Here is a 56511-nt window from a genome sequence, read left to right as displayed (position 1 = left end):
TCGCGTCGTCGAAGCCGTCACGCGCCAGATGTCCGCCCTCAACACCCACACCCGGTACCTGCACGAAGGCGTGCTGAACTACGCCGACGACCTTCTCTCGACGATGCCGCATGCCCTCGACGAGGTCATGTTCGTCTGCACCGGTTCGGAGGCGAACGACCTCGCCCTGCGCGTCGGCCGCGAGTACACCGGCGGGCTCGCCTACATCGCGACGAACGAGGCCTACCACGGCAACACCGCGCTCGTGTCGGCGCACTCGCCGTCGCTCAGCCCGGCCGAGACCATGGACGCGACCCTCCGCGTCGTCGACCCGCCCGACACCTACCGGCTGGGATCCGAGACCGCCGAGGGCGCAGGATCCTGGTGGCTGGCTCAGGTGGAGGGCGCCATTCTCGAGATCGAGGCCTCCGGTGACGGGTTCGCGGGTCTGATTCTGGACTCGTCGTTCTCGTCGGACGGCATCTTCCTGGGGGAGACCGGCATGATCCGCGCCGCTCTCGACCTGGTGCACGCGCACGGCGGCATAGTGATCGCCGACGAGGTGCAGCCCGGCTTCGGCCGGACTGGCGAGGCGTTCTGGGGGTTCGCGCGGCAGGGCCTCGGCGCGGTCGACGGGGCTGGTCTCTTCGCCGACCCGTTCGTGCCCGACCTCGTCACCACGGGCAAGCCGATGGGCAACGGGTTCCCGATCGCGGCGATGGCCGCAAGGCACGAGGTGCTCGAGCCGTTCGCCACGAAGCGGCCCTACTTCAACACGTTCGGCGGCAACCCCGTGGCGATCGCCGCGGCGCAGGCCGTGCTCGACGTGATCCGCGACGAGGGGCTGCAGCAGAAGGCGCTGACGGTGGGGGCGGAGCTGCGCGAGGCGCTGCGGGGTCTTGCCACCTCGCATCCTGCCATCGGAGACGTGCGAGGCTCGGGGCAGTACACCGGGCTCGAGATCGTCGCCGACCGCTCGACGAAAGAGCCGGGCACCGCGATCGCTCTCGACCTGCTCGAAGAGCTGCGCGAACGTCGCGTGCTGACGAGCGTGTGCGGGCCGAACAACAGCGTGCTGAAGCTGCGCCCCCCGCTCGCGTTCGAATCGGCCGACGTGCCGCGGCTGGCCGAGTCGCTCGACGGCGCGCTGACCGCGCTCGGCGCCTGAGACGCCCCTTGCCCCGCGCGCCTGACGCGCCCGCCGGTACCATGGCGGCTCCGACCGATTTTCAGTGAGGCGCCGTGCCCAGAGACCACTCCGAGATCGCCCAGGCGATCCGGCGAGCCATCGCGCGTGCCGAGCTTCGAGTCGGTGACCGCCTGGGCTCCGAGCGCGCACTCGCCGAGCAGTTCGGCGTGCCGCGATCGGCCCTTCGTGAAGCCCTCGAAGAGCTCGAGTCGGCGAACGTGATCCGGCGGACCATGGGCCGCACCGGAGGCGTGTTCGTGGCCGACGGCAAGATCGAACGGCAGCTCAACACCATCCAGGGTGTGCCCGACATGCTGCGCCAGCAGGGCTTCGTCTCGTCGACCACCGTACTCGACGAAGGCATCGGGCTGGCCTCGCCCGCCGAGCAGCGCACGCTCGCGCTGGCAGAGGGCGACAACGTCTTCAGGATGCGACGGCTCCGCCTGGCAGGCGGCATCCCGCTGTCTCTCGACACCATGGCCCTGCCGATGCGCCTGCTGCCCGACTTCCAGGGCCACGACCACACGGAGTCCGTCTACCGTCTGCTGGCGCGCGAGTACCGCATCGAGATGCATCAGGCCGACGAGACGATCGACGTGGCCCTCGCGACCGACGGCCAGGCGGCGATCCTGGGCGTCGACCCGGGGGCAGCGCTCTTCGAGATCTGGCGCACCACGTTCGACGCGTCCGAGACGCCGATCGAGTTCTCGCACGACTTCTTCCGCGCCGATCGCACGCGCATCAGCCTGCGCAGGTACGGCGCGCGGTGGAAGCGGGCCGCCCCGCCATCCCGCTGACCCGCGACCTGCCGGCAGAGGACAGGCCCGCCGCCTTCTGAGACGCGAGAGGGCGAAGAAGCATCGCCTCATCGTGATCCTGATGCGTCTTCGCCCTTTCGGCGGGGTCAGACGAGGTCGGGCTCGCGTGCGGGCCTGCCGGGCGAGCCGCGCGGGCCCGCCGGGCGAGCCGTGCGGGCACGCCGGGCGAGCCGCGCGCGCCACGGGCCCCGCGTCGGCAAAACAGGAGTTCACGCGCGGCCGCCGCCGGGCCGTAGGGGGGACCCGGGGTGGTGCATGAGAACTCCTGTTTTGCCGGCGGGGGCCCCGCGTGGGTCCCAGCGCGGGCTCGCCGGCCGAGCCGTGCGGGCACGCCGGGCGATCCGCGCGGGGCCGCCGGCCGAGCCGCGCGGGCCCGCCGGGCGAGCCGCGCGCGCCGGCCGGGGAGCGCGGCGGCTAGAGCCAGCGCGTGAAGCGCGCGAACACGTGGCTGAACGCCCAGGTCGACTGCGCCACACCCGAGCAGGCATTCGCGCCCTTCGTGCCGACGCACGAGCCGTTGTCGCGGTTCAGCGCCCAGAACGACGTCGTGCCGACGCCGGCCGTGCGGGCCCAGCTCACGAACGACTGGGCGCCCGCGACCGAGAGCGTCTCGGCGGGGCCGTAGTCGTCGATGCCGATCATCTGCGTGATCCCGACCTGCTGCCAGAGGGCTCGGGTCGACAGAGTCGGCGAGATGGTCGAGCGCAGCTGCCCGACGAGAGCAGTCGCCGCGGTCTCGCCGTCGGTGGCCATGTCGTGCTGGAGCCCGTCGTAGTAGTCGAAGGTCATGGCGTTGACGGTCGCGATCCGTGCGCCGACCGACGCCGCCGACTGCAGCACGGCGAGGCCGGACGGGGCGAGGCCCTGCGGCGTCGACGGCAGCGTGTAGCTGAACGCGACGCGGCGGTGCGTTGCGGCCGCCCACTTCTCGACGAGCACGATCGCCTCGTTGCGGCGCTGGATGCCCGCCGCGTCGTCGAGCGACGACGCCTCGACGTCGAAGTCGAGCCGCTGCACCTTGTAGGTCGTGACGACGTTCTCGTAGGCGGCAGCGATTGCCGGCACGGAGGTGCAGCTGTCGGCGATCTCGGTGCCCGTGGTGTCCGCCGAGTAGCCGCCGAACGACGGGATCACGTCGCCGCCGTGCAGCCGGATCTTGTCGATCGCCTCGCCGTAGGTCGAAGTCGCCACGGGCGTGCCTGAGTTTCCTGCCCAGTCGACGGTGCAGGATCCTGCGGCCGGCGTCTGGAGGAAGGCGAGGGTGAGGTACTTGGACGCTGAAGCCTGCGAGGTTGCGGCGAGGTCGGGCACGCTCGTCACGTCGATGTAGGGCGCCGCGAAATGCGTCGGCAGGGGCAGGGCCGGCAGGATCGGGACGGGTCGGCTGGGCGCGGCCGTCGCGGCGTTCGCCGGGGTGGCGAGCCCGAGGATGGCGAGCGCTGCGACGGCGGTTGCGCCGAGCGCGAGGGGGATCTTCTTCATGGGTGTCTTCTGGCTTTCGGGGAGGGGTGGGATGGGTGTGGTGCGGGAGGGGAGTCAGTGCGGGCGGGCGAGTCAGGGGAGCTTCGCGAGCTGCGCCTGGACGGCGTCGGCGAACGCGTAGCCGTTGGAGGCGTCCCAGTTGATCGACCAGTCCATGGCGCCGCGGATGGTGGGGTACTTCGCCGTCGGGACGAAGGTGCCGCAGCCCGTGCCGCTCGCCAGGCACGTGAGGGAGCTGTTGACGACCGAGGGTGCGACGTATCCGGATCCTGCCGCGCTCGTCGACGCGGGCACCCCGATGCCGACCTGGCTGGCTTTGAGACCTGCCTGGAGCGCGGTGCACGCGAGCGACGTGACGAAGTCGACGGTGCCCTCGCTGTAGACGCCGCCGTCGCAGCCGTTCATCGACCCGGAGTTGTAGTACTGCGTGTTCATGATCGTGAGCACGTCTTCGATGTTCAGCGCGAGAGCGAGGTAGTCGGACGTCGACGACAGCACGTCGATCGTCTGCGGCGCCATGGTGATGATCGCACCGGGCTTGGCTGCGGCGATCGCGTGGAGGGCCTGTCCCATGTAGGTCGGGTTGATGCCGTTCTCGAGGTCGATGTCGACCCCGTCGAAGCCGTAGGTGCTCATCAGCGACTCGACGCTCGACGCGAAGGCGGCGGCGCTCGCGGAGTCGGAGACGCTGATCGTGCCGTCCTGGCCGCCGACCGACAGGATCACCTTCTGGCCGCGCGAGTGGAGCGTCGCGATGTCGGAGGTGAACTGCGCGGCGGTGTAGCCGCCGAGTGCGGTGGAGAGGCCGGAGTCGATGCTGAAGGTGACCGCGCCGGGGGTGGACGTCGAAGTGGCGAAGGCGACCGCGACGAGGTTGTAGCTCGTGGGGACGGCGGAGAGCGGGAGGGATTCGGCGCCGTTGGTGAAGTCCTGCCAGTAGCCGGTGAGGAGGTGCTCGGGCAGCTGGGCCGCCGCGCCGGTGCCGCCGCCCGTGCCCGTGCCCGTGCCGCCGCCGGTGCCGCCGCTGGCGGCCGCCGTCGTCGTGACGCTCGCTGCGCTCGACTGCGGAGACGCGCCCGTCGCGTTGCTCGCGCTGACGGTGTACGAGTAGGCGGTGCTCGCTGCGATCCCGGAGTCGGTGTAGCTCGTGCCGGTCGCGGTGCCGACCTTCGTGCCGCCGCGGTAGATCGTGTAGCCGCTGAGGGGCGCGGCAGCGCCGGTGGACGTCGTGCCGGTGTTCGACGGTGCAGTCCAGACGATGGTCGCGCTGCTGCTCGTCGTGGCCGTCGAGTGGACGCTCGTCGGGGCACCCGGCACGGTCGCGCTCGAGGCGGGCGGCGTGCTGCTGCCGGCCGGGCCGGTGAGCGAGATGTCGTCGGCGCCGTACGAGCCCTCGCCGTACCAACCGCTGACGTAGATCGTGACGCTGGTCGTGCTCGCTCCCGTGCTGAAGCTCGTCGTGACATTCGACCAGCCCGAGCCCGACGCCCAGATGCTGCCGTCCGTGGTGCCGGTGCCGGTGTCGCCGAGGATCGTGTACGCGCCGGTGACGTAGCCGCTCAGCGTGTAGCTCGAGCCGGGCTTCACCGAGACGACCTGCGAGCACTTCGAGACGTCGCTGGAGGTCGCCGCGTCGGTGAGCGCGTACGAGCCGAAGTGCGGGGCGGTCTTGGTGACCGATCCCGGTCCGGCGCACGTCCACGGGCTGAGAGCGCCGGTCTCGAAACCGGGGTCGGCGACCAGGTCGGCGGTCGCTGCCTCGGCCACGGTCGGGGCAGTGAGACCGCCGATGAGGAGGGCGGCCGCGGCGGCGGCGGCGGCGATGCGACTAAGACTCATGGGACGCTCCGGTCAGGTATTTGTTAGAGTTCTTTACAAACTCCTTCCGAAAAGTGTATTTCTGCTGAACGAGGGTCGACAAGGCGGCCAAAAGGGGGACTCGCGCAGGGTGCGCCTAGAGTGCGGTGGATCGCACGGCACCGCCCCGGTCGGTAAAACCGGAGATTGCTTCCCGCGAGGGTCGCGATCGGCGCGAGCCGGGGCAGCTCACGCAGGATCTCCGGTTGTGCCAACGAGGCGGGTCGGGCACGCGGCGGCGAGGCGGGCCCGCGGGGGCCGGGTGCAGCGCGCGGGGCGAGGCGGGCTCGCGCGGGGCGCGGCGCGCCGCGCGGGGCCGGGCGCGCCGCGCGAGGGCCGGGCGCGCCGCGCCGGGCCGGGCGCGCCGCGCGGCGCGAGCGGCTACGCGCCGACGGTGCTCTCGCGGATCACGAGGGCCGGCTCGATCACGGACGAGGCTGCGGGCCGCCCGGCGACGAGGTCGAGGAGTGCCTGCCCGGCGAGCCGCCCGACGTCTTCGAGCCGCAGGTTGACGGTGGTGAGCGGCGGCCGGCTGGCGAGAGCCATCACGTTCCAGTCGTCGTAGCCGGTGACCGCGACATCGCTGGGCACGCTCTTGCCGAGCTCGCGCAGCCGGTCGCAGACGCCCCGGGCGACCTGGTCGCTGCCGCAGGCGATGGCGTCGATGTCGGGCGAGGTGCGCATCAGCATGTCGACGGCCTGGCGGCCCCAGCGCTCCGACCACTCGCCGAAGAGGGGTGGCGCGACGAGCGACTGGCCGAGCAGGGCGGCCGCGGCCCCGGCGCGCAGCGACGCGGAGGCGTGCCGCTCAGGACCCGAGACGTAGGCGATGCGGTGGCGCCCGATCGAGAGCAGGTGCTCGGCGAGGATCTCGGCCCCGCGCGCGTCGTCGACCGCGATCGAGACGTCGGCACGATCCAAGGACGGCGTGAAGGCGTACACCACCGGCATGTCGACGTCGATGGGAGGCCGCGCGTCGGACGACCGCCCCGTCACGATGATCCCGTCGACGCGGCGTGAGGTGAGCGACCGCAGGTAGTGCTGCTCGCGGACGGCGTCGTCGCGGGTGTCGCACATCAGCACGGCCATCTGACCGGCGGCGAGGGCGTCTTCGGCGCCGAGCATCACCGGCATGCTGAAGCGCCCGAACGAGTCGGTGGTGACCATGCCGACCGTGTAGCTGCGGCCGGAGGACAGCGCCCGACCGCGGGCGTCCATCACGAACCCGAGCTTGTCGGCCGCCTCGCGCACCCGGGCCCGAGTCTCGCTGCGAAGTTGCCCGGTGTTGTTCAGAGCCTTGGAGGCAGTGCCGATCGAGACGCCGGCGAGGGCCGCCACGTCGGTGATCCTGACGACTGCGAAGCCGGATTGATCTGTCGACACGGCAACCTCCTTTCCGAGTCTTCAGATCATACGCAAGATCACAAGCGCAGGCGAAATCAGAGAAAGCGAGTGTTGCGCGAAAGGCGAGACAGACGTAGCCTCACACTCAGAAAACGTATTCCGCACTTTCCGGAATCCCTCGATCTGCACTGGAGCAGCAATGACCGCAACGTCGCCGTCGCCCGTCGGTACCCTCGGGGCACCGCTCAGGGCTCAGCCCGTCCTCCCTTCCGACACCGCGACGACGGCCTTCGCGCCGCTCGCCGCCGGTGACGCCCGCATCACCTCGGGCTTCTGGTCGCTGCGGCAGCAGCGCAACGGAGCCGCTGCCATCCGAGAGGCCTACGACCTCCTCGAGACGGCCGGCAACTTCGACAACCTCCGCATCGCCGCGGGCACCAAGCAGGGCGAGGCGCGGGGCCCCATCTTCATGGACTCCGACATCTACAAGTGGCTCGAGGCCGTCGCCTTCGAATACGCCCGCGAGCCCTCCGGCGACCTGCTGCAGATGCAGCGCGAGGTCACCGGCCTCGTGGCGGGCGCCCAGGCCGACGACGGCTACCTCGACTCGGTGCAGCAGATAGAGGGTGGCCGCGAGGGCCGCTACACGAACCTGCCGTGGAGTCACGAGATGTACTGCGCGGGCCACCTCTTCCAGGCCGCGGTCGCCCAGGTGCGCGGCACCGGCGACACCGGCCTCCTCGACGTCGCGATCAAGCTGGCCGACCACCTCGACGCCACCTTCGGCCCCGGCAAGCGGCAGGACGTCGACGGCCACCCCGTCGTCGAGATGGCCCTCGTCGAGCTCTACCGCGAGACCCGTGAGCGCCGCTACCTCGACCTCGCCGCGCACTTCGTCGAGGCCCGCGGTCACGGCTACACGAAGAGCCACGGCAAGGAGGAGACCTACTTCTCCGACCGCGTGCCCGTCCGTCAGCAGACCACCGTCGAGGGCCACGCCGTCCGCGCGGTCTACCTCGGCGCCGGCGCCACCGACGTCGCGCTCGAGACGGGCGACGCCGAGCTGCTCGCCGCCCTCGAGACGCAGTTCGCCAGCATGATGTCGTCGAAGGCGTTCATCACCGGCGGGCTCGGCCAGCGCTGGGACTGGGAGGCGTTCGGCGACCCTTACGAGCTGCCCACCGACCGCGGCTACGCCGAGTCGTGCGCCGCCATCGGCGGGGTGCAGTGGGCCTGGCGCCTGCTGCTCGCCACCGGCAAGCCCGTCTACGCCGACGCGATCGAGCGCTTCCTCTACAACGCCTTCCTGCCGGGCGTCTCGCTGAGCGGCACCGAGTACTTCTACGTGAACCCGCTGCAGATGCGCGACCACGCCCACGCCGACGAGAATCGCTCGCCTGCCCACGGTCGCCGCGGCTGGTTCGACTGCGCCTGCTGCCCGCCGAACATCATGCGTACCTTCGCCAGCCTCGACGCCTACCTCGCCACGAGCACGGCCGACGGCATCCAGCTGCACCAGTTCGCCACCGGCTCGTTCGCGTTCGAGAACGACAACGCGTCAGGATCCGTGGACGTCACCACCGACTACCCCTGGCACGGCGCCGTCGGCATCGACATCACCGCCTCGACGGGCACCTGGAGCCTCGACGTGCGCGTGCCGATCTGGTCGGACAACACGTCGCTGACCGTCAACGGCGAGCCCGTCGAGACGACGCCCGGCGACGCTGTCACTCCTGGTGAATACGCCCGCGTCACGCGCGAGTGGAAGGTCGGCGACGTCGTGCGCCTCGACCTCGACCTCACCGTGCACCTGTATGCCGCCGACTCGCGCATCGACGCGAGCCGTGGTCAGATCGCGGTGGAGCGCGGGCCGCTCGTCTACGCCCTCGAGCACGGAGACCAGCACGGCCACACCGACCAGACCGCCCCCGAGGTCGATGACGTCCTCCTCGATCTCGAGGGTGCCATCGAGACGAAGAAACGCGACGATCTGCTCGACGGCATCGTCACCGTCGAGCTGAAGGGCTCGTCGCCGTCGAACCACACCGAGACGACCTGGCCGTACCAGCGGGTGGATGCTGCGGCGAGCGGCGTCGGCTACCCCGGTGCGAACCCCGAGACCGAGCCTCAGGATCCTGAAGCCGTCACCCTGACCGCGATCCCCTACTACGCGTGGGCGAATCGTGAGATCGGGCCCATGCGCGTCTGGATCCCGACCCTCTAGGGGGCGCGCCGCATGGACAGACGCGCATTCCTCGCCGGAGGTCTGCTGGGGGCGGCGACGCTCGCCCTCGCAGGCTGCGCCGGCGCCCTGCCGCAGATCGACTCGTCGTCAGGGGCCTTCAATCGAAAGGCCACCGGCACCGTGAACGTGTGGTGCCGCGCGGCGACCCAGACCGGGCTCGTCGCGCTGGTCGACTCGTTCAACAAGTCGCACAGCGACCTCAAGGTCAACCTGACGCCGATCCCCGATGCCCAGTACGTGACCAAGCTGGCCACGTCGATCCGCGGCGGGCAGCCGCCGGACGTCGTCGACATGGATGACATCAACTCGGTCCTGTTCGCCTACCGCGACGTGTTCGCCGACCTCACGAGCGTCGTGAAGTCGCTGCCGTACTACGACAAGCTCTCGACCGGTCACCTCGACCTGGTCAAGCAGCGCGGCAAGATCTGGGGCCTGCCCTACCTCGCCGACAACTCGATGCTGTACTACAACACCGAGATCCTGCAGAAGGCAGACGTCGACCCGACCTCGCTCACGACCGGGTTCGACGCCCAGCTGGCCGCAGCCAGGAAGGTGCAGAAGCTCGGCGGCGACATCCACGCCTGGAGCCTGTCGGGCGCCGCGGCGGGCATCCTCGGGTTCACCGTGCAGCCGAACATCTGGGCGACCGGCACCGACATGCAGATCGGCACGCTCGGCAAGCAGCACGGCCACATCGTCGGCAACGACGCTCTCGAGCAGACGCTGGCGTTCTACCGGCAGCTCTGGGTCGACAAGCTGGTCTCGACGAACGCCTACGCCGACGCCGGCACGGCGTGGGGAGCCGACTTCCGGGCCGGCACCGTCGGCATGATCCCGATCTCGTGGGGATCCGTCTACACGGCGCCTCCGGCCATGCTGAAGAAGATCGACGCGGTGCTGCTCACCGGGCCGACCGGCGGGTCGGCGTTCTTCGACGGTGGCGACAACATGTGCATCCCGAACGGCGCGGCCAACGCAGCGGGCGGCTGGGAGTTCATGAAGTACGCCACCGCGACGGCGACGCAGTCGACGCTGCCGGCCGGCGGCTACTTTCCCGTCCGCTCGGACGTGCTGACCCCCTCGTACGACAAGAAGTACCCGCTCTCGGTGCTGCCGCTGTCGAATCTCAAGAAGGGCTACGCGCCGCAGACGATCGCCTACAACCTGCTCTACAACCAGACGGCGAGCCCCTTCCTCGCCCTCTTCCGCGAAGCCGTCTTCGGCGACGGGGTCACGAAGGCCCTGAAAGCCGCGGCACCCGTCTGGGACCGCATTCTCGACCAGTCCCAGGCCTAGGCCGGGCACCCAGCACAAGGAGGTGCACACATGTCATCCACAACACTGAGGTCGCGAGCCGGCAGCGCTGATCGCGCTGGCGGGCCCGGCAATCGAGGGGCCACGAAACCGCGGGCGTCGCTCACCCACCCGCCGAAGATCGGCCTGGCCCTCGTCACGCCGGCGCTCGCGTTCGTCCTCGTCTTCGTCGTGGCGCCGCTGATCATCGCGGTCTACATCTCGCTGACCAACTGGCCGCTGATCGGCAGCTACCACTTCGTCGGGCTGCTCAACTACTTCAACCTGTTCCAGGATCCGACGTTCGTCCAGTCGATCCTCTACACGCTGCTGTACACGGTGATCGTCACCCTGCCGATCCTGGGGGTCGGCTACTTCCTCGCCGTCCTGGTGCGCTCGAGGCGCCGGGGCGCGACGATCCTCCGCACGATCTTCTTCCTGCCCTACGTTGTCGGCCTCACCACGCTCAGCTTCATGCTCGTGCTCGAGGCGCAGCCGAACTCGGGCCTCGTCAACGTGCTGCTCAAGCTGCTGCACATCACCGACGGGTCGACGGCCTGGCTCGTCAACGGCCCGCTCGCGACGGGCCTGATCATCGTCTTCGTCATCTGGGCCGTGTCGGGCCTCACGATGGTGCTCGTCATGAGCGCCATGCAGGGCATCCCGGGCGAGATCTACGAGGCGGCATCGCTCGAAGGCGCCACCTGGTGGCAGCAGGAGCGACTGATCACGATGCCGATCATCAAGAACACGATCGCGCTGAGCGTCATCATCTCGGTGACCGGATCGCTGCTCGCTTTCACGCAGTTCTACATCCTGACCCAGGGTGGCCCCGGCACCTCGACGCAGACGATCGTCGGCTACATCTACAACCGCGCCTTCGTGCAGCTGCAGCTCGGCGCCGCCACGGCCGAGGCGTTCGCGCTGATCGTGGTCATCGCTCTGGTGACGGCGTTCCAGTTCTGGGCTCTTCGAGAGAGGGACTAATTCATGACCACTGCAGCCTCCAACCCCGCAGCCTCCCTGGCCGGTCGGGCCGGCGAAGCCTCGCGCGCCGAGCTCGCGGGCGCAGGATCCGGGTCGTCCGGCCCCAAGCGCAATCTCGCGCACCACCAGGGCAGCGTCAATCACCCGCGAGACACCCGGGTCAAGCGCACGCTCTACGTGATCGCCGGCGTCGGCTCGGCGCTGATCTTCGGAGTGCCCCTGCTGATCGCGATCCTGCGCGCCTTCCAACCCAACGCGACCATCGTCGCGTCCCCGACCTGGTCGACGTTCTGGAACTTCGGCGTCGCCAACTTCCAGGCCATCTTCAGCCCGTCACAGCACATCCTGACGGGTCTCGTGAACAGCCTGATCGTGGCCATCTCGACCGCGGTCGTCACGGCCGTCGTCGCGACGCTGGCCGGCTACGGGCTGTCGAAGTTCCGCTTCAGGGGTTCGAAGTTCTTCTTCGGCATGATCCTGCTCACGATGATGGTGCCGTTCCAGGCGATCCTGACGCCGCTCTACCTGCAGCTGAACGCCATGCACCTCACGAACTCGCTCGTCGGGCTGATCCTCTTCTACGTGACGGTCAACCTGCCGTTCGGCACGTTCGTGATGCGCAACGCCTTCGACGCGGTACCCGACGAGCTCGAGGAGTCGGCGCTCGTCGACGGCGCCTCCCGCACCCGAGTGATCCTGTCGGTGCTCCGGCCCCTGCTGATGCCGGGCGCCGCCACGGCCGCCCTCTACGCCTTTTTGGCGGCGTGGACGGAGTTCCTCGGTGCGCTGACCTTCCTCACGAAACAGAGCCTCTACACGCTGCCGGTCGCGCTGCTCAACCTGCAGACCGGCGCCTACGGGTCGATCAACTACGGCACCCTGGTCGCAGGGTCTGTGGTGGCCATGATCCCGTGCATCGCGCTCTACGTCGGGCTGCAGCGGTTCTACGTGGCGGGCCTGTCCTCCGGGGCGCTCAAGGGCTGACCCGCCCGCTCGACGCCCGGACCCTTACCTTTTCGGCCTGATCTCATCCCCTCGTGGGTCAGGGCCTGCCGAAAAGGTAAGGGATCGGGCGTTACGCGATCGTGAGTGACGCTCGCGTCCGCACGTGCGACGATCGGGAGATGAAACCCGGTGGAGTGCCTGCGCTCGTGGGCCTGGGGGTGGCGGCCGTGGCCATCGTGGCCGTGATCGGCCTGGCCACGAGTGGCTTTCGGCAGGAGACCGTGTGCTCGGCCGTCGGCTACGCGCCCCTGCTCGTCGTCACGATCACCGGTGATCCTGCGGCGGTGCACGACGTGCGCGTCTGCACGACCGGCGGGTGCTCGGCGCCTGCGGCGGCCGCGCTCGCCCGCTGGGCGGCGGACGCAAACAGCTCCTCCGTGCAGGAGACGCCCGCGGCGACCCCGGCCTCGCCGCCGAGTGGCCGCTCTTCGGCTGTGACCGTGCCGAGCCCGCCGACCGGCCCCGAGACTCCCGCGCCGGCCCGCCCGCCCGGCTCGACGAGCGCCTCCCGGCCCGGCTCCGGCTGGACGGGCACCACGACCGCCACACCCGGCGTCGAACCGGCCCCCCAGTTCTCACCCTTCGCCGACACGGTCCCGGCCAGGTGGGGCTTCTCCGGCGTCGGCGGACGCCCTCCGGCGGTGGGGATCACCGCGTACGGCGCCGACGGCCGCGCGCTGGCCAGTCGTGTCGCGACCCTCGACTGGCACGAGCTCTCACCGGGGTCGGCGTGCCCGACGCCGGTCGTCCCAGGGCCCGTCAGGCTCCGGGTGGGGCGGTGAGGCGCCCATGAAGCGATCGACGGGTGCGTTCATCGGAGGCGGCGCGGCCGCGGCCGCGGTCGTCGCGGCACTCGTCGTCGCCGGCACCGCAGGGCCTCGTTTCGCAACCAGCTGCCCGGCCGTCGCCAAGGTCATCACGGTGGATGTGCACCTCTCGGGCACTCCCGGCCTCGCTCACGACGTCAGGCTCTGCACGAGCGGTGGCTGCTCGGCTCCTGCGGCGTCAGTGCTCGCCACGGCGAACGCAGACCGTGGGCCGTCGGTTCAACAGGATTCCCTGCCGGGCGGCGGAACTCTGCCCACCGCCCCGACCTCGGCTGAAACGCCTTCTCCGGTTTTGCCGACAGGGGGTGCGAGCTTCCCGGCGCCGACCTTCGACTTCTTCAGCCGACCGCCGTCGAGCTGGACCTTCGACACAGCTGAGGAGTACCCCACGGCCGTGGTGGTCGCCGCCTACGGGGCCGACGGCCACGAGTTGGCCAGCCGCGCTGTCGATCTCTCGTGGCACCGCCCGTATCCGCACGACGTGTGCCGGGCGTGGCTCGTGACGCGCCCGGTCACGCTCGCCGTGGCATCCTGAAGCCTGTCAGACCGTCGGGCCGGGCAGGTGCTTGCGAAAGGAGACCATCACGAGCACGAAGCTGACGACAGCGAGGCCGACCACCACCTCGAGGATCGTCTCGACCGAGGTCACCGACGTCAGGGCGGCGATGATCGCGGGCAGCAGGAAACCGGCGTACGCGACCGCGTAGAAGACCCCGGTGAGCCCCGCGAGGCCCTCGGGCCCGGCGATCGTCTGCACCTCGAGGAGGCCCGACACCAGCCCGATGCCCATGCCGAAGCCGATCACGGCGTTGGCGACGAGGCCGATCCAGATCGACTGCGACTCGATCGAGACGATCACCAGAGCGATTCCGGCGGCGATGATCAGCACCGTCGAAGCCATGCCCCGGGAGCTGGTCGCCGAGTGGACGCGGCGGGCGAGCAGCTGGATCACCGACGAGACGCCGAGGGCCACGACGGTGCCGGCGGTGGCGAAGACGAGCCCCCACGAGCCGGTGGCCCCGCGCAGCTGGGTCGGCAAGAACCCGTAGCCGATGGCCGCGCCCGCGAAGATCCACGGGCACGAGATCATCACGACGCGGATGAAGCGGCGGTGCGTCGCCGAGGGGACGCGCAGCTGTCGCCACCACGGGCCGGCCGTGCGAGCCGCTGCCATCACGGCGGCCGATCGCGTCTCGGGCGCGCGCAGCACGACGACGAAGAACGGCAGCGTCACCGCGATGTGGATGACGAACGGCAGGATCTCGGGGATCGGCCCCCACTCGGCGATCAGCCCGGCCACGAGCGCGCCCAGCCCGGAGCCCACCGTGAACGCGAGCGACGCCCGCCGCGCGCCAGACCCGCGGTCGGCGCCCCGGTCGTACGGCGACTGCGACAGCTCTTTGATCCAGCTGTTGCCCACCGCCATCGCGATCCCCACGGTGACCCCGAGAAGAGGCGCCCGACGAGGAGGAACTCGGGGCCGAGGCCGCCGAACGCCAGCAGACCGCTGCCGACCACGGCCGACACGAGCCCCGCGATCATGACCTTCCTGCGGCCGTGCCGGTCGGAGAGCGACCCGGCGACGAGCAGGGCGGGCGCCAGCCCCAGCACGTAGACGCCGAGGAAGGCGTTGACGAGCACCGACGAGTAGTGGTCGCGGTTCTCGTACATCAACAGCAGCGGGCTGAACTGGTTGCCGCCCCACGACATGACGAACACGGCGCCCCAGACCAGGGCCCAGCGGGGGAGGGGGCCGCGGGTGCTCGCGGCGGAGGCGGTGGCATCCTGCGACCTGGGTGTCGCCGTCGGCGTCGGCGTGCGGATCGAGCCGGTTTCGACGCTCACAGGATGCCTCGCAGCATGTCGACGTGGCGGGCGAGGGTCGCGGCGTAGGCGGCCTCGTCTCCGGCCGCGATCGCCTCGGCGAGGGCGCGGTGGTCGGCGAGCGACTGCGCGAGGTGCTCGGGGCGGATGCGCATGAAGCGGTAGCGCAGGCGCTGGGCGCGGTCGTGGATCAGGCGGCTGAAGTGCAGGGCGATCGGGTTCTGCGACGCTTCGACGACCGCGTGGTGGAAGGCGTCGTCGGCCTCGACGAACCCGTCGACGTCGCCGTCGGCAAGACAGGATTCTTGGCGGGCCAGCAGCTCGCTCAGGCTCGCGACGAGCGCGGAGCCCGCCGAACTCCTGATTACTCGACGCGCGGCAGTCGCCTCGACGGCCTCGCGCATCTCGACCACGTCGTCGGCTTCGCTCGGCGACATCGGTCGGACGACGGCGCCCTTGCGCGACTCGAGCGTCAGCAGCTCTTCGGAGGCGAGCCGCAGGAAGGCCTCGTGGACGGGCGTCCGGCTGAGGCCGAGCTCGCCGCACACCGCGATCTCGCTGAGCGACGAGCCGCCCGGCAGATCGCCGCGGAGGATGCGCAGTTTGGTGTCACTGTAGGCCCGCTCGGCGGCGGGGACGTCAAGAACTGTCACTCGCTCACGGTAGCTTGCATGCATCATTGCATGCAAGTTGATGCTCGGGTCGGAGCGATACTCTGACGGCGTGCGCCTCCTCCTCATCCGTCACGCCGAGACCCCCGCCAACGTCGCCGGAGCTCTGTCGACCAGCCCTCCCGGCCCCGGCATCACCGAGCTCGGACGCTCGCAGGCGTCGGCTCTCGCCGAGACTCTGGCCGACGTGCCGCTCGACGGCCTCTACGTCTCCACCCTCCAGCGCACCGCGATCACCGCCGAGCCACTGGCACGGGCGCACGGTCTCGACGCCGTCGTCATCGACGGAGTCCACGAGATCGAGGCGGGCGATTTCGAAGACAGCACCGACCCCCAGGCGTTCCGCGACTACATCGCGCCCATCCGGCGCTGGGGCGAGGGCGACCTGTCGGCGACGATCCCCGGCGCGCACGACGGGCACCACTTCCTCGCTCGGTTCGACGGTGCGATCGCGGCGATCGCCGAGCGGCACGGGCTCGACTCGACGGTGGGCGTCGTGTCGCACGCGGGTGCAATCCGGGTCTGGCTGGGCGGCCGGGCGAGCAATCTCGGCCCGGACTTCGCAGGCGCGCACCACCTCGACAACACCGGCGTCGTCGACCTCGACGGGTCGCCGACGTCGGGCTGGCGGGTGGTCGCGTGGCAGGGCGAGCCGCTGGGCGGCGAGGCGCTCGAAGACGACGCCGCCCGCGACCCGATGGGCGGCACACTCTAGCCGCCCGCGCTGTCGCCGCCCTGCTCTCGGTTCTCGGTTCTCGGTTCTCGCTCTTCGGCCGACGGCCAGGGCGTCAGGATTCGAGGAGCGCTCGGGCGCAGCTCTCGTCGAGGATCAGGTCGGTGACGAGCCCCGCTGCGAGAGCCCCATGAGGCCCTCCGCTTTGCCGACCCCGGCGACGACGCACACCCGCCGCGGCGCCCGGCGGACAGTGGCGAGATCGGGGCCGCTTGCGCGCTTGTTGAGCGTGATGTCGGTCGACGAGCCGTCGGCGCGGAAGAAGACCGTTGCGACGTCGCCGACGACGCCCTCGCTGATCAGGCTCTCGTGATCGGCACGCTCGAGGTAGCCCCCGGAGTAGACGTGGCTCGGCACGAGAGCGTTCGCGGCTCCCACTCCGAAGAGGACGACGTCCATGCTCTCTTGAAACTCCAGCACGCGCTTCGTGCTGCGCTCGCGCCAGAGTGCCAGCTTCGTGTCGGGGTCGTCGAAGAACGCCGGCACCGGGAACTGCTGCACGGTCGCGCCGTACGCGTCGCCGAACCTTCGGAGGATCTCGCTCGCGTAGACGATGCCGGTCGTGCGGGTGTTGGCCGCGCCGTTCAGCTGCACGATGGTCGACCCGTGCGTCGCCTTCGGCACGAGGTAGCGGCTGATCGCGCTGACGGTGGAGCCCCAGGCGACGCCGATCACCATGTTGGAGTCGACGAACTGGGTGAGAATCCGTGCAGCCGAGAGGGCGACGCGGTCGAGGCGGTCGACGTCGGTCGTCTGGTCGGGCACCGGTACGACGTGCGCCGTGATGCCCCAGCGCCGGTGCAGGGCCTCGCTGGTCACCGTTGCCTGGTCGAGGGGCGACTTGATCTGGATGTCGACGAGGCCGCTTTCTCGGGCGTAGCTCAGCAGTCGGCTGACGCTCGAGCGCGAGGTGCCGAGCTCGCGCGCGATCGCCTCCATCGTGAGATCCTGCAGGTAATAGAGGTGGGAGGCCCTGAGGGCGTCCTGTGTCTTGTCGCTGGCCTGCGTCTCGAACGTCATTGATCGAACCTTTCGTGGATGCACGCTGCGAAGGCACCGTGCACATATGTGCAGACGCCTTGACCGTCTGCCTGTGCAGGTCAATTATGGACACATCGGCGGCTTACGTCGACCTGTCGGCGTCGATCGTCGACTCGAGATCCTCGACCGGCTCGATCGCAACGCCGGTCACGACAGTGAAAGCGACAAGCCAGTGACTCCGTCGAAGAAGACAAGCAGCGAATCCGCCAGCACTCTCCGCGCCAACGTCTCCCGCATCAAGGAGCGCCCCAAGGCCCAGGTGCTCGTCATCGGCGGTGGCATCAACGGCATCGCCACCTTCCGCGACCTCGCACTCCAGGGGGTCGACGTCATCCTTGTCGAGCGCAACGACTACGCCTCCGGCGCGTCGGCCGCCTCGTCGCACATGATCCACGGCGGCATCCGCTACCTCGAGAACGGCGAGTTCCGCCTCGTCCGCGAATCGGTCGAAGAGCGCAACGGCCTGCTGAAGATCGCACCCCACTACGTCAAGCCGCTGCAGACGACGATGCCGATCTTCTCGACGTTCTCGGGCATCATGAACGCGCCCCTGCGCATGCTCACGCACAAGCAGCGCTCCACCAAAGAGCGCGGTGCTCTGCTGATCCAGATCGGCATGACCCTCTACGACTCCTTCTCGCGCGACGGCGGCACCGTGCCGAAGCACGTCTTCCGCCTCCGCAAGGCGGCGCTGCGTGACATGCCGGCGCTCAACAAGAACCTCAAGTACACCGGCACCTACTACGACGCCTCCGTGCACGAGCCCGAGCGCCTCGCGCTCGACGTGCTGAAGGACGGCCTCGCCGCCGGCAACCGCGGCGGCGCCGGGCAGTTCGCCCGCAGCGCGAACTACGTCGAGGCCGTCGGCACGAAAGACGGCGGCGTGCTCGTCAAGGACGTCGTCTCGGGCACCGAGTTCGTCATCGAGGCCGATGTCGTGATCAACGCCTCCGGGCCCTGGACCGACCTCACCAACAAGGCCTTCGGGGCCGAGTCGCAGTACATGGGCGGCACCAAGGGCTCGCACATCGTGGTCGACCACCCGGGCCTCCTCAAGGCCACCAATGGCCGCGAGCTGTTCTTCGAGAACAACGACGGTCGCATCGTCCTGATCTACCCCCTGAAGGGTCGCGTGCTGATCGGCACCACCGACCTCGAGGCCGACATGTCGAAGTCGGCGATCTGCACCGAAGAAGAGGTCGACTACTTCTTCGATCTGGTCAAGCACGTCTTCCCGTCGATCTCGATCACGCGCGACGACATCGTGTACCGCTACTCGGGCGTGCGCCCGCTGCCGAAGCACGACGACCTCGCCGCCGGCTTCGTGTCGCGCGACTACCGCATCGTCGAGACTTCTGTCGCGGCCCTGCCGAAGTCCAAGGTGCTGTCGCTCGTCGGCGGCAAGTGGACGACTTTCCGCGCGCTCTCGACGCACCTCTCGACCGAGGCCACCACGCGCCTCGGCGTCGCCCGCACCATCGACACGGCAGGCATGCCGATCGGCGGCGGCAAGGACTTCCCGACGCTTCCGGGCGACCGTGCCAAGTGGATCACCGAGCACCTCAACGGGCTCGACCGCGACCAGGTCGACCGCCTCCTGTCCCGCTACGGCACCCGTGCCGACGAGGTCATCCAGACCCTCATCGACCAGCCGTCCGAGCCTCTGGCCGCCGACAGCGACTTCACGGCCGCCGAGATCGCCTATTTCGCCGAGCACGAAGACGCCGTGCACTTGATCGACGTCGTGCTTCGTCGCACGAACCTCGCGTTCGTCGGCGGCGTCACCCTCGAGCTGCTCAGTGAGCTGGCCGGCATCCTCGAGGCTCCCCTCGGGTGGTCGGACGCCGAGCGCGACGCCGAGATCGAGAGCACCGTGTCGATCCTGGCCGAGTTCCACGGGGTCGAGGTCGGATCGAAGAAAGGGGCGCGCTCGCCGGCTCCTGCCGACGCCCCCGTGTCGTCGGAGTCGCCCGTCACCGCGGCCGCCTCGGGTCGCCCCAGGCGTAGGTCTTCGGCACAGCTACAGACCGGGGCGGTTCGCCCGGAGCCCCTGCAACGGCTCCGGGCGGGCCGCCCTTCTTCTGCCGGGGCGCGCGCGTCCGCCTGCCTGCCTGCCCGCTTGCCCGCCCACTTGCCTGCCTGTCGGGCGTCGGCCGGGCCTCGGCGGTGCGGCCTGGTTGGTGAAACCGGAGTTCTGCTGCCCTGGCGGCCGGGCGAGCCGGTTCTGCGACCGCCCGCTGCGGAGACTCCTGTTGTGCCGACGGGGGTGGCCCGCTGGCGCCGCACGGCAGGGACAGCGCCCTCTGCCACGCCGCGGGGCGAGCACGGCCCGGCCCCCGTTCGTAGAACCGGAGATCCGCGCCCGTCACGAGCTCGGCGCGAGGGGGTGCAGCAGCAGCTCGCGCAATTTCCGGTTTCGCCAACGGGGCTGATGCGCGGGGGGTGGGGCCGCCCCCGCGGGCTCAGGCTCAGCGCAGGCCGAAGAAGGCGGCGAGCTCGTCGGCGGCGCTGAAGGAGGTGACCGTTGCGCCCATGATGCGCGGCGCCCGCTTCGGCCCGGGGATCGTGTGGCCGCCGCCCTCGACGGTGACGAGCCGCACGGGCGCGTGGCCGGGCGCGGAGTAGTCGAGCCGCGTCACCTGCGGCCTGCCCGTCGTCGCCGCAGTCTCGACCGGCGGTGTCGAGATTCCGTTGCGGCCGGCGAAGTAGGCCGCTGTGTCACGCGCCGACACTCCCAGCCCGCGCGGCTTCAGGCCCCAGAGCGAGGCCATTCCGCCGCTGTACGGCACGAGGCGGTCGTGCGTGCCGTGGAACTGGATCACGGGCAGGGGCAGTTCGAGGTCGCGCGAGACGGCGAAGTTGTGGGCGACCGGCATGGTGGCCGACAGGATGCCGACACCCGCGAGCCGATCGGGGATCTCGTGCGCCAGACGGATGGCCAGAGCGCCGCCGTTCGAGAAGCCGGCAGCGAACACGCGTGACGTGTCGATCGCGTAGTCGGCGGCGAGCTCGTCGATGACCGCCACGGCGAAAGCGACGTCGTCGTAACCCTCGAGTCGTGCGGGGAAGGTCGAGTGCTCGCGCGCGTCGTTCCAGTTGCGCTTGTAGCCGTCGAGGGAGGCGACGACAACGCCGTCCGCGGCAGCGAGCCCCTCGAGCGTGCCTCCTGTGAACGTCTCGAGTGAGGCGGCCGTCTGGTTCGAGCCGTGGAACAGCAACAGCAGCGACGCACCGGCGCTCGGTGTCGCATCGGGCGGCAGGGTCAGGCGGTAGGTGCGGCGCTTGCCGGCGGCGTCGATCGTGCGCTTCGAGGTCATGATCCGACCATAACATCTAAACGGATGGAGTATCCGATCGGATGACTGATCCGCACACAATAGGATGTCGCCATGACGCCCGCCCCGCTCCGCCGAGATGCCGCCCGCAATCGCGACGGCATTCTCGCCGCTGCCCGGTCGCTTGCCGACGAGGGCCTCCCGCTGCAGTTGAACGCCGTCGCGCGGCGGGCCGACGTGGGAGTGGGCACGGTGTACCGGCACTTCCCGACGACCGAGGCTCTCGTCGAGACACTCGTCGAAGGGCGGTTCGACGACCTGACGCAGCGTGCCACGGACGCGGCGGGGGAGGCCGACGCGGCCGGGGCCCTGCGCGGCTTCCTGGCGGTCGCGATGCGCGTGTACGTCGACGACGTGGCTTTCGCGCGTGTGGCGACCACGTCGGATCCTGCGCTCGACACCACGAAGGCGAGGCGCCGCGATCTCATCGACGCGTTCGCCGTGCTGCTCGACCGGGTAGGAGCCTCGTCGCACATCCGTTCGCCGCTGGGGCCCAGGATGCCATGGCCCTCGTCTGCGGTGCGGCCTACGCCGTCCGTGTCAGCGGCACCACGGCCCCCGACGCGTACCTTGCCGCCCTGCTCGACGGCTTGCTCACCGCGCCGGACGCGTGAGACCCGCCACGCGTGAGACCTGCCACGCGTGAGACCCGCCACGAGTGAGACCCAGACGAGTGGGACCCAGACGAGCGAGACCTCAGAGAACGCGGTTTCCGGCGGGCCGGAGCGGCACTCTCTGAGGTCTCACGGCCTCTGAAGCCCTAGTCGATCAGTGCGCGCCCGCCGGAACCTCGATCGGGCCGGTGACGGCACCCGTCAGGTTTTTGGCCGCGGCCATCTTGCGCAGGCGCACCGAGTGGCGGTCGATGATCGTGCCGCCGGCGATCGCGATGACCACGAAGACGCCGGTCGAGACGTAGAACGCGAGGTGGTAGCCCGAGAGCACAGCGTTGGCCTGGTCGAGCTTGGTCGTGCCGTGCGAGGTGATGTACGCCGTCACCGCGCTGGCCGACAACGTCGAGAGCAGCGCGGTGCCGATCGACCCGCCGATCTGCTGCATCGTGTTGACCGTCGCGGAGGCGACTCCGGCGTCTTCGCGGGCGACACCCGAGGTGGCCGTGTTGATCGCCGACGAGAAGATGAGGCCCATGCCGAGGCCCATCAGGATGAGGCCGGGCAGCACCGCCGTCGCATAGAGCGAGTCGAGCGCGATCTGGCTGAGCCAGGCGAGGCCGACGGCACCGAGCAGTGCGCCGATGACGATCAGGATGCGGGGGCCGACGCGGGGCAGCAGGCGGCTGCCGAACACGTTCGACGAGAGCATGATCGACAGCGGCAGCGGCAGGAACGCGATGCCCGTCTTCAGCGACGAGTACCCGAGGGTGAGCTCGAGGTAGTACGTGAGGAAGAGGAAGACGCCGAAGATGCCGATGCCGGCCAGGGCGATGACCAGGTAGGACCCGCCGCGGTCGCGGTTGAGGATGACGCGCATGGGCAGCAGCGGGTGTGCCACCCGCGTCTGCAGCACGACGAACACGGCGAGCAGGACGACGCCGGCGGCGAGGCAGATGATCGTGATCGGGTCGGTCCAGCTGTTGGTCTCGGCGTTCGAGAAGCCGTAGACGATGCCGACGAGCCCGGCGGTCACGGTGATGGTTCCGGGGATGTCGACGTGGTGCTGGACTCCGCCGACGGCTTTCGCCTTGAGGAAGACGAGGGCGCCGACGAGGGCGACCACGGCGAAGACGACGTTCACGAAGAGGCAGAAGCGCCACGAGGTGTACTCGGTGAGGACGCCGCCGAGCAGCAGGCCGACCGCGGCGCCGGAGCCCGCGATGGTGCCGAAGATGGCGAACGCCTTGCTTCGATCTTTCGGTGTCGAGAACGTGGTCGTCAGGATACCGAGGGCGGCCGGGGCGAGGAGGGCGCCGAAGGCTCCCTGAAAGGCGCGCGCGGTCACGAGCATGCCGAACGACTGCGAGGCACCGCCGATGGCGGAGACGACGGCGAAGCCGATCAGCCCGATGATGAAGGTGTTCTTACGACCGAAGATGTCCGAGAGGCGGCCGCCGAGCAGCAGCAGGCTGCCGAAGGCGAGCGAGTAGGCCGTGACGACCCACTGGCGGTTGTCGTTGGTGAAGCCGAGGTCGGCCTGCGCGCTGGCAGAGCGATGTTGACGATGGTGCCGTCGAGCACCACCATCAGCTGGGCCAGGCCGACGACGGCGAGGACGAGCCACTTGTGGTCGCGGGGAGCGGAGCCGCGCGTGCCGGCAGGGAGCCGGTCGCGGGAGATGCTGAGGTCGTGGAGGTCATTGCGTCCTGACGATGTGAAGCGGGAGGGAACACGGGGCGTGCAACGCTGGACGACCAGTGGGGTCAAGCCCCGGTGCGGCTGCCCTATTCCCGACCCGGACTACTTTGCGCGGTCGGCTTCGGCCAGAGCGCGGAAGTCGATGTCGAGCAGCTCGCGGAGGCGTTCGTCGCGGTGCTCGTCGTACGTGCGGTCGGGCACGACGGTCGCTGCTGCGACTCGGTTCACGATGGTGGCGCCGATGTCGTTCCACGCGCGGTCGCGCGCCCCCATCGCGATGTCGTCGATGTAGCCGTCGTCGTCTCGGAGAGCGGCCAGGCGGGTGGCGATCTCGCGGTAGATGGCTTCTCGCTGCGCGAGCGGCTGCTCGTCTTCGCGGCGGTAGTCGAACTGGTGGCGCGAGCGCCCGCGGCTCTTCGAGGCCTTGGTGCGGGTCTCGGCCATCCGCTCGGCCAGCTCCTGCTGCTCGGCGATGAGGTTGCCCAGCTCGTCGCGGGCGGCGTCCTGCGTCTCGCCGCGGTCGAAGTCGCGGTTCTCGCGCAGGGCGCGCACGATGATGCGGTTCGCGACGGCGATCGAGGCGGCGGAGCGTGCGATGAGGAGGCCGTCGGCGACCGGGCCCTCGACGAGCGCGGGGTCGACGGGTTCGAGGGCTTTGGCCCCCCGCTTCGGCTTCGACTTCACCACACCACGCTAGCGCCCCGAGCGGCACGGGGTTGGCGGTTTCGGGAGGCTCTCTGGCAGTGGGGCGGGCGGCGGCCGCGCGGCTCGGGCTCTAGCCTCGCAGCATGCCTATCGTCCCCGACACGAAGAACTGGACCTGGGTGCTCGAGAAGCCGTGTGTCGACTGCGGTTTCGACGCCTCCGCGGTCGCATTCGCCGACGTCCCCGCTCTCGTCCGCGCCAACGCCGCCCGCTGGCCTCATCGCCTGGCGCAGCCGGACGCCCGAGAGCGGCCCGACGACGACACGTGGTCGCCGCTCGAATACGGCGCCCACGTGCGCGACGTCTTCCGTGTCTTCGCAGGCCGCCTCGATCTGATGCTGACGCAGGTCGCCCCGACCTTCCCCGACTGGGATCAGGATGCGACGGCGATCGACGACGACTACGCGGCGCAGGACGCCGAGACGGTCGCCCTCGAGATCCTCCAGGCGGGCACGGCCGTGGCCGACGCCTTCGCGGCGGTCGACCCCGACCGACTCGGGCGCACAGGCCTCCGCTCGGACGGCAGCGCCTTCACGGTCGAGTCGCTCGCCCGCTATTTCGCCCACGACCCGGTGCATCACCTGCACGACGTGCGGGGCTGAGCGGCCCGCGCGGGTCTGTCAGAACTCGAAGCGCGCCGCGGGCCCCTCGGCCAGAGCGTTCGCGAGGCGCGTCGTCATCTCGGCCGACATCTCTGGCAGTGCGTCGAGGGCGAACCAGGCGGCCTCGGTGTTCTCGCCGTCGGCCGGGAAGGGCTCGCCGGAGACGTAGTCGAAACGGAAGGTGAGGTCGAGGTACTGCGAGACGTCGCCGTTGCCGTAGGTGACGGGCGCCGTCACGCCGATCGCGGCGAGCCTTGAGGGCACGGCGACGATGTCGGCCTCTTCGAGCACCTCACGGGCGCCCGCCACGGCAGGCTGCTCTCCGGGGTCGATGACTCCTGTCACCGGGGTCCACGCCCCGGTGTCCGAGCGCTTGACGAGCAGCACCTCGTCGCCGCGGATCACCACGGCCGTGACGCCCGACAGCCAGAGGGGGTCGTGCCCGATCTTCTCGCGGAGGTCGAGGACGAAATCAGGAGTCGGCATACGGGGACGGTATCAAAGCGACCTCGGCGCTACTCTCGAGTCATGGCCGAATCCGTCCGCATCGACGTTCCTCTCGAGGTCGTCGACGGCTGGCCGCCGGTGGCCGTCGAGACTCTCGACTCCTGGCGTGAGGAGGGCGACACGGCGGTCGTCGAGAGCATCCCCGTCTTCGCGCTCGACCTGTCTCGGGGCGACACGGCACTGACCTCGCCCGGCCCCGACGGCATCCTGCGGTTCGAGGGCAGGACGCGGCGCGGCGGGCACGCGACCTTCCGCTTCATCACGCTCGAAGGCGATGAGCCGGTTCGGCCTGTCGTCGAGCGCCTCCGCCAGCTGGGCGCCGACGTGGTGCCCACGAGCTTCCCGGCCCTATGGGCCCTCGACGTCCCTCCCGAGGCGCACGTCGAGACCGTGCACGCGGCACTCGCGGAGGCTGCAGCTCGCGGTGTCCTCGAATTCGAGGACCCCCGGACGTACCCCGATAGCGCGTCCGCGCACTGATCACCCCCAAGACGCGCTAAACTGCCCCTGAACTGGGGTAACGGCGCCCCGGACGGGGGCTCCCCGTCTTCGCGCACGTCCCGCCACCATTGAAGACGTGCCCGAGGGTCGGGCCAGGGGAGATCCTGATCGTGACAATCATCAATCCAGCCGCATCTGCAGCGGCCACCGACGCGCTCCGCGACATCGAGCTGCCCTGCGAGACCCTCCGCTGCGGCAACGGCCGTGGTCTTCCGATGCGTCGCTACTCGATGATCGACTCCACTCTGCTGCTCGTCGCCGTGCAGTCGATGATCATCTCGGCCCTTCTGCCGCTCGACGGCGCCCTCAAGCTCGTCGTCTTCCTCGCCACGGTCGCCTTCACCGTCGTGGCAGCCCTCGTCAGCCGCCGCCGCGCACTCCACACCCGCGCCGTCCGTGACGAGCGCGCCGCCGTCATCCGCTGGCTCGCGATCCACTCCGGTCTCGACCACCGCAGCCGCCTCGCCCTCGCGTGGGCCGAGCCGCAGGAGATCGGCGACCACCAGTACGAGTTCCGCACCCTCAAAGACGGTCGCATGCTCTCGCTGATCGTCGACCTCGACGTGCAGATCGCCTCCTTCGCCACCCTCTAGCCCGTGCACTGCGGGTCGCTGGCCGTCATGAACCGCCGAGGCCCGGACCCGCGCCTCTAGAATCGTCCGGTGCGACTCCTGGCGCGACTGCGCGACGACATCCGAACCGCCCAGCGGCAGGATCCCGCGGCCCGTTCGTCGGTCGAGATCGCCCTCGTCTACTCCGGGCTCCACGCCGTCTGGATGTACCGCGTCACCAGCCGGCTCTGGCGGCGGCAGCCGTTCGTCGGCTCCCGTCTTCTCGCTCGCATCTTCTCGCAGCTGACCCGCAGCGCGACCGGGGTCGAGATCCACCCGGGCGCCCGGATCGGGCAGCGCCTCTTCATCGACCACGGCATGGGCGTCGTCATCGGCGAGACAGCAGTCATCGGCGACGACGTGCTGATCTATCACGGGGTGACGCTCGGCGGGCGCGGCGTGGGCCTCGCGGGGCGGCGCCACCCCACCCTCGGCGACGGCGTGGTGGTCGGGGCCGGGGCCGCGATCCTGGGGGCCATCACCGTCGGGGACGACGCGCGAGTGGGCGCGAACTCGGTGGTCACACGCGACGTCGAGCCCGGCACGACCGTCGCCGGCGCCCCGGCCCGGCCGATCTGACACAGACGATCCAGAGGATCGAGAACGAGCTGACCCGCCGGAGCCTCGCTGAGGTGACCGACGGGCTGAGCTCGGAACTGCGGCGCCGCGGGGCTCATCCGCCGCAGCAGTCCGGGCTCGACCTTCCGCGAGAACCTGGCTGACTGGGAGTGAGCGGCAGGGCGGGGCCACAGACTTCTCATAGGAAGTGCTTCACTTTCGCCAATGTGAGGGGAGTTGTATAACGGAATGGCAACGACGACCCTGACCCAGCCGGCCGCCACGACCCTCTCCTCGACCTCCCGGGGCGGTGAGGCCCAATCGGCTCCGACCCGCCGCGTGCTCCCTCTCGACGGGGTGCGCACCCTGGCGATCCTGGGCGTCGTGCTCTACCACTTCCATGTGCCGCACTTCAAGGGCGGCTTCGTCGGCGTCAACGTCTTCTTCGTGCTCTCGGGCTACCTGATCACGTCGCTGCTGCTCAAAGAGCACTCGCGCACGAACACCATCAAGCTCGGACGCTTCTGGGCGCGACGCGTCCTTCGGCTGTACCCCACCTTGATCGCCGTGGTGGCGGTCGGCGCCTCCCTCTGGTTCCTCGTCGGCGAAGACGGCACGACCAAGAACCTCTCGGCCGGAGGTGCCGCGCTCATCGCCCTCACCTACACGGGCAACTTCGCCCGCGCATTCGGCCACGTCTCGCAGGGCATCTTCGCTCCGAGCTGGAGCCTCGCGATGGAAGAGCAGTTCTACCTCGTGTGGCCGCCCGTTCTCGTCTTCCTGCTCGCCTGGGGCTTCCGCCGCAAGGTGATCGCATGGGGCCTCGTCGCACTGATCGTTGTCTCCTGTGCCCTCGGCTGGCTGATGTACACGACGCCGAACCCCGGTGGCACCGCCGACATCTACTTCAGCCCGGTCGCCAACATCGCGCCGCTGCTGAGCGGATGCGTGCTGGCCCTCGCGCTGACGAGCGAGAAGGCGCGCCGGCTCTTCTCGGGCCGCTTCGGTCAGATCTCGACCTGGGTCGGCGCCGCGTACATCGTCGCGCTGATGTTCTCGATCAAGTCGGCCGACTGGAACCAGCACGCCCCCTTCTTCGGCGTGATCCTTCCGAGCGTCGGCATCGCCGCCACCTTCATGGTCGGCGGCCTCGTCTCGCGGCCGAGTCTCATCGCGTCCGTGCTGGCGTTCAAGCCGCTCGCCTGGTTCGGCGCGAAGGTGTCGTACTCGCTCTACCTCTGGCACGTGCTGATCATGAGCCTCCTGCTGCCGTTCTTCCCGGGCCTGACGGGCACGTTCATCGTGATCGGCATCGCGATCGTTTCCGCCATCGCGAGCCACTTCGTGATCGAGAAGCCGTTCATGACGCTGAAGAAGCGCTTCGAACCCGCCTCGTGGTCGGCGAGACCCGCGACCGTGGCGGCGCCTGTGCCTTCGCGCACCGCGTAGGTCGCTCAGCCCGAAGCGAAACAAACAGCGATGAGCCAGCCAGCTGTGTGATCGTTGACAGGTGATCACCGGCACCGACTCTCGCAGCGCTCTCTTCCGGGCGGACTTCCCGTCGCTCCAGCAGGAGGTGAACGGCCACCCGCTCGCCTACCTCGATTCGGGGGCGACCGCTCAACGCCCGGTGCAGGTGCTCGACGCCGAACGCACCTTCCTCGAGACCACGAACGCCGCCGTGCACCGCGGCGCGCACACCCTCGCGGCCCTGGCCACCGAAGCCTACGAAGACGCGCGTGAGACCGTGGCACGCTTCATCGGGGCAGGCAGCGCCGACGAGGTCGTCTGGACCGAGAACGCCACCGACGCCCTCAACCTCATCGCCTATGGCATCGGCAACGCGACCCTCGGTCGCGGCGGCCCCGCTGCGGCACGCCTGGTGCTGGAGGCCGGCGACGAGATCGTCGTCACGGAGGCCGAGCACCACGCCAATCTCGTCCCCTGGCAAGAGCTGGCCCTCCGCACCGGGGCCACCTTCCGCTACGTGCCCGTTCGCGACGACGGCACCTGGACGGTCGACGACGCGGCATCCGTGATCACCGCGCGCACCCGGATCCTGGCTTTCGCCCACGTCTCGAACGTGACCGGGTTCGTCGCGCCGGTCGACGAGCTGGTAGAGCTCGGGCACCGCGTCGGAGCGCTCGTCGTGCTCGATGCCTGCCAGTCGGCTCCGCACCGCGCCATCGACGTGCAGGCGCTCGGCGTCGACTTCGTCGCGTTCTCGGGCCACAAGATGCTCGGGCCGACCGGCATCGGCGTGCTCTGGGGCCGCCCCGAGCTGCTCGACGCGCTGCCCCCCTTCCGCACCGGCGGCTCGATGATCTCGACCGTGTCGATGGACGAGACGACGTACCTGCCCGCCCCGCAGCGCTTCGAGGCCGGCACTCAGCCCGTCTCGCAGACCGTGGCGCTCGCCGAGGCGATCCGCTACCTCGACGCGGCGGGCTTGGGCTGGGTGCAAGAGCACGAAGAGCGCCTCGCGCAGAAGATGCTCGCCGGCCTCGCGGCGATCCCGGGCATCCGCACCGTCGGGCCGCCGCTCGGCGTACCGCGTTCGGGCCTCGTCAGCTTCGACGTCGACGGGGTGCACGCCCACGACGTCGGGCAGTTCTTGGACGCCGAGGGCATCGCCGTGCGAGTCGGCCACCACTGCGCGCAGCCGCTGCACCGCCGCCTCGGCGTGACAGCCACCACCCGCGCGTCGACCTACCTCTACACGACCGACGACGAGGTCGACCGGTTCCTGGCCGCCACCGCCGAGGTGCGCGGCTACTTCGGCGTCGAGAGGGCGCGCTGATGGCCGACTTGCTCGCCGGCCTCTACCAGCAGGTCATCCTCGACCACGCCAAGGCGCGCACCGGCGACCACGCGCTGGAAGGCTTCGACGCCGAGCACTTCGAGAAGAACCCGACATGCGGCGACGAAATCACCGTGCGAGTCCGGCTCGAGGGCGACAGCGACAGGATCGCCGAGTTGGCCTGGCAGGGTGACGGCTGCAGCATCTCGATGGCCTCGGCCTCGGTGCTCGCCGACATGGCCCCGGGCCTCACGCTCGCCGAGCTGGGCGAGCGGGTCGACGCCTTCCGGTCGATGATGCGCTCGCGCGGGGCCGACGAGCCCGACGAAGACCTGCTCGGCGACGCCGTCGTCTTCCAGGGAGTCTCGAAGTTCGTCATGCGGGTGAAGTGCGGCATGCTCGCCTGGGTCGCCGCCGAGGCCTGCTCGAGAGAACTCTCCGTCCGCTCATAGGAGGCTCTTGGCCGGCACCAGTGCATTCCCTTGCATGAATCACTACCGTTGCCCGCATGAGCCCTCATGCAACCGTCGGCAGTGACGAGATCCTCATCGTCGGAGGGGGCGCCAGCGCCGTCTTCGTGACGTTCGCGCTTCGCGACCGCGCGGCAGTCGGAGGAACGCCTGCACCTCGCATCACCGTCGTCGGGCGCGAGCCCGAGGTCGGCCGCGGCCTCGCCTACGGGCGCGCGGACGAACACCACCGCCTCAATAGCCCTGCCGGCAAGATGAGCCTCTCGGCCACCGACGATGCCGCCTTCCTCCGCTATCTCGACGAGGTCGGCTGGCGCGATGTCGACGGCTCGGCGGCAGGAGCAGGCACCTTCGTTCCGCGTCGCGTCTTCGGCGACTACGTGGCGTCGAGCTTCGCTGCCCTGTCGGGAAAACCGGATTCCGGTGTGCGGTTCGTCCAGGGCGAGGTCGTCGACGTGGCGGAGGGCGAGATCTCCGGTCTTATCGACGGGCAGAGTGCCGACGGGCGCCGCGTCGACGGGCCGAGCGCTGGCGGGCCGAGCGCTGACGGGCCGAGCGCTGACGGGCCGAGCGGCGACGCGGGCGTGACCGCGACCCTCGCCGACGGCCGCACGCTGTCGGCCGACCGCGTCGTGCTGGCGCTCGGCAACCCGGCCCCGGGCCTCGTGCCGTCGAACGCCCAGCGGTCGATCGACGATCCGTGGGCGCCCGGCGCTCTCGACCGTGTCACCGCGAGCGATCGCATCCTGCTGATCGGCACCGGCCTCACCATGATCGACGTCGCGACCTCGCTCGCGCGCCGAAGCCCGGGCATCCGCTTGACGGCCACCAGCCGCCACCTGATGCTGCCGGCCGTGCACCTCACCGGCCCCGCGGCCCCCGGGCCCGGCCTCGGCGACGACGTCTCGACGCTCGGCGAGATGGCCACGCTGTTCGGGCGGCAGTTGCGCGATGCGACGGCTACAGGATCCCCGTGGCAGGCAGTCCTCGACGGCCTGCGACCGCAGACGCAGGCCCTGTGGCTCCGGCTCTCCGTCGCCGATCGCGAGCGCTTCCTCGCCCACGCCGCCCGCCGGTGGGACGTGCATCGTCACCGCATGGCGCCCGCTGTCTGGGCTGAGCTCTCGGCTCTGCTCGAGGACGGTACGCTCACGCTGAAGTCGTCCGGCGACGTCGCGGGAGAGTCGTTCGACGTCGCGATCAATTGCACCGGGCCCGCGTCGGTGGCGTCAGCGGGCTGGAGCCCGCTCGTCGACCGGCTGCTCGGGCGCGGCACGATCGTCGCCGACCCGACGGGCATCGGAGTCGACGCGGACCCGTCCGGCTTCGTCCGCAGCGCCGACGGCGAGCCGTCGACGCGCATCCTGACCATCGGCGCAGCGCTCAAGGGCGCCCTCTGGGAGACCGTCGCCATCGGCGAAGTGCGCCAGGTGGCCTACCGCATCGCCGATGCGGTGCTCGCCCCCGCCTCCGCCGAAGTCGCCGCCTAGCGGAAGCCGATTTCGCGCGACCTCAGACGACGGGAGTCGCGGCCCGCGCCGGGACGAGCGGGAAGACGTCGCGCGCGATGCGCTCGAGCTCTTCGTCGAGCGGGCTCGACTGGATCAGGAGCAGCGTCAGACCTGCATCCTGGTAGGCCCGGATCTTGTCGGCGACCTGCTCGGGCGTGCCGACGAGGTTCGGGCGGAGGCCGCGGGTGCCGACCGAGTACTCGCGCTTCGAGAGCTCGACGTCGAGGTTCGAGTGCGCGCGGAACTCCTCGAACGAGGCGTAGCCGGGCGAGTCCGGATCGACCTCGGTGATGCGGTCGAGCTCTTTCTGGGCCTCGGCCTCGGTGTCGCGCACGATGACGTAGGCGGCCATGCCGTACTCGCGAAAGCGCTCGCCCGTGATCCGGAGGCGCCGCTCGTCCATGTCCTGCACCTTGTCGGCCACCTCGTCGAGGGTGCCGCCGTGCAGCACGTAGCTGTCCGCGAACGCGGCGATCGCCTCGCGGCCGGCCTCGCTCTCGCCGCCGGCGAAGATGGCAGGCAGGGCCGCCGGCTTGGGCTCGAGGATCGCGCCCTCGGCCTTCCAGAACGCGCCGTCGTAGTCGAAGCGAGGCTCGGTCCACATCCCGTGCAGGATCTCGACGAACTCGGTCGCCTGCTCGTAGCGCCGGTCGTGCGTGGTGAAGACGCCGCCGTACTGCTTGGCCTCCTCGGCCCACCAGGCCGCGACGACGTTCAGAGCGAAGCGGCTCGCGCCCTCGGGGAGAGGCCGGCGATGTCGCTGATCGTGCTCGTCGCTTTCGCGATCACGGCCGGCAGGTGGAAGCCGGGGCGAACCGCGGTCATGACGCGCAGACGCTCGGTGACCGCGAGGATGCCGGTCGAGAGCGACCACGCCTCGAGCGACGGGGCGTCGATGCCTTTGCGGTCGTTGAGGTAGAGCTCGGGCACGAGAGTGGTGTGGTAGCCCAGGCGATCGGCCTGTTGCGAAATCTGCTTGATGTACGACCACGCGGCGGGCATGCCCTCGTCGCCGACGTTGCGGAGGAAGCCCCCGTAGACCGGGGTCCAGTAGCCGAAGTGCATGGTCAGTCCTTTCGTGATGCGGTGCTGCCGACGACGCCTGCAGCGGACGGCACGGTGGCCGGGACGACCGTGTCCAGTGCCTGGCCGAGGTCGGCGATGAGATCCTGCACGTCTTCGAGCCCGATGCTGAGACGGATGGTCGCCCGCGAGAAGCCGGCGTCGCGCAGCTGGTCTTCTGTGAGGTGGCTGTGGGTCGTGGTCGCCGGCTGGATCACGAGGCTGCGGACGTCGCCGATGTTGGCGACGAGCGAGAAGACGCCGAGGGAGTCGACAACGGTCGCGACGGCGTCCTCGCCCGCGGCGACGTCGAACGAGAAGACGGCGCCCGAGCCCTTCGGCAGGTAGCGGGCCGCGAGCTCGTGATACGGGCTCGAGGCCAGCCCCGGGTGGTTGACCTTCGAGACCGCAGGATGCGCCTCGAGGAACTCGGCGATCGCCAGGGCTGACGCCGACTGCCGCGACACGCGCAGGTCGAGGGTCTCGATGCCCTGGAGGATCTGGAACGAGTTGAACGGCGAGAGCGACGGCCCGAGGTCGTGCACCCACTTCGTCTTGGCGTAGACCAGGAAGGCGCTCTTGTCGCGTCCGAAGCGCTCCCAGAGCACGACGCCGCCGACACGCTTGTACGGCTCGGTGAACTGCGGCCACTTCCGAGGCTCGGCACCGAAGTCGAACGTGCCGAGGTCGACGATCACGCCCGCGATCGACGAGCCGTGGCCGCCGAGGAACTTCGTGGCCGAGTGCACGACGAAGTCGGCCCCGAAGTCTTTGGGGCGCTGCAGGATCGGGGTCGCGAGCGTCGAGTCGATGACGAGCGGCACGCCCGCCGCGTGAGCGATCTCGGCGACCTCGGCCATCGGCAGCACGGTGGCGGTCGGGTTGCCGATGCCCTCGGCGAAGAGCACCCGGGTGTTCGGGCGGATCGCTCTGCGCCAGGCGTCGAGGTCGTCCTGGTCGACCAGCGTCACCTCGATGCCGAAGTCGGCGAACGAGTCGGTCAGCAGGTCGATGGTGCCGCCGTAGAGCTGAGCCGGCGCCACGATGTGCTGGCCGGTCTTGACGAGCGACAGGAGCGTGACGGCGACGGCCGCCTGGCCGGAGCCCACGCCGAGGGCCGCGACGCCGCCCTCGAGCGCTGCCATGCGACGCTCGAACACCGCCTGGGTCGGGTTCGCGTTGCGGCTGTAGAGGTTGCCGGGCTTCTCGAGCGCGAAGATCGCCTGAGCCGTGGCGAGGTCGTCGAACTCGTAGGCGGCCGTCTGGAAGATGGGCGTCGCCACGGTGTTCTGCGTCTCGCGCGGCACCACGCCGCCGTGGATCTGAGTAGTGGCCGGGCTGGTCGGGGTCTTCTCGTCAGTCACCGCTCGAGTCTCCTCTCTCGCGGGGCGTGAACGACAGGTGACGGTTGCAATTCGTAACAAATCCCCACCCCGCCGCGAGCCGAGAGACGATTTGTGACATGACTTCTTCCTCTACGCCCGCTCGTCTCGAGCGCACCCCCGCCGCCGGCGTCGTCGTGCGCGGCACCATCGTGGTGCTCGGCGGCCGCGGCGAGACCCCCGAGGTGTACGAGCGCTTCGCCAACCGGATCGCCGTCGACGGCTACCGCGTGGTGGCGTTCGGCGACTCGCGCTCGGCGGCGGACGAGGTCGTGGCCGCTGCCGCCGCCGAGTTCGACGCCACCGAAGCCGGCCCCCGCGTCGTCGTCGGCTCCGACTCCGGGGCCGCCCTCGCCTGGCGCGCGATCGCCGACGGCCGCCTCGGTGCCACCGGAGTCGTCTCGGCCGGAGCCCTGACCGAGGCCGGTGCCGGCAGTGTCGACGGGGCCGCCGAGATCGAGGCCCGGACGGCGTGCCCGGTGCACCGCGGCAAGCTCGCCGCCGACGGCGTGCTGGAGTCGGGTGAGCTGACCCGCACCGACGCCTCCGACGAGGTGACCGACGAGCTGGCCCGTGGCATCCTGGTGCCCGCCCTCGTGCTGCACGGCGAGAACGACGTCATCAGCTCGGCCGAGGCCGCCTTCGTCGTCTACGACTCCCTGCCCGAGGCGCGCCTGTTCGTGCTCGACGACGGCAAGCACGACGTGCTGAACGACATCACGCACCGGCAGGTCGCCGCCCAGATCGTTCAGTTCGTCGAGCGTCTGCGGACGCCCCACCAGGGCCTCCGCCCCGTCGCCCAGCGCCAGCCCGCTGAGCTGGCCGGCTGAGGCCCGCCCCGAAAAGGGGCCGCGAACTGCTCGGATCCCCGGGTCGCGTCGCCTAGGGTTGCACACGAACTCTGTTATCAGTGTGATCAGAGTTGACTGTGAGCACCGGGTTCACAGTGACCACTGAGAGCACCGGCTCTCGGGGACCGGGCGAGGGGCGGCAATGGCGGCTAGCGGTACGACGTCGAGCGCGGCGGGCAGAACGGCTGCCGGGCAGATCCGGCACGGACGGCTGGGGCGCTCGCACCCCGTGGGCGCGCTCGGGAAGCTCGTCGGAGTCGTCGTCGCGGTCGTGCTGATCAGCACGACCGGGGTCGCTGCCTACGCTCTGCACGACGTCGTCACGTCGACGAAACCGCCCGTGCACTTGGCTCAGCTGCCCGGGCACACCGCGACGCCGCTGCCCTCCGCTCCCGCCGGCGAATCCGTCGGCGAGGTCAACATGCTCGTGATCGGGTCGGACACCCGGTCGGGTCAGGCGGGGTACGGCGACGCCGCCGACCAGGCCGCCTCGCAGGGGGCCGGCAACAACGACGTCAACATCCTGCTGCACATCTCGGCCGACCATAAGAGCGCGTCCGTCGTCAGCTTCCCTCGCGACCTCGAGATCCCCATCCCCGCCTGCCCCACGGCCGGCGGCGGCTACTCGTACGCGTCGTCGCAGGACATGCTCAACACAGCTCTCAGCCGTGGCGGCGACGAGGCCCACGGGCTGCAGTGCGCCGTGCTGACCATCGAGAAGCTCACCGGCCTCAACATCCCCTACGCCGCGAGCGTCACCTTCGCCGGCACCGCCGCGATCTCGACCGCGGTCGGCGGCGTGAACGTGTGTCTCGCCACGCCAATCGTCGACGACAACGTCACCCCCGCGCTCAACCTGTCGGCCGGCGAGCACACGCTGGTGGGCGGCCAGGCGCTCGCCTTCCTGCGCAGCCGGCACGGCGTCGGCGACGGGTCCGACCTCGGCCGCATCTCGAACCAGCAGGTGTTCATGTCGTCTCTCGCGCGCCAGCTGACGTCGAGCGGCACCCTGAGCAACCCGTTCACGCTCTACAAGATCGCCAAGGCGGTCACCGAGAACACCACCTACTCCGACACCGTCACCCCCTCCTTCCTGCTCGGTGTGTTCCAAGCGGTGCGGACGGTGGGGCTCTCCAACATGGTCTTCTTGCAGTACCCGGTCGGTGAGGATCCGACGAACATCAACCGCGTGATCCCTAGCGAGTACGCGGCGCAGCAGGTCAACCAGGCTCTCGTCGCCGACCAGCCCCTGGTGCTGACCGGGACGACCGGGGACGGCGCGTCGGTGCAGCCGAGTTCGTCGGCCTCGCCGTCGACCTCGGCTTCTGCGTCCGCCTCACCGTCGACGTCGTCGGCTCCCACGAGCACGCCCACGACCTCGGCCGGCTCGACGTCGACGGTGACGTTGCCGCCGTCGGTCACGGGGCAGACCGCCGCGCAGAAGACCTGCTCGAAGAAGATCCAGTACTGAACGGGGCCTAGCCCGCCGTCACCGTGCGCCGCTCAGGCGCGGTCGTGGAGGGTGATCTGGTAGCCGTCGGGGTCGGCGAAGGTGAACGTGCGGCCGAAGGGGCCGTCGATCGGGCTGGAGACGATCGTCTTGCCGTCGGCCACGAGGGCGTCGTGGATGGCCTGGACATCGGTCGCGTGAAGCCAGATCGCAGCCCCGATGCCGGGTTGCGGGGTGGATGCGATGTCGGTGCCGGGGATGACGTCGCGCAGGGCGAAGGCGATGGGCGTCGTCTCGAAGACGACGGCGTGAGGGGGCCCTGCCTGCGACCGGACGAGGCCGAGGTAGTGCTCGTAGAACGCCTGCGATGCGGCGAGGTCGGTCGCCTGGAGGTTGATGAAGTCGGGTCCGGTGACAGCCATGGTGATGCTCCGTTTCGTTTGTCAGTTTGTTGACACGCATCAACCTATGTCAGAATGCTGACATGAGTCAAGCGGATGAGGGCGTCGACCTGGAAACATCTCTGGGGTATCTGCTGAAGCAGGCCTCCAGTGCGCTGCGCGCTGCGATGGAAGCGGTCCTCCGCCCGCTCGGGATGACGGTGACGCACTACTCGTGCCTCGAATTGCTGGCGCAGCGCCCCGGCCTGTCCAACTCCGACCTCGCCCGGGGCACGTTCGTGACCCGGCAGTCGATGAACGTCCTCCTGCAGTCGCTCGAGCGCGACGGCCAAGTGACCCGCCCCACGGAGGCTCCTGTGGGCAAGGCGCTGCCCACGAGCCTCACCCCGGCGGGCCGCCGGAGTCTCGCGAAGGCGACGGTCGTCGTCAGGGGCATCGAGAAGCAGATGCTCGAGGGGCTGACCGTCGACGATCAGGTCGCCACCCGGCGCATCCTGTCCAGCCTCATCTTCTCGCTGAACCGGTCGATGGGCGACGCCGGCCGCTGACCCGAGTTGCGGGCAGGGGCGCTCGGGGCCGGCCCGGTGGAGCGCGGGCACCGGGCGGAGCGCTCTCGGGGTCGGCCCGTCGGAGCGCGGGCACCGGGCGAGGCGCTCTCGGGGTCGGCCCGGTTGGCGAAACCGGACATCGGACGTGGCGTCGACCGAATGGTGGGACGTGTCGGTCGGCTTCGACCTGAAGTCCGGTTTTACCAACCAGGGACGGGCGGAGCGGGCTGGCGCGGGGCGGCTCGGGGCCGGGCGGGTCGGGGAACGGGGCGGCAGGGCTCGTCGGGCTAGCGCGAAGCGCGCACACTCAGGGCGGCCGTGAGCACCGCGTCGGCCACTGCCGACTTCGCGCCCGTCGCCTCGGCGACGAGAGCGCCCGCCTCGTCGAGCAGCAGCACCGTGTTGTCGTCGGTGCCGAAGCCCTGCGCCCAGCCGACGGCGTTGAGGGCGAGCAGGTCGGCGCCCTTCCGCTGGGCTTTCGCACGCCCGAGCGTCACAAGCTCGTCTCGATCGGCCGCGGTCTCGGCCGCGAAGCCGACGATCACCTGCCCGGGGCGCCGTGCCGCGGTCAGCCCGGCGAGGATGTCGGGGTTCTCGACGAGCCGCAGGGTGAGGGTGCCGTCACCGGTCTCCTTTTTGATCTTGCCGTCGCTGACCTCGACCGGGCGGTAGTCGGCCACGGCCGCTGCCATCACGACGATGTCCGCCCTGTTGGCAGCGGCCGTCATCGCCTCGGACAGTGAGAGGGCCGTCGTGACGTCGACCACGGTGAGCCGGGCGTCGACCGGCACCGGCACCTCGAGATGCGCGGCCACGAGCGTGACCAGGGCACCCCGGGCGAGAGCAGCGACGGCAAGCGCCACGCCCTGCTTGCCGCTCGACCGGTTGCCGAGAAAGCGCACGGGGTCGAGGGGCTCGCGGGTACCGCCGGCCGAGACGACCACGTCGAGGCCCGCGAGATCCTGCGGAGTCGTCGGGGGCTGCAGGATCGCGAGAGCTGCCGCGACGATGTCCTCCGGCTCGCTCATCCGCCCCGGCCCGCTGTCGGCCCCGGTGAGCTGCCCCGACTCGGGGCCCACGATTGTCACACCCCGCGACCGCAGCACCTCGACGTTGTGCTGCGTCGCCGCGTTCTGCCACATCTCGGTGTGCATCGCCGGCGCCACCACGACCGGTGCCTTCGTCGCGAGGATCGTGGTGCCGAGCAGGTCGTCGGCGAGCCCCGTGGCGAGCTTCGCGAGCGTGTTCGCGGTGGTGGGGGCGACGATCACCAGGTCGGCGGCCTGCCCGAGCGCCACGTGCCGGACGGCGGCGACGTCGTCGTAGAGCGACGCGGTCACCGGGTTTCGGCTGAGGGCCTCGAGGGTGGGCAGCCCGACGAACTGCAGAGCCGCCGGGGTGGGCACGACATGGACGTCGTGGCCGGCCTTGACCAGCAGCCGCACCACGCCGACGGCCTTGTAGGCGGCGATGCCCCCGCTGATTCCGACGACGACGGTGAGGCGATCGGCCACGGTGCTCCTCCAGCTCGGTCACTCCAGTCTGCCCCACGTCGTCGCCCCGTCGTCGCCCCGTCGGAAAAACCGGAGATTCGTTCGGCGCAGCAGCCGGCTTCGCATCTCGGTGGTCGGGGCGGCACGGAAGTCCGGTTTTACCGACGGGGCGGCTAGCGTGGAGACCGTGTGCACCGTCGTCATGAGCCTCGACCCGTCCGCCGTGTACCCGGTGGTGATGCTGGGTCTCCGCGACGAGTCGGTCGACCGCCCGTGGGACCCGCCGGGGGCGTGGTGGCCCGAGCGGGGGCCGAGCGTGCGGGGCATCCGCGACCGGGAGGCCGGGGGTGCGTGGCTCGCCGTCGACGACGCGACGTCGAGGGCCGCGGTCGTGCTGAATCGCCACGAGCAGACGCCCGAGCCCCGTGGCGGGTGGGTGACCCGTGGCATCCTGCCGCTCGACGCCGTGAGCCCGGCCGCTTCGGCGGGGGCCGACGGCGGGTGGCAGGATGCCACGGCCCGCCACCCGAAGACCCGCACCTTCAACCTCGTCGAGGCCTCGCCCGGCGGCATCCGCTACACGGCGTGGGACGGCCGCGACGTGGTGACCACGGCCCTCGCTCCCGGTGTGCACGTGATCACGCACGAGGGCCCCGACGTCGCGAGCGTGCCGCGCGAGGTGCGCTGGCTGCCCGAGTTCAGGGCGGCCGCGCGGCCGGACGGCCCGCTCGACGGCGGCAGCTGGGACACCTGGCTCGACGTGCTGCGGGCCAGCTCGCACCTCCCGACCGACGACGACGAGGCGCTCTTCCGCAGCGACGAGATCGATGGCCATCGCTACGCGTCGCTGTCGGTGTCGGTGGTGGCGCTGCGGCCCGGCGAGGTGCTGCTGAAGCACGCCCGGCTCGCGCACCCGGGCCATCTCGAGGGTGCGCTCGACTGGCGCTGACGCGCTGACGCGCTGACGCGCTGACGCGCTGACGCGCAGGTGCCGACGGCACCCGGGTCGCACCACGCGATCCCGTTCGCGCCACGGGATTCAGCGGCGCGAAGCGAATCGCGTGGTGCGAAGCCCGGCTTACTGGTCGCGCGGCCCGCCGCGCAGGATCTTGCGCACCCGCGGCACGGCGAGGCCGAGGATGTCGCCGATGTCGCGCTTCGTGACGCCGGCCTCGTCGAGCTCGTGGGCGGCGTTCGCGAGGGCCAGCCACTCGTCTTCGAGGGCCGTGGCCGAGATGGCCCGCTGGTTCGCCGCCTCATCGAGGTAGCCGGCGGTCTCGCCGGGGTAGACCACGGTCAGCGCGATCTCGACATCGGACGGGTCGACGCCTTCGAAGTCGGCGATGAACGCGCGCGCGACGTCTTCGGACTCGCCCAGCCAGCGGGCCTCGGCCGTGCCGTCGATTGGTGCGATCTCGAGGAGCCATGCGGCCCCGTCGCGGCTGACGGTGACGTCGTACGAAAGAGTTGCCATGGCCCCAGTCTGACAGGCGAAGCGCTCGTCAGGCGCCCCGCGCGAGCGCTACTCCGCCCGCAGAGCCCGCGGGATCGCCCGCCCGCTGACGCCGAGTGCGACGACGGCCACGGCTCCTGCGATCCCGAAGCACGCCACGAACGCCCCCGCCGCCCCGGCCCCGCCGAGCACACCGAACGCCGCGCCCGCCAGCGCCAGCACGACGGCGCCGCCGGCCGAGTCGGCGATCGTGAGCGCCGAGCTGTTGAAGCCCTTCTCGTCGTCGCCCGACCACTTGAGGGTCAGCACCGCGAACCGCGGGTACATGAAGCCCATGCCGAACCCTGTGATCGTCCAGCCCACGATGATCACAACGGGCGAGAGGTGCAACAGTGCGGTCGAGAGGGCCGCCAGGATCCCGACGAGGATGAGCACGACTCCGATGCGGATGCCGACGAGTTGCCGGGGCCGCGAGCCGAGCCGCCCCTGGATCCAGCTGGCCAGCGCCCAGCTCACCGATCCGAGCGTGAGCGTCAGCCCGGACGCCGCGGGCTCGAACCCGAAGAGCGACACCAGCAGGTAGGGGATGTAGATGTCACCGCCCGTGAACGCCGCGCTGACGAGCCCGCGCATCAGAACGAGTGTCGGCACGCCGGCCGCGGCTCGCAGCGTGCGCTTCGGCAGCAGGGGGCGCAGGGCGACCGCCAGCAGCGCGACGGCGAGCACTACGACCAGAGGTTTCGCCCACGTGGGCACCTCGTTCAACAGGTTGAGCGCGACCACCGCGGCTGCGGCACCGGCCGACCATGCGATGCGCGAGAGGCTCCACGACACCCCCGAGGCGGCAGGATCCTCACGCGGCAGCTTCCGGAGGCTCGGCACGATCATCGCCACCGCCGGCACGCACGCCGCCAATGCCCCGATGAACACCCAGTGCCAGCCGAACGCCTGCGTCACCGAGCCCGCGATCACGGGCCCGACGAGCCCGGGGATCACCCACGCGGCGGCGAACCCGGCGAAGACCGACGGGTGCAGCGACGGCGGGTAGAGCCGCGAGACGATCACGTAGAGGCCGACGATCAGGGCCCCCGAGCCGAAGCCCTGCAGCAGCCGGCCGAGCAGCAGGACCGTCATGGTGGGGCTCGTGCCGACGACCAGGAGCCCTGCGCCGAAGGTGATCATCGACGCGATCACGACGGCGCGCGGCCCCGAGCGGTCGGCCCAGTTGCCGGCGACGACCATGCCGACGAGGCTCGTCGCGAGGGGGCCGCGAAGCTCAGCGAGTAGAGCGCCTCACCGCGCAGCTCGCGGCTGATCGTCGGCATGACGGTGGTCACGGCCAGCGACTCGAACGCCGCGATGCCGATCAGGACGACCATGCCGACGGTCGAGAGGAGGTACTGCCGGCTGAAGACGCCGGCACCCCGGGTGTCGACGTCGGTAGTGTTCACCGCTCCAGCCTAAGGCGACCCACAGCGTCACACTGCGCAACATAAAGGCTCGCCATAGGCCATTCAAAGACACGGCGACAACACTCGGGAGAGCCAGTCGAACCTGAAGGCACAGCCAACCCGGAAGGCACAACCATGACCGAACGCAGTCTCCACCTCGGCGTGATCCTGACCGGTGCCGGCGGCCCCGGTCGCCCCAAGACCTGGCTCTACGACGATCTGCCCCTCGACTCGAGCGTCAACGTCGACTGGTACATCGAACAGGCTCGCGTCGCCGAAGAGGGCAAGTTCGACCTGGTCTTCATCGTCGACAGCCAGTTCATCACGCCGAACTCGCCGCCTCACTACCTCAACCGCCTCGAGCCGTTCACCCTGCTCTCGGCGCTCGCCGTCACGACGAAGAACATCGGTCTCGTCGGCACCGCGACCACCTCGTACAACGACCCGTTCAACCTGGCCCGCCGCTTCGCCTCCCTCGACCTGATCAGCCGGGGACGCGCCGGCTGGAACGTCGTGACGACAGGCGACTCGGGCACCTCGGGCAACTACGGCCGTGACGAGCACTACGACTACGACACCCGCTACGGCCGCGCCCACGAGGCGATCGAGGTCATCCAGGGCCTCTGGGACTCCTACGAGGACGACGCCTTCCCTCGCGACCGCGAGACTGGGGCGTTCTTCGACCCCTCCAAGCAGCACACCCTCGACCACCAGGGCACCTACTTCCCGAAGATCGTCGGCCCGCTCAACATCGAGCGCTCGGCGCAGGGTCAGCCGGTCATCTTCCAGGGCGGCGACTCCGACCAGGGCCGCGACCTCGGGGCCCAGCTCGGCGAGGGCATCTTCACGCACGGCGAGAGCTTCGAGAAGACGAAGGCCTTCCGCGACGACATGCGCCGTCGCGCGGCCGAGGCCGGGCGTCGCTGCGACGACCTCCTGATCCAGCCGGGTGTCCGCTTCTTCATCGGCGACACCGACGACGAGGCGCGCGCGCTCGAGCAGCGGGCCAACGACATGAACTGGGACTTCGACCGGGCCCGCGCCGAGTTCGGTCGCGCGTTCGGTTGGTACGACTTCAGCGGGTACGACACCGAGGCACCCTTCCCCGACGTGCGCGAGATCGCGACGCTCGCCTGGAAGACCCGCGCCGACGAGATCACCGACACCGCTCTCGCCGAGGGCCTGACGCTGCGCCAGACCGTCGAGCGATTCTCGGCGCCGAAGCGCGGCCACTTCGTCGGCACGCCCGAGCACGTGGCCGACCTCATCGAGGAGTGGTTCACCGGCGGTGCCGTCGACGGGTTCAACATCTACCTCGAGCAGCCGTCGCAGTTCAGGCGCTTCGTCGACGACGTCGTGCCGCTCTTGCAGCAGCGCGGCATCTTCCGCACCGAGTACGAGTCGTCGACCCTGCGCGGCAACCTCGGGCTCCCCGTCCCCGAGAACCGCCATACCGCTCGCCGCTCACAGAAGGTGCTCGCTTAGGCAACGACTGTCGCCGCTTATCGCAACACTTCGTAACCGTGTGACGCCGTGTGTCGCGCACCGAGCAGGCTCAGTGAAGCGCCTGCGATCATCGCTTCACAACGCGCGGTGCACCCGAGGTCGTTACCCCCGCACGACCCCCGCCGCCAGGGAGAACCAGTGAAACTCACACCCCCGATTCGCTCGCCGAGAGCCAGGGTCGCAGCCGTCGCCGCGTCGCTCGCCGCCGTCACGCTCGTCCTCGCCGGCTGCACCACGGCCTCCGGCACGACGTCTAGCACGGGTGCCGCGTCAGGCGACAACGGCACGCTCAACTGGGCGTCGGCGCAGGATCCCACGAGCTGGGACCCGGTGGTCAACGGCTCCGGTGCGACCTTCCGCGTGACCCAGCTGGCCTACGCCTCGCTGACCAGCACGAACACCCAGGGCGAGGCCGTGCCGGCTCTCGCGAAGAGCTGGAAGTACAACTCGGCAGGAACCCAGGTCACCTTCACCCTGCGCTCCGGCCTGAAGTTCTCCGACGGCTCTGCCCTGAACGCCACGGCGGTCAAGGACTACCTGCTGCGCGCGCAGAGCCAGAAGACGTCGGCGCTCGTCGGCGAGGGCATCTCGGTGATCAAGTCGATCGACACTCCGAGCGCCACGAGCGTCGTGCTCAACCTGAGCCAGGCCGACTACCAGCTGCCCCTCGTGCTCGCCGAGCGTGTCGGCCAGATCACCAACCCGAAGTACACCACCGCCGAGCTCAACCAGAAACCCGAAGGCGCGGGCCCGTTCAAGGCAGTCACCGTCGAGGCGGGCGCCAAGGCGACGTTCGTCAAGAACCCGTACTACTGGGACGCGAAAGACATCCACATCAAGAACGTGACCGTCTCGTTCGGCATCGACCCGACCCAGGTCGTCTCGGGCATCCAGAGCGGCGTCTACAACTTCGCCGACCTGGCGACGAGCCAGGCGAAGTCGGCCAAGGCCGCCGGCCTGGACGTGGTCGACCAGCCCGGCTTCAACGCGAACAACCTCAGTGTCAACACGTCGATCGCGCCCTTCAACAACCCGAAGGTGCTCGAGGCCGTGAACTACGCGATCGACCGCCAGCAGATCGTGAGCCAGGCCGACTTCGGCTACGGCACCCCGGCGTACGAGCCCTTCCCGAAGGGCTACATCGCCTACAACTCGAGCGTCGCGAACAAGTATCCGTTCAGCGTCTCGAAGGCGAAGGCCCTCTTGGCAGCGGCGGGTTACCCGAAGGGCTTGTCCGTGACGCTCACCGTCGGCACCGCCGTCGGCACAGCCGAGAACGAGCTGCTCCAGGCGCAGCTGAAGGCCGTCGGCATCGACGCGACCCTCAAGGTCGACCCCAACTGGGCGACGTCGTTCTTCGCCAAGAAGCTGCCGATCTCGACCTACGGCACCACCGGTCGCGACTCGCCGGTGCAGACGCTCCAGGCGCACTTCGGTGCGGCGGGCGCGCTCAACCTCAGCGGCAAGGACGGCGGCACCGCCTACGAGGCGGCCGTCGCGAAGGCTCTGGCCACCCCGCTGAACTCCGCCGACTACCAGAAGAACATCCAGGCGGCCACCGCGGCCGGCATGGCCACTACCGGTCTCGTCTTCACCGACACGGTGCCGAATCTCTTCGTCAAGTCGAAGTCGGTCTCGAGCATCCCGAAGATCCCGGCGAAGATCACCTGGACCGGCGTCACCATCTCAGGGAGCTGATCGAAGCATGGCCACAGGCACCGAGATCGAAGTGAGACGGGTGGCGGTCGCGCGTCGGCGCGAGCCACGCACGACGGGCTCCCTGCGCGCACGCCGCGAGATCGAAGTGAGACGGGTGGCGGTCGCGCGTCGGCGCGAGCCACGCACGACGGGCTCCCTGCGCGCACGCCGCGTGGGGTTCGCGATCCTGCGCCCGTTCCTGGTCTTCATCCCGGTGTTCCTGTTCGGCACCTTCATCACCTTCCTGCTGGGCACCCTGTCGGGTCTCAACCCGGCCTACGTTCAGCTGGGCGACGCGGCCACGCCTGCCGCCGTCGCCCGGCTGAACCACCAGTACGGGCTCGACCGGCCGTTCATCGTGCAGTACTGGAACTGGTTCACCGACCTGCTGCACGGCTCGCTCGGCCAGAGCTGGGTCGACGGCATCTCGGTGTCGACCCTCATCGGGCAGCGGATCGGCATCAGCCTCTCGGTGGCGGTGCTGGCCCTGATCATCGGCGTCGTCGTCGGGGCGATCCTCGGCACGCTGGCTGCGCTCTTCCGGGCCTCGTGGCTCGACCGCACCGTGACGGCCGTGACGTCGGTGATGGCGTCGATGCCGCCCTTCACGGTCGGCGTGATCCTGGTCGCGGTGTTCGCGGTGCAGTTCAAGATCCTGCCGTCCGCCGGCTACGTGTCGCTGCACCAGGGCTTCAGCATCTGGTTCAGTCACATCATCCTGCCGGCCATCGCCCTCAGCTTCGACATGATCACCGGCGTCGCGAGGCAGCTGCGGGCCGGGCTCGTCACGACCTACGGCCAGAACTACATCACCGGCGCCATCGTGCACGGGCTCAGCCCGCGCCGCATCTTCTTCACGCACGTGCTCCGGAACGGCGGCGGCCCCGCGCTGGCCTACGTCGGGCTCACCTTCCCCACCCTGCTCGGCGGCGCTGTCGTCACCGAGTCGATCTTCGGGCTCGCAGGCTACGGCGTCTTCGCGTCGACGTCGGCCCTCCACGGCGACGTGCCGAGCGTCGAAGGGGTGCTCGTCGTCTCCATCGTCATCGTGGTCGGCTTCAACCTGCTCATCAACATCGCCCTCAACCGCATCGATCCCGCCGCGAAGAGAGGGGTCTGACATGTTCGGCCGACTCATCCGCCTGCCGTCGTTCTGGGTCTCCGCCGGCATACTGCTGTGCATCCTCTTCCTCGGGGTGTTCGGCAAGCTGCTCGCGCCCGACAACCCGCTGACCGGCGGCACGCCGATCCTGGCGTCGCCGTCGGGCGCGCACTTGCTCGGCACCGACTACCTCGGTCGCGACGTGCTCTCGCGCATCCTCGCCGGCGCCCCGGTCAGCGTGCTCAGCGCGTTCGAGGTCGCGGCGATCGCCCTCATCGTCGGCACGATTCCGGGCCTCCTCTCGGTCTACCTCGGACGCGTCTTCGAGTGGTTCACCCTCCGCATCATGGACACCCTGATCGCCCTGCCCTTCCTCGTCTTCGCGGTCGCCATGACGGCGCTTCTCGGCAACGGGCTGCAGCAGGCCATGCTGGCCGTCGGGATCCTGCTGGCCCCGATGTTCTACCGGGTGTCGCGAGCCGCCGCCTTCTCGGTGTCGAGCTCGCAGTACGTCGAGGCGGCCGTGCTGAGCGGCGCCTCCACCTCGTGGGTGCTGCGCCGCCACATCGGACCGAAGGTCATCGCGCCCGTCGGCATCGCCTTCGCGAACGCCACCGGTGTCGGCCTCGTCATCGTCGCCAGCCTCACCTTCCTCGGCATCGGCGTGCAGCCGCCCGCTCCCACCTGGGGCGGCCTGCTCTCGAGCGACCTCGGCTATCTGTCGTATCAGGCGTGGGCGCCGGTCTTCCCCGTCGTGCTGATCATGCTGACCGTGCTGGCGCTCAACCTCATGGCCGACGTGCTGCGTGACGTCTCGGGCGAGTCGGGCCGGATCCTGCTGCGTCGCCGCGAGATCAGGAAGCGGCGGAAGCGGGCCCTGCATGGCGCCCGCGTCAACCCCGCCGTCGCCGGGAAGGCAGGATCACGATGACCACCACCCCACCCGTCCTGGCAGTCGACCAGGTGCGCATCTACAACCACCTGCAGGACTCCACCACCGTCGAAAGCGTCTCGTTCGAGCTGCGCGCCGGTCAGGCCCTCGGCATCGTGGGGGAGTCGGGGTCGGGCAAGACGATCACCTGCCGTGCCCTCCTCGGCATCCTGCCCGAGCTGTTCGAGATCGAGTCGGGCAGCATCACGCTCGAAGGGCGCGACACCGCGACGCTCTCGCGCAAGGAGTGGACCGCCCTGCGCGGCTCGACGATCTCGGCGGTGTTCCAGGACCCCGCGACCTACCTCAACCCGTCGATCCCGGTGGGTAAGCAGGTGGCCGAGGTGCTGCGTGTCAAGAAGAAGCTGTCGCGGGCCGACGCCAAGGCGCAGGCGATCGAGTTGCTCGACCAGGTCAAAATCCGCGACCCCGAGTACGTCTACTTCCAGTACCCGTTCGAGCTCTCGGGCGGCATGCTGCAGCGCGTGCTCATCGCCTCGGCCGTGGCCTGCGAGCCCGCCGTGCTGATCGCCGACGAGGCGACGACCGCTCTCGACGTGACCGTCCAGGCGGAGATCCTCGACCTGCTCACCGACCTGAAGGATCGCCTCGGGCTGGCCCTGATCGTGGTGTCGCACGACCTCGCCGTCGTCGCCGAGCTCTGCGACGAGGTGCTCGTGATGCGCGAAGGGCAGGTCGTCGAGCAGGGGCCGACAGCCGAGATCCTGTACTCGCCTCAGCACCAGTACACCCGGCTGCTGCTCGACGAGCACCACCGGTTCGGGCTCGAGCGGTTCCTCCGCCACCCGGTCGGCGAGAGCGAGGCGTCGGCATGAGCGCGGCACCCGGCCTCGCGGCGCCCGTCCTCTCGGCACCCGTCCTCTCCGTGCAGGGCCTCCAGGTCGCCTACGGCCGGGGCTCTCGCCAGAAGCAGGTCATCTTCGACGCGTCACTCGAGATCGCGAGCGGCGAGGTCATCGGCCTCATCGGCGAGACCGGGTCGGGCAAGTCGACCCTCGCGCGCACGGTGCTCGGTCTCGTGAAGGCCACCGGAGGCACCGTCACGTTCGGCGGGCGAGACCTGACGTCGCTGACGCCCGCGCAGTGGCGCGAGTTCCGGCGCACGGGGGCGCTGCAGTACGTCTTCCAGGATCCGATGCGCTCGCTCGACCCCGAGTTCACGATCGAACAGTCCATCGCCGAGCCGCTTGTCAACGCCGGCGGCCATTCGGCGGCCGAGATCGCGAGCCGCGTGCGCGAGTACCTCGCCCGGGTGCACCTCGACGAGAGCCTCCTGCCGCGCCTGCCCGGGCAGGTCTCGGGCGGCCAGCGCCAGCGAGCCGCGATCGCCCGGGCGCTCGTCACCGAGCCTGCGCTGCTGATCCTCGACGAGCCGGTGTCCGCGCTCGACTCGGCCAACCGCGTGCAGATCCTCGAGCTGCTGCAGGGGCTCGCCGGGCCCTCCGTGTCACTGCTCTTCATCTCGCACGACCTCGGCTCGGTCGCGGGCATCACCGACCGCGTCGTGGTGCTCTACCAGGGCCGCATCGTCGAGGTGAACGAGACCGACCTGATCATCAACGAACCGAAACACCCCTACACGCAGTTGCTCGTCGGCTCGGCGCCGACCCTCGGTGGCGCAGCCAGCGCCCGCGCCACCCGCGACGCCCTGCGCGACCGCGTCGAGATCGAGTAGCCCACGCAGCCGCCCCGTCCGGGGCCCGCCCGGCCCGCGCTGAGAAAACAGGAGAATCGTATGGGCACCACTGACACGGCGCACGCCGACGGCCGCCGGGTCGACGTCGTCCTGATTCCCCGACAGGGGCCGCCGCCCGTCGACGTCGACGTGCTCGTCGTGGGGCCGGGCCGTCCGGGCTCGCCACCGCCATCGAGCTCGACCGCCACGGGGTGGACGTCGCCGTGGTCGACGCCGCGACCGAGTTCACCCTCATCCGCGCCGGCGCCTTCGGGCACTCGCCGCGCACCGTCGAGTTCTTCCGGCGCTGGGGCGTGGTCGACCGCATCAAAGAGGAGTGGACCTTCCCGCCCGAGTGGAACAAGGGCACTCTCTTCCTCACCTCTCTGGTGGGCCATCGCCTGCGCGGCACGACGACCCGTAGCTTCGGCAAGGGCGTGGGTGGCGCGCACTCGTTCGAAGACGGGATCCGGCGGCCTCAGACGGTACTGCAGAAGGTGTTCCTCGAGAAGCTGGCGTCGCGCGGCGTGCCGGTCAGCGGCGGCTGGCGCGTGAGCGCCGTGGACGACGACGGCGCAGGAGTCACGACGCGCGTGCGCTCGGAGGCGACCGGCGACGAGCGCGACATCCGCTCGCGCTACGTCGTCGCGGCGGACGGCTCACGCAGCACCGTGCGGCAGCTCGTGGGCGTCGAGCGATCAGGAGAACACGCGACCGAGCGCCACTTCCGCGTCGTCGTCCGCGTGAAGGGCCCGCTGCCGGCGCGGCTCGAGCCCTACCCCAGCGCGACGAACATCATTTTCAACAACGAGTACTCCGGTTTTCTCGCCGCCCTCGACGCGACCGACTGGCGCATCCACTGCGGCCCGTACGCCCTCGACCACCGGCCGACCGACGACGAGTTCCTCGCCGTGGGGAGGGCCGCGTTCGGCTTCGACATCGACCTCGAGGTGGTGTCGATCACCCCGTTCTTCAAGAGCACCAGGATCGCCGACGAATTCGTGCGCGGGCGGGTCGCGCTGGTCGGCGACGCGGCTCACATCCGGGCACCGGGCGGCAATCTGGGTCAGGGCTTCGGCGACGTGTTCAACCTCGGCTGGAAGTTGGCGGCGGTGCTGCGCGGCACCGGCGGCGAGGCTCTGCTGCACTCGTACCACGAGGAGCGCCACCTCCACGATGCGCGGGTCTCGGCCCACGCGCTCGCGTCGAGCCGCGCCTCCGACGCCGCGTGGCAGCGGGTGCGCGCCCTCGGCGTGCCCGACGACTCCGACACGAGCGACGAGGCGGCGCGAAAGCGCGCGGAGATGGGCGACATCATCGCGCGCCACGACGGCCCGGCCGTCGGCGTGGACCTCGACGAGCGCTACGACGAGTCGAGCGTCGTCTGGTACGAAGACGGGCAGACGGCGTCGGATCCCGCCTGGGACCCCTTCCGGTACCTCCCCGAAGGCCGCCCGGGCCACCGTGCCCCGAACGGCAACGTCGACCCCTACGGCGACACCCTCTACAACCGCATCGGCGCGAACACGGCCCTGCTCGTGCTGACCCGTGACCTCACGCTCGTCGAGCCGTTCGTGTCGGCCGCGGCCGCGCGGGGCATCGCCCTCGACGTCGTCTACCTCGACGAGAGCGACGCGCGCGAGGCCTACGGGGCCGACTTCGCGCTCGTTCGGCCCGACCACCACGTGGCCTGGCGCGGGGCGGCGCAGGATGCCACGGATGTCGGCGCCGTCCTCGACCGGGCGTACGGGCGGGTGCGAGCCGTGTCGTCGGGCCCTGCCGACCCGTCGGCTCCTGCCGACCCGTCGGCTCCTGCTGACCCGTCGGCTCCTGCCGCCTCGAACGGCCCCCACGAACCGGAACCCGAACTGCAATTCGAAGGAGAACGACATGACTGACACGCAGCTGCATCTGGGCGTCGTGCTGACCGGCGCCGGCGGCCCCGGCCACCCGAACACCTGGCTCGACCCCGACCTGCCCGTCGATTCGAGCGTCAACGTCGACTGGTACATCGAGTACGCGCGGCTCGCCGAGAGCGCGAAGTTCGACCTGGTCTTCATCGTCGACAGCCAGTTCATCACCCCGAACTCGCCTCCCCACTACCTCAACCGCCTCGAGCCGCTGACGCTGCTGTCGGCGCTCGCCGTCACGACGAAGCACATCGGGCTCGTCGGGACCGCGACCACGTCGTACAACGACGCCTTCAACCTCGCTCGCCGGTTCGCCTCCCTCGACCTGATCAGCCGCGGGCGCGCCGGATGGAACGTGGTCACCTCGGGCGACGCCGGCACGGCGGGCAACTACGGTCGCGACGAGCACTACGACTACGACACCCGGTACGGGCGCGCGCAGGAGGCCCTGGAGGTCATCCAGGGGCTGTGGGACTCGTACGAGGACGACGCCTTCCCGCGCGACCGCGCCTCGGGCGTCTTCTTCGACCCGACCAAGCAGCACGCGCTGAACCACGAGGGCACCTACTTCCCCCGCGTCGTGGGCCCGCTGAACATCGAACGCTCACCGCAGGGGCAGCCGGTGATCTTCCAGGCCGGCGACTCCGAGCAGGGCCGCGACCTGGGCGCCGCGTTCGGCGAGGGCATCTTCACGCACGCGGTCTCGCTCGCCCAGGCGAAGGCGTTCCGCGACGATCTGCGCTCTCGTGCGACCGCGAAGGGCCGGGACGCCGACGAGCTTCGCATCATGCCCGGCATCGCCGTGTTCGTCGGCGACACCGACGACGACGCCCGCCGTCTCGAGAGCGAGGCCCAGGCTCTCAACTACAGCTTCGAGCGCGCCCGAGCCGAGCTCGGGCGCCCCTTCGGCTGGCACGACTTCAGCCAGTACGACCCCGACGCGGCCTTCCCCGACGTGCGCGACGTCGCAGCGCTGAGCTTCAAGACGCAGGCCGACAGGATCACCGACGACGCCCTGCGCGAGGGCCTCAGCCTCCGCCAGGTCGTCGAGCGGTTCGCCGCGCCGAAGCCCGGCATCTTCGTCGGGACTGCGGCGACGGTCGCCGACCGCCTCATCGAGTGGTTCGAGGGAGGCGGGGTCGACGGCTTCAACGTGCATGTCGAGCACCCCGCGCAGTTCCGGCGCTTCGTGGCCGAAGTGGTGCCGCTGCTGCAGGATCGCGGCGTCTTCCGTCGCGACTACGACTCGTCGACCCTGCGCGGCAACCTCGGCATCCCCGTGCCCGTCAACCGCCACACGGCCGCGCGGCTCGCCCCCGCGGGGGTGTAGCCCTCGGGCCCCTTCTCAGATGTGGGCGGGGCCGTGCCTGTTCACAGGGCTTTGCCTGTTCACAGGCACGCGAAGCTCGAGGTTGGCGCGGAGGGTGTCACCCTCGTACTCGGTGCGGTAGACCCCGCGATCCTGCAGCCTCGGGATCACCTCGCTGCGGAAGCGCTCGAAGTCGGCGGGGTACTGCAGGAAGAGATTGAAGCCGTCGGCGCCACCCGAGCGATACCAGCGCTCGATCTCGTCGGCGACGGTGTCCGCGGTGCCGACGAACGTTGCCCAGTGGTTGGCGGCCTGGAGGTCGAGCACCTGGCGGAGGGTCAGGCCGTCGAGTCGCGCCTGCTCGACGACGTCCGCGGCGCCGAGCTTCAGCAGGCGGCGCGGAACGCTCGTGGATTTCAGGATCGCCCGCGGGCCACCGGTGCGTCAACGCGACAGCTGTCGTTCTGACTCGGGCGTCACATTCCGCGCGCCCAGCCCGCCCTGCGAACGGGTGATCGCCTGCTTGCCTGCTTGCCCGCCCGCCCGCTGGCAAAACCGGAGATCGCGTCGCCCGTCGGCAGATCTCGCCGCCAGCCGGAGCTGCCGCTGCGCTTTCTCCTGTTTTTTCGACCGAGGTGGGCCCGCCGCCGGGCACGCTGCAGGGGCTCCCGAGCGCTCGGCTGCACCCTTGTCTCGGCGTCGTGCGGGCACCTCGGCGAGACCACGAAGCTCTCGCGGTCGCGATCCCCGTTGGCAAAACCGGAGAATGCGCCGCCCGACAACGGGCTCCGGGGGTGGCCCGCGCCGCCGCAGTTGTTTCTCCGGTTTTGCCGACGGAGGCCGCCGGCGGGGCACTCGTCGAGGCGGTAGTTCGGCAGCCGAACGACCTGAGCGCCCCCGGGCCGGCCGGGTGCACAATCGAACGAGTGACCGTCGCTTCGTCCACCTCGCCCTCCCGCACCCTCCCATCGCGCTACACGCACAAATACGGCATCCTCGCGATCTGCTGCATGAGCCTCTTCATCGCGTCGATGGACGCGACGGTCGTGAACGTCGCGCTGCCCTCGATCGGCCGCGAGCTGCACTCGACGATCTCGGGCCTGCAGTGGACCATCGACGGCTACACGCTCGTCATCGCCAGCTTCCTGATGCTCTCGGGGTCGACCGCCGACAAGTTCGGGCGCCGGCGCGTCTTCCAGATCGGGCTGACGGTGTTCGTGATCGGGTCGCTGCTGTGCAGCCTGGCGCCCAGCGTGCCGATCCTGGTGGCCTGTCGGATGCTGCAGGCGATCGGCGGCTCGATGCTGAACCCCGTCGCTCTGTCGATCATCTCGGCGACCTTCACCGATGCCGGCCAGCGAGCTCGCGCCGTCGGCGTGTGGGGCGCCGTCGTCGGCATCTCGACCGGCTTCGGGCCGCTGATCGGCGGGGCTCTGACCGACAGCGTCGGGTGGCGTGCCATCTTCTGGATCAACATCCCGATCGGCATCGCCGCCATCGTGCTGACCTTCGCCTTCGTGCCCGAGTCGAAAGGTGGCCGAGCCCGCAAGTTCGACCCCGTCGGCCAGCTTCTCGTCATCGTGCTGCTCGCCTCCGTCGTCACGGGGCTGATCGAGGGGCCGCGCTTCGGCTGGGGGTCGCCGTTCACTATCGGCCTGTTCGCACTCGGGGCGGTCGCGCTGTTCGTCCTCTACCGGTACGAAGGCGCTCGCGATGATCCGCTGCTCGACTTCCGGTTCTTCACGAGCATCCCGTTCTCGTCGGCGATCATCACCGCGGTCTGCGCGTTCGCAGCCCAGGGAGCCTTCATCTTCATCACGGCTCTCTACCTCCAGGAGGTGCGCGGGTACTCGCCGTTCCAGGCCGGGCTCCGCACGCTGCCGCTCGGGGTCGCACAGCTGATCTGCGCGCCTCTCGCCGGGCGGCTCGTGTCGAACACCGGCACTCGGCGGCCGCTCGTGCTGGGCTCCGCGTCGCTCGGTGTCGGCGCGATCCTGCTGCTCACGACGGGTGCGACGACGCCCGTCCCCTTCCTGCTCTTCACGTACCTGCTGATCGGCGCGGGCCTCGGTCTCATCAACCCGCCGCTCACCAACACCGCGGTGTCGGGCATGCCCCGGTCGCGGTCAGGATCGGCAGCGGGGGTGGCCTCCACATCGCGCCAGACGGGAGTGTCGTTGGGGGTGGCGCTCGCCGGCACTCTCACCGGCGTGAGCGGCGCGGCCACCGTCGGCTCGAACTTCTCGATGGCTGCGCACTCGATGTGGTGGGTGATGCTCGGGTTCGCGCTGGTGATCATGGCGCTCGCCTTCCTCGCCGACTCGGGCGCGGCGAAGCGCTCGACCGACCGGATCGCGCAGCTGCTCACCGACAAGCCCGTGGCAGCCAAGGGCTGAGGCCACGCGCACGCCGGGTAGAGGTCAGGTGCAGGCCGGGCGCGAGCCGGGTGCAGGCCGAGTGCGAGCCGGGCTCAGGCCGACAGACGCGCGGCCGCTCGCGAGGCGGCGTCGAGCACGGGCTCGGCCACTCGCCCACCCGCGGCCGCCCCAGCCAGGAGGCGCTGAGCCGCAGCCGCTGTGAGCCCGCCGAAGACGTCGCCGATCGTGACCCCGTGAGCAGGGCGATCCGACACCAGGATGCCGTCCCCCTCGGCCACGGCCCCGGCCCGCACCACCCGCAGGTAGGCACCCGGCCGGCCCTCCGCCGTGAACCGCTTGACCCACTGCTGCTCGCCCATGCGCCGCGCGAAGGTGCCGCACGGCGTGCGCGGCATGGTCACCTCGAGGATGAGCTTCTCGCCGACGTGCCAGCGCTCGCCGATCACGGCGCCGGTGACGTCGAGACCCTGCGTGCGGAGGTTCTCGCCGAACAGTCCCGGCTCGACGACCCGGTCGAGGAGGCCTTCGAAGTGAGCGGCGTCTTCGTCGGCGAACGCGTAGACGGCCTTGTCGGTCCCGCCGTGATGCGTGCGGTCGGCCTGGACGTCGCCGTAGAGGCCGAGCTTCTTGACGAGCACCGGTTCGTCGAGTGGGCGTTTGTCGATGGCCGTGACGCCGACCGTGCCCGAGTCGGGCATCAGCTGGGCGACACGGCAGACGGAGCTGATCTGAGCCATGACACCCATGGTGCCACGCCGGTCAGAGCGCGGGGTCGCCGGTCGAGTCGTCGAGGTAGTCGTCGATGTCGAGACTCTCGACGTGGTCGGGCTCGGCCGGGTCGGGGATGGGATCGGGGGTGATGCGGGGTGACATCGTGGCCTCCTGAACTAGGGAACGAGGAACCACCGGGGCTGGGGAGGCGCGTTTGACCTCGTAAACGCTAGACGCGGTCGCCTCCGTCGGCAACCCGTTGCGCGAAGAACGTCGATGTGCGGGGCTCGTGGCCCGCGCTTCAGACCGTGAGCGAGCGCCGCACGATGCCTTCGGCGACGTCGGACAGCCGCACGCGGTTGGACCGCGCGTACTCGCGGATCAACCGGAAGGCGGCATCCATGTCGATGTCGTGCGTGTACGAGATGACGCCTTTGGCCTGCTCGATGATGATCCGGCTGTCGAGGGCGCGCTGCAGCTGCTCGCGGGCTACCGAGGTCTCGCGGAGCGCCCGCTCCTGCAGGATGCTGATGGTCGCCACGTCGGTCAGCGCCTGGATCGCGACGGTGTCGCCCTCGTCGAGCGCACCGGGCACTTCACTGAAGAGGTTGAGCGAGCCGAGCGACGTGCCGCGGAGGCGCAACGGCACGGCGTGCACCGATTGGTAGCCGGATTCGACGCTGCGGGCGGCGAACGTCGGCCAGCGCCTCGTGATCTCGGCGGCGTCGACCACCGTGACGACCTTGCTCGACGTGTAGGCCTCGACGCACGGGCCCTCGTCGGCGCCGAGCTGCAGGAGGCCGACGAGGCGACTGCGCTCGCTGGTGGAGACGACCACCTCGAGTTCGCCGGTCGACGAGGCCAGGAGGATGCCGGCGTCCTTCGCGGGGAAGAGCACGGTGCAGCGGTCGACCAGTGTCTGCAGCAGGTCGAGCACGTCGAAGCCCACCACCAGGGAGTCCGCGAGGGTCACGAACGTCTCGAGCAGCTGCGCCTCTCGGCTGGACTCGGTCATTGCTGCATCCTACGCACGCCGAAGGCGGGCATCCGGGGAGTCATTCGCTGAAGTCCAGCCGCCGCGCGACCACGTCGGCCGCGATCTCGCGGAGGGGAGTGTCGGTGGCGAACGCGTGCCCGCGGAGCACCAGGAGGGCGTCGTCGACGTCGACCGTGAGCTGCGCCGACACCATGCCCGAGGCCTGGTGCACCTCGCGGCGGGAGTACCGGTCGACCTCCTCGAACGCGCTCGGGGCCAAGGCGGCGACTGCCCGGTGCAGCACGTGCCGGGCGGCCACGTTCGCGAGGGTCGAGGCGTCGGAGACCTCGTCGTCCGACAGCTTTACGGGCTTGTCGGCGTACAGATCGACGGCGCCCATGCCGAGACGGCCGTAGCTGAGCGGGAACGCGAAGACGGCCTCGAGGCCCGTCTCGCGAAGGGCCGCCGCAGCCACCGGCCAGCGGTCGTTGGCGACGGTCTGGACATCGAACGCGAGCACGGGCGCATCGGTGACGAGGGCGTCCCAGCAGGGGCCCTCGCCGAGGTCGATCTGGATCTCGTCGAGGCGCGCGGCACGTTCGTCGCTCGAACACACCGTAGCGCTGCCGAGCGGGTCGCCCAGGGTCGAGACGGACGCACCGGCGACCGGCAGGGCCCGGAGAAAGGGCCCGCACAGGTCGGCGCGGGGTGCCGCCGCCTGCGAGAGCGTCGACAGAGCCGCCAGGAATTCGCCGCGATCACTCACGGTGCAAGACTACTTCGGGTGTGTGTGCCGGGACGGAGCTAGAGCTCGACGACCTCGAACTCGAGGAGGTCGGCGCCAGTCGCGACGGGGCCCTGGGCGCCCTCGCCACCGTGGTGGGCGCCGTCGGCCGGAGTGGCGGCCGCGTGAGCGCCGCCGGTGGGCGCGCCGTGGCCGTGGGCGGCTTTCGCGCCGTTCGCGGCCCAGTCCTGGAAGCTCTCTTCGGTGTCCCA

The 56511-nt window shown here is 70.2% G+C and carries 53 protein-coding genes and 2 pseudogenes (2 of these 55 only partly in view); 32 read left to right on the top strand and 23 right to left on the bottom strand.

Going from position 1 to position 56511, the window contains the following annotated elements; all coding sequences use genetic code 11:
* On the top strand, window positions 1-1147 hold the 3' portion of the coding sequence (locus AX769_RS20505; protein ID WP_066282842.1) for an aspartate aminotransferase family protein. Its footprint begins 239 nt before the window's first position; only the last 1147 of its 1386 coding nucleotides appear in the window; its start codon lies beyond the left edge, outside the window; it ends in the stop codon at window positions 1145-1147.
* Between the two features lie 74 nt (window positions 1148-1221).
* Window positions 1222-1965, top strand: coding sequence for a GntR family transcriptional regulator (locus tag AX769_RS20500; protein ID WP_066282841.1), 744 nt, complete (start codon window positions 1222-1224; stop codon window positions 1963-1965).
* Window positions 1966-2400: 435 nt separating this feature from the next.
* Here the strand turns inward: AX769_RS20500 and AX769_RS20495 are convergent, their stop codons facing one another.
* From AX769_RS20495 to AX769_RS20485, 3 genes are all read right to left on the bottom strand, one after another.
* Window positions 2401-3468: a chitinase gene (locus AX769_RS20495; RefSeq protein WP_066282840.1), complete on the bottom strand. Its 1068-nt coding sequence runs from the start codon at window positions 3466-3468 to the stop codon at window positions 2401-2403.
* A gap of 72 nt (window positions 3469-3540) precedes the next feature.
* Window positions 3541-5307: a glycosyl hydrolase family 18 protein gene (locus AX769_RS20490; protein ID WP_066282837.1), complete on the bottom strand. Its 1767-nt coding sequence runs from the start codon at window positions 5305-5307 to the stop codon at window positions 3541-3543.
* 399 nt (window positions 5308-5706) lie between these two features.
* Window positions 5707-6708, bottom strand: coding sequence for a LacI family DNA-binding transcriptional regulator (locus tag AX769_RS20485; RefSeq protein WP_066282834.1), 1002 nt, complete (start codon window positions 6706-6708; stop codon window positions 5707-5709).
* A gap of 160 nt (window positions 6709-6868) precedes the next feature.
* Between AX769_RS20485 and AX769_RS20480 the strand changes: the two genes are divergently transcribed.
* The 6 genes from AX769_RS20480 (at window position 6869) to AX769_RS20455 (ending at window position 13561) form a co-directional block, all read left to right on the top strand.
* The gene (locus tag AX769_RS20480; RefSeq protein ID WP_066282831.1) at window positions 6869-8893 is read left to right on the top strand and encodes a glycoside hydrolase family 127 protein; all 2025 of its coding nucleotides are present in this window, start codon (window positions 6869-6871) and stop codon (window positions 8891-8893) included.
* 12 nt (window positions 8894-8905) lie between these two features.
* Window positions 8906-10210: a sugar ABC transporter substrate-binding protein gene (locus tag AX769_RS20475; RefSeq protein WP_066282827.1), complete on the top strand. Its 1305-nt coding sequence runs from the start codon at window positions 8906-8908 to the stop codon at window positions 10208-10210.
* A gap of 30 nt (window positions 10211-10240) precedes the next feature.
* Complete coding sequence (locus AX769_RS20470; protein ID WP_066282825.1) at window positions 10241-11194, top strand: carbohydrate ABC transporter permease; 954 nt, start codon at window positions 10241-10243, stop codon at window positions 11192-11194.
* A 3-nt stretch (window positions 11195-11197) separates the two neighbouring features.
* Window positions 11198-12178 (top strand): carbohydrate ABC transporter permease, encoded by a 981-nt coding sequence (locus AX769_RS20465; protein WP_082763973.1) that lies wholly within the window; start codon window positions 11198-11200, stop codon window positions 12176-12178.
* Window positions 12179-12318: 140 nt separating this feature from the next.
* Window positions 12319-12981, top strand: a complete 663-nt coding sequence (locus tag AX769_RS20460; RefSeq protein WP_157887754.1) for a hypothetical protein — start codon at window positions 12319-12321, stop codon at window positions 12979-12981.
* Between the two features lie 7 nt (window positions 12982-12988).
* Window positions 12989-13561 carry a hypothetical protein gene (locus tag AX769_RS20455; RefSeq protein ID WP_066282823.1) on the top strand — a complete coding sequence of 191 codons (573 nt, stop codon included), beginning with the start codon at window positions 12989-12991 and terminating at the stop codon, window positions 13559-13561.
* Window positions 13562-14313: 752 nt separating this feature from the next.
* Here AX769_RS20455 and AX769_RS24875 read toward each other — a convergent pair.
* Window positions 14314-14871: an MFS transporter gene (locus tag AX769_RS24875; RefSeq protein ID WP_204249268.1), complete on the bottom strand. Its 558-nt coding sequence runs from the start codon at window positions 14869-14871 to the stop codon at window positions 14314-14316.
* Window positions 14868-15503 carry a GntR family transcriptional regulator gene (locus AX769_RS20445; protein ID WP_204249266.1) on the bottom strand — a complete coding sequence of 212 codons (636 nt, stop codon included), beginning with the start codon at window positions 15501-15503 and terminating at the stop codon, window positions 14868-14870. Before AX769_RS20445 ends, AX769_RS24875 begins: the two co-directional genes overlap by 4 nt.
* A gap of 70 nt (window positions 15504-15573) precedes the next feature.
* Between AX769_RS20445 and AX769_RS20440 the strand changes: the two genes are divergently transcribed.
* A complete protein-coding gene (locus AX769_RS20440) occupies window positions 15574-16236 on the top strand; it encodes a histidine phosphatase family protein (RefSeq protein ID WP_066284120.1) in 663 nt (220 codons plus the stop codon).
* 73 nt (window positions 16237-16309) lie between these two features.
* Here AX769_RS20440 and AX769_RS20435 read toward each other — a convergent pair.
* Window positions 16310-17274, bottom strand: a pseudogene (locus AX769_RS20435) (sugar-binding transcriptional regulator).
* Between the two features lie 193 nt (window positions 17275-17467).
* Here AX769_RS20435 and AX769_RS20430 point away from each other — a divergent pair.
* A pseudogene (locus AX769_RS20430) lies at window positions 17468-19222 on the top strand (FAD-dependent oxidoreductase); the annotation flags it as partial.
* A 541-nt stretch (window positions 19223-19763) separates the two neighbouring features.
* Here AX769_RS20430 and AX769_RS20425 read toward each other — a convergent pair.
* Window positions 19764-20612: a PHB depolymerase family esterase gene (locus AX769_RS20425; RefSeq protein WP_066282822.1), complete on the bottom strand. Its 849-nt coding sequence runs from the start codon at window positions 20610-20612 to the stop codon at window positions 19764-19766.
* A gap of 72 nt (window positions 20613-20684) precedes the next feature.
* Between AX769_RS20425 and AX769_RS20420 the strand changes: the two genes are divergently transcribed.
* A complete protein-coding gene (locus AX769_RS20420) occupies window positions 20685-21260 on the top strand; it encodes a TetR/AcrR family transcriptional regulator (protein WP_066282820.1) in 576 nt (191 codons plus the stop codon).
* A 138-nt stretch (window positions 21261-21398) separates the two neighbouring features.
* On the opposite strand, the gene AX769_RS20415 is transcribed toward AX769_RS20420, so the two are convergent.
* A complete protein-coding gene (locus tag AX769_RS20415) occupies window positions 21399-22868 on the bottom strand; it encodes an MFS transporter (RefSeq protein ID WP_204249264.1) in 1470 nt (489 codons plus the stop codon).
* A 176-nt stretch (window positions 22869-23044) separates the two neighbouring features.
* Complete coding sequence (locus AX769_RS20410) at window positions 23045-23626, bottom strand: hypothetical protein (protein ID WP_157887752.1); 582 nt, start codon at window positions 23624-23626, stop codon at window positions 23045-23047.
* A 104-nt stretch (window positions 23627-23730) separates the two neighbouring features.
* On the opposite strand from AX769_RS20410, the gene AX769_RS20405 reads away from it, so the two are divergent.
* Entirely contained in the window at window positions 23731-24249 is a 519-nt protein-coding gene (locus tag AX769_RS20405; protein ID WP_066282815.1) for a DinB family protein, read from the top strand.
* Window positions 24250-24267: 18 nt separating this feature from the next.
* On the opposite strand, the gene AX769_RS20400 is transcribed toward AX769_RS20405, so the two are convergent.
* The gene (locus AX769_RS20400; RefSeq protein ID WP_066282812.1) at window positions 24268-24735 is read right to left on the bottom strand and encodes an NUDIX domain-containing protein; all 468 of its coding nucleotides are present in this window, start codon (window positions 24733-24735) and stop codon (window positions 24268-24270) included.
* Between the two features lie 42 nt (window positions 24736-24777).
* On the opposite strand from AX769_RS20400, the gene AX769_RS20395 reads away from it, so the two are divergent.
* The 7 genes from AX769_RS20395 (at window position 24778) to AX769_RS20365 (ending at window position 31186) form a co-directional block, all read left to right on the top strand.
* On the top strand, window positions 24778-25236 hold the full coding sequence (locus AX769_RS20395) for a DUF4265 domain-containing protein (protein WP_066282810.1): 459 nt from the start codon (window positions 24778-24780) through the stop codon (window positions 25234-25236).
* Window positions 25237-25367: 131 nt separating this feature from the next.
* On the top strand, window positions 25368-25850 hold the full coding sequence (locus AX769_RS20390) for a hypothetical protein (RefSeq protein ID WP_066282808.1): 483 nt from the start codon (window positions 25368-25370) through the stop codon (window positions 25848-25850).
* A gap of 69 nt (window positions 25851-25919) precedes the next feature.
* Window positions 25920-26447 carry a serine O-acetyltransferase gene (gene cysE / locus AX769_RS20385; protein ID WP_066282805.1) on the top strand — a complete coding sequence of 176 codons (528 nt, stop codon included), beginning with the start codon at window positions 25920-25922 and terminating at the stop codon, window positions 26445-26447.
* Between the two features lie 228 nt (window positions 26448-26675).
* Window positions 26676-27875, top strand: coding sequence for an acyltransferase (locus AX769_RS20380; protein ID WP_066282803.1), 1200 nt, complete (start codon window positions 26676-26678; stop codon window positions 27873-27875).
* Window positions 27876-27936: 61 nt separating this feature from the next.
* Window positions 27937-29226 (top strand): aminotransferase class V-fold PLP-dependent enzyme, encoded by a 1290-nt coding sequence (locus tag AX769_RS20375; RefSeq protein WP_082763971.1) that lies wholly within the window; start codon window positions 27937-27939, stop codon window positions 29224-29226.
* Window positions 29226-29678, top strand: a complete 453-nt coding sequence (gene sufU / locus AX769_RS20370; protein WP_066282797.1) for a Fe-S cluster assembly sulfur transfer protein SufU — start codon at window positions 29226-29228, stop codon at window positions 29676-29678. The genes AX769_RS20375 and sufU overlap by 1 nt, the downstream gene beginning before the upstream one ends.
* 56 nt (window positions 29679-29734) lie before the next feature.
* Window positions 29735-31186 (top strand): FAD/NAD(P)-binding protein, encoded by a 1452-nt coding sequence (locus AX769_RS20365; protein WP_066282795.1) that lies wholly within the window; start codon window positions 29735-29737, stop codon window positions 31184-31186.
* Window positions 31187-31208: 22 nt separating this feature from the next.
* On the opposite strand, the gene AX769_RS20360 is transcribed toward AX769_RS20365, so the two are convergent.
* From AX769_RS20360 to AX769_RS20355, 3 genes are read right to left on the bottom strand one after another with little or no spacing between them, the layout of a single operon-like run.
* On the bottom strand, window positions 31209-31925 hold the full coding sequence (locus AX769_RS20360; protein WP_255359434.1) for an LLM class flavin-dependent oxidoreductase: 717 nt from the start codon (window positions 31923-31925) through the stop codon (window positions 31209-31211).
* The gene (locus tag AX769_RS25815; protein WP_255359410.1) at window positions 31922-32272 is read right to left on the bottom strand and encodes an LLM class flavin-dependent oxidoreductase; all 351 of its coding nucleotides are present in this window, start codon (window positions 32270-32272) and stop codon (window positions 31922-31924) included. The genes AX769_RS20360 and AX769_RS25815 overlap by 4 nt, the downstream gene beginning before the upstream one ends.
* Before the next feature lie 2 nt (window positions 32273-32274).
* Window positions 32275-33633, bottom strand: a complete 1359-nt coding sequence (locus AX769_RS20355; protein WP_066282792.1) for an O-acetylhomoserine aminocarboxypropyltransferase/cysteine synthase family protein — start codon at window positions 33631-33633, stop codon at window positions 32275-32277.
* A gap of 98 nt (window positions 33634-33731) precedes the next feature.
* Here AX769_RS20355 and AX769_RS20350 point away from each other — a divergent pair, with 98 nt between their 5' ends.
* Together AX769_RS20350 and AX769_RS20345 are read left to right on the top strand one after the other, a co-directional pair.
* Window positions 33732-34481: an alpha/beta hydrolase gene (locus AX769_RS20350; RefSeq protein WP_066282791.1), complete on the top strand. Its 750-nt coding sequence runs from the start codon at window positions 33732-33734 to the stop codon at window positions 34479-34481.
* A 163-nt stretch (window positions 34482-34644) separates the two neighbouring features.
* Window positions 34645-35973 (top strand): LCP family protein, encoded by a 1329-nt coding sequence (locus AX769_RS20345; protein ID WP_066282790.1) that lies wholly within the window; start codon window positions 34645-34647, stop codon window positions 35971-35973.
* Window positions 35974-36005: 32 nt separating this feature from the next.
* Here the strand turns inward: AX769_RS20345 and AX769_RS20340 are convergent, their stop codons facing one another.
* Window positions 36006-36374 carry a VOC family protein gene (locus AX769_RS20340; RefSeq protein ID WP_066282788.1) on the bottom strand — a complete coding sequence of 123 codons (369 nt, stop codon included), beginning with the start codon at window positions 36372-36374 and terminating at the stop codon, window positions 36006-36008.
* A gap of 62 nt (window positions 36375-36436) precedes the next feature.
* Between AX769_RS20340 and AX769_RS20335 the strand changes: the two genes are divergently transcribed.
* A complete protein-coding gene (locus AX769_RS20335; protein ID WP_066282785.1) occupies window positions 36437-36901 on the top strand; it encodes a MarR family winged helix-turn-helix transcriptional regulator in 465 nt (154 codons plus the stop codon).
* 287 nt (window positions 36902-37188) lie between these two features.
* On the opposite strand, the gene coaBC is transcribed toward AX769_RS20335, so the two are convergent.
* Window positions 37189-38415, bottom strand: coding sequence for a bifunctional phosphopantothenoylcysteine decarboxylase/phosphopantothenate--cysteine ligase CoaBC (coaBC, locus tag AX769_RS20330; protein WP_066282783.1), 1227 nt, complete (start codon window positions 38413-38415; stop codon window positions 37189-37191).
* 166 nt (window positions 38416-38581) lie between these two features.
* Here coaBC and AX769_RS20325 point away from each other — a divergent pair, with 166 nt between their 5' ends.
* Window positions 38582-39343, top strand: a complete 762-nt coding sequence (locus tag AX769_RS20325) for an NRDE family protein (RefSeq protein ID WP_157887751.1) — start codon at window positions 38582-38584, stop codon at window positions 39341-39343.
* Window positions 39344-39472: 129 nt separating this feature from the next.
* Here AX769_RS20325 and AX769_RS20320 read toward each other — a convergent pair whose 3' ends face one another.
* Genes AX769_RS20320 through AX769_RS24315 form a run of 3 tightly spaced genes read right to left on the bottom strand, consistent with a single transcriptional unit; the run spans window position 39473 to window position 41298 of the window.
* Window positions 39473-39868, bottom strand: a complete 396-nt coding sequence (locus AX769_RS20320; RefSeq protein WP_066282778.1) for a hypothetical protein — start codon at window positions 39866-39868, stop codon at window positions 39473-39475.
* 48 nt (window positions 39869-39916) lie between these two features.
* Window positions 39917-41089, bottom strand: coding sequence for an MFS transporter (locus AX769_RS20315; protein ID WP_157887750.1), 1173 nt, complete (start codon window positions 41087-41089; stop codon window positions 39917-39919).
* Window positions 41038-41298, bottom strand: a complete 261-nt coding sequence (locus AX769_RS24315) for a hypothetical protein (protein ID WP_157887749.1) — start codon at window positions 41296-41298, stop codon at window positions 41038-41040. Before AX769_RS24315 ends, AX769_RS20315 begins: the two co-directional genes overlap by 52 nt.
* Before the next feature lie 135 nt (window positions 41299-41433).
* On the opposite strand from AX769_RS24315, the gene AX769_RS20310 reads away from it, so the two are divergent.
* From AX769_RS20310 to AX769_RS20275, 8 genes are all read left to right on the top strand, one after another.
* Complete coding sequence (locus AX769_RS20310) at window positions 41434-42783, top strand: NtaA/DmoA family FMN-dependent monooxygenase (protein ID WP_066282777.1); 1350 nt, start codon at window positions 41434-41436, stop codon at window positions 42781-42783.
* Between the two features lie 159 nt (window positions 42784-42942).
* Entirely contained in the window at window positions 42943-44502 is a 1560-nt protein-coding gene (locus tag AX769_RS20305) for an ABC transporter substrate-binding protein (RefSeq protein ID WP_066282776.1), read from the top strand.
* 7 nt (window positions 44503-44509) lie between these two features.
* On the top strand, window positions 44510-45622 hold the full coding sequence (locus AX769_RS20300) for an ABC transporter permease (RefSeq protein WP_082763970.1): 1113 nt from the start codon (window positions 44510-44512) through the stop codon (window positions 45620-45622).
* Between the two features lies 1 nt (window position 45623).
* A complete protein-coding gene (locus tag AX769_RS20295) occupies window positions 45624-46535 on the top strand; it encodes an ABC transporter permease (RefSeq protein WP_066282775.1) in 912 nt (303 codons plus the stop codon).
* Window positions 46532-47371, top strand: a complete 840-nt coding sequence (locus AX769_RS20290) for an ABC transporter ATP-binding protein (protein ID WP_066282772.1) — start codon at window positions 46532-46534, stop codon at window positions 47369-47371. Before AX769_RS20295 ends, AX769_RS20290 begins: the two co-directional genes overlap by 4 nt.
* Entirely contained in the window at window positions 47368-48231 is an 864-nt protein-coding gene (locus AX769_RS20285) for an ABC transporter ATP-binding protein (protein WP_066282769.1), read from the top strand. The genes AX769_RS20290 and AX769_RS20285 overlap by 4 nt, the downstream gene beginning before the upstream one ends.
* Before the next feature lie 212 nt (window positions 48232-48443).
* Window positions 48444-50129, top strand: a complete 1686-nt coding sequence (locus AX769_RS20280; RefSeq protein WP_239451873.1) for an FAD-dependent monooxygenase — start codon at window positions 48444-48446, stop codon at window positions 50127-50129.
* Complete coding sequence (locus AX769_RS20275) at window positions 50122-51471, top strand: LLM class flavin-dependent oxidoreductase (protein ID WP_066282767.1); 1350 nt, start codon at window positions 50122-50124, stop codon at window positions 51469-51471. Before AX769_RS20280 ends, AX769_RS20275 begins: the two co-directional genes overlap by 8 nt.
* A 15-nt stretch (window positions 51472-51486) precedes the next feature.
* On the opposite strand, the gene AX769_RS20270 is transcribed toward AX769_RS20275, so the two are convergent.
* Window positions 51487-51777, bottom strand: a complete 291-nt coding sequence (locus AX769_RS20270; protein ID WP_066282764.1) for a hypothetical protein — start codon at window positions 51775-51777, stop codon at window positions 51487-51489.
* Window positions 51778-52376: 599 nt separating this feature from the next.
* On the opposite strand from AX769_RS20270, the gene AX769_RS20265 reads away from it, so the two are divergent.
* The gene (locus AX769_RS20265) at window positions 52377-53846 is read left to right on the top strand and encodes an MFS transporter (protein WP_239451872.1); all 1470 of its coding nucleotides are present in this window, start codon (window positions 52377-52379) and stop codon (window positions 53844-53846) included.
* A gap of 74 nt (window positions 53847-53920) precedes the next feature.
* Here AX769_RS20265 and AX769_RS20260 read toward each other — a convergent pair whose 3' ends face one another.
* From AX769_RS20260 to AX769_RS20245, 4 genes are all read right to left on the bottom strand, one after another.
* A complete protein-coding gene (locus AX769_RS20260; RefSeq protein WP_082764128.1) occupies window positions 53921-54565 on the bottom strand; it encodes an MOSC domain-containing protein in 645 nt (214 codons plus the stop codon).
* Between the two features lie 275 nt (window positions 54566-54840).
* Entirely contained in the window at window positions 54841-55554 is a 714-nt protein-coding gene (locus tag AX769_RS20255; RefSeq protein WP_066282760.1) for a GAF and ANTAR domain-containing protein, read from the bottom strand.
* Window positions 55555-55594: 40 nt separating this feature from the next.
* Entirely contained in the window at window positions 55595-56281 is a 687-nt protein-coding gene (locus AX769_RS20250) for a GAF and ANTAR domain-containing protein (protein WP_066282754.1), read from the bottom strand.
* Between the two features lie 38 nt (window positions 56282-56319).
* On the bottom strand, window positions 56320-56511 hold the 3' portion of the coding sequence (locus AX769_RS20245; RefSeq protein ID WP_066282752.1) for an antibiotic biosynthesis monooxygenase. It continues 168 nt past the right edge of the window; only the last 192 of its 360 coding nucleotides appear in the window; its start codon lies off the right edge, out of view; it ends in the stop codon at window positions 56320-56322.

The organism is Frondihabitans sp. PAMC 28766, from assembly GCF_001577365.1.
Classification (GTDB): Bacteria; Actinomycetota; Actinomycetes; order Actinomycetales; family Microbacteriaceae; genus Frondihabitans.
Note: the sequence above shows the minus strand (reverse complement) of the source record. Positions and strands in the feature narration are given on the sequence as shown.

What these genes read in the sequence shown, in the direction of transcription:
- AX769_RS20495 (WP_066282840.1), bottom strand. Translation starts at nt 3,468, where the DNA reads ATGAAGAAGATCCCCCTCGCGCTCGGCGCAACCGCCGTCGCAGCGCTC.
- AX769_RS20490 (WP_066282837.1), bottom strand. Translation starts at nt 5,307, where the DNA reads ATGAGTCTTAGTCGCATCGCCGCCGCCGCCGCCGCGGCCGCCCTCCTC.
- AX769_RS20480 (WP_066282831.1), top strand. Translation starts at nt 6,869, where the DNA reads ATGACCGCAACGTCGCCGTCGCCCGTCGGTACCCTCGGGGCACCGCTC.
- AX769_RS20475 (WP_066282827.1), top strand. Translation starts at nt 8,906, where the DNA reads ATGGACAGACGCGCATTCCTCGCCGGAGGTCTGCTGGGGGCGGCGACG.
- AX769_RS20470 (WP_066282825.1), top strand. Translation starts at nt 10,241, where the DNA reads ATGTCATCCACAACACTGAGGTCGCGAGCCGGCAGCGCTGATCGCGCT.
- AX769_RS20465 (WP_082763973.1), top strand. Translation starts at nt 11,198, where the DNA reads ATGACCACTGCAGCCTCCAACCCCGCAGCCTCCCTGGCCGGTCGGGCC.
- AX769_RS20460 (WP_157887754.1), top strand. Translation starts at nt 12,319, where the DNA reads ATGAAACCCGGTGGAGTGCCTGCGCTCGTGGGCCTGGGGGTGGCGGCC.
- AX769_RS20455 (WP_066282823.1), top strand. Translation starts at nt 12,989, where the DNA reads ATGAAGCGATCGACGGGTGCGTTCATCGGAGGCGGCGCGGCCGCGGCC.
- AX769_RS20425 (WP_066282822.1), bottom strand. Translation starts at nt 20,612, where the DNA reads ATGACCTCGAAGCGCACGATCGACGCCGCCGGCAAGCGCCGCACCTAC.
- AX769_RS20420 (WP_066282820.1), top strand. Translation starts at nt 20,685, where the DNA reads ATGACGCCCGCCCCGCTCCGCCGAGATGCCGCCCGCAATCGCGACGGC.
- AX769_RS20405 (WP_066282815.1), top strand. Translation starts at nt 23,731, where the DNA reads ATGCCTATCGTCCCCGACACGAAGAACTGGACCTGGGTGCTCGAGAAG.
- AX769_RS20400 (WP_066282812.1), bottom strand. Translation starts at nt 24,735, where the DNA reads ATGCCGACTCCTGATTTCGTCCTCGACCTCCGCGAGAAGATCGGGCAC.
- AX769_RS20395 (WP_066282810.1), top strand. Translation starts at nt 24,778, where the DNA reads ATGGCCGAATCCGTCCGCATCGACGTTCCTCTCGAGGTCGTCGACGGC.
- AX769_RS20380 (WP_066282803.1), top strand. Translation starts at nt 26,676, where the DNA reads ATGGCAACGACGACCCTGACCCAGCCGGCCGCCACGACCCTCTCCTCG.
- sufU (WP_066282797.1), top strand. Translation starts at nt 29,226, where the DNA reads ATGGCCGACTTGCTCGCCGGCCTCTACCAGCAGGTCATCCTCGACCAC.
- AX769_RS20365 (WP_066282795.1), top strand. Translation starts at nt 29,735, where the DNA reads ATGAGCCCTCATGCAACCGTCGGCAGTGACGAGATCCTCATCGTCGGA.
- AX769_RS25815 (WP_255359410.1), bottom strand. Translation starts at nt 32,272, where the DNA reads ATGCACTTCGGCTACTGGACCCCGGTCTACGGGGGCTTCCTCCGCAAC.
- AX769_RS20350 (WP_066282791.1), top strand. Translation starts at nt 33,732, where the DNA reads ATGACTTCTTCCTCTACGCCCGCTCGTCTCGAGCGCACCCCCGCCGCC.
- AX769_RS20345 (WP_066282790.1), top strand. Translation starts at nt 34,645, where the DNA reads ATGGCGGCTAGCGGTACGACGTCGAGCGCGGCGGGCAGAACGGCTGCC.
- AX769_RS20340 (WP_066282788.1), bottom strand. Translation starts at nt 36,374, where the DNA reads ATGGCTGTCACCGGACCCGACTTCATCAACCTCCAGGCGACCGACCTC.
- AX769_RS20335 (WP_066282785.1), top strand. Translation starts at nt 36,437, where the DNA reads ATGAGTCAAGCGGATGAGGGCGTCGACCTGGAAACATCTCTGGGGTAT.
- AX769_RS20320 (WP_066282778.1), bottom strand. Translation starts at nt 39,868, where the DNA reads ATGGCAACTCTTTCGTACGACGTCACCGTCAGCCGCGACGGGGCCGCA.
- AX769_RS20315 (WP_157887750.1), bottom strand. Translation starts at nt 41,089, where the DNA reads ATGGTCGTCGCCGGCAACTGGGCCGACCGCTCGGGGCCGCGCGCCGTC.
- AX769_RS20310 (WP_066282777.1), top strand. Translation starts at nt 41,434, where the DNA reads ATGACCGAACGCAGTCTCCACCTCGGCGTGATCCTGACCGGTGCCGGC.
- AX769_RS20300 (WP_082763970.1), top strand. Translation starts at nt 44,510, where the DNA reads ATGGCCACAGGCACCGAGATCGAAGTGAGACGGGTGGCGGTCGCGCGT.
- AX769_RS20295 (WP_066282775.1), top strand. Translation starts at nt 45,624, where the DNA reads ATGTTCGGCCGACTCATCCGCCTGCCGTCGTTCTGGGTCTCCGCCGGC.
- AX769_RS20290 (WP_066282772.1), top strand. Translation starts at nt 46,532, where the DNA reads ATGACCACCACCCCACCCGTCCTGGCAGTCGACCAGGTGCGCATCTAC.
- AX769_RS20285 (WP_066282769.1), top strand. Translation starts at nt 47,368, where the DNA reads ATGAGCGCGGCACCCGGCCTCGCGGCGCCCGTCCTCTCGGCACCCGTC.
- AX769_RS20275 (WP_066282767.1), top strand. Translation starts at nt 50,122, where the DNA reads ATGACTGACACGCAGCTGCATCTGGGCGTCGTGCTGACCGGCGCCGGC.
- AX769_RS20260 (WP_082764128.1), bottom strand. Translation starts at nt 54,565, where the DNA reads ATGGCTCAGATCAGCTCCGTCTGCCGTGTCGCCCAGCTGATGCCCGAC.
- AX769_RS20255 (WP_066282760.1), bottom strand. Translation starts at nt 55,554, where the DNA reads ATGACCGAGTCCAGCCGAGAGGCGCAGCTGCTCGAGACGTTCGTGACC.